40 protein-coding genes and 7 pseudogenes are annotated in these 44,882 nt (G+C 40.7%); 32 read left to right on the top strand and 15 right to left on the bottom strand.

Features of this window, described 5'->3' with window-relative positions; translation table 11 throughout:
• Positions 1–318: 318 nt before the first annotated feature.
• On the top strand, positions 319–723 hold the full coding sequence (locus RT422_RS11150) for a hypothetical protein (RefSeq protein WP_312116755.1): 405 nt from the start codon (positions 319–321) through the stop codon (positions 721–723).
• Positions 724–1,295: 572 nt separating this feature from the next.
• Here the strand turns inward: RT422_RS11150 and RT422_RS11145 are convergent.
• Positions 1,296–1,676, bottom strand: a complete 381-nt coding sequence (locus RT422_RS11145; RefSeq protein WP_312116753.1) for a hypothetical protein — start codon at positions 1,674–1,676, stop codon at positions 1,296–1,298.
• A gap of 34 nt (positions 1,677–1,710) precedes the next feature.
• On the bottom strand, positions 1,711–1,995 hold the full coding sequence (locus RT422_RS11140; protein ID WP_312524224.1) for a hypothetical protein: 285 nt from the start codon (positions 1,993–1,995) through the stop codon (positions 1,711–1,713).
• Positions 1,996–2,168: 173 nt separating this feature from the next.
• Between RT422_RS11140 and RT422_RS11135 the strand changes: the two genes are divergently transcribed.
• The 10 genes from RT422_RS11135 (at position 2,169) to RT422_RS11090 (ending at position 12,732) form a co-directional block, all read left to right on the top strand.
• Positions 2,169–2,396 carry a helix-turn-helix domain-containing protein gene (locus RT422_RS11135; protein WP_062335103.1) on the top strand — a complete coding sequence of 76 codons (228 nt, stop codon included), beginning with the start codon at positions 2,169–2,171 and terminating at the stop codon, positions 2,394–2,396.
• A 21-nt stretch (positions 2,397–2,417) separates the two neighbouring features.
• Positions 2,418–3,962 (top strand): type I restriction-modification system subunit M, encoded by a 1,545-nt coding sequence (locus RT422_RS11130; RefSeq protein ID WP_313422302.1) that lies wholly within the window; start codon positions 2,418–2,420, stop codon positions 3,960–3,962.
• Positions 3,959–4,438 carry a DUF3990 domain-containing protein gene (locus tag RT422_RS11125; RefSeq protein WP_313422300.1) on the top strand — a complete coding sequence of 160 codons (480 nt, stop codon included), beginning with the start codon at positions 3,959–3,961 and terminating at the stop codon, positions 4,436–4,438. The genes RT422_RS11130 and RT422_RS11125 overlap by 4 nt, the downstream gene beginning before the upstream one ends.
• Entirely contained in the window at positions 4,435–4,686 is a 252-nt protein-coding gene (locus RT422_RS11120; RefSeq protein WP_101965076.1) for a hypothetical protein, read from the top strand. Before RT422_RS11125 ends, RT422_RS11120 begins: the two co-directional genes overlap by 4 nt.
• The gene (locus RT422_RS11115; protein WP_101965077.1) at positions 4,683–4,886 is read left to right on the top strand and encodes a DUF3791 domain-containing protein; all 204 of its coding nucleotides are present in this window, start codon (positions 4,683–4,685) and stop codon (positions 4,884–4,886) included. The genes RT422_RS11120 and RT422_RS11115 overlap by 4 nt, the downstream gene beginning before the upstream one ends.
• Complete coding sequence (locus tag RT422_RS11110; protein ID WP_313422298.1) at positions 4,883–6,190, top strand: restriction endonuclease subunit S; 1,308 nt, start codon at positions 4,883–4,885, stop codon at positions 6,188–6,190. The genes RT422_RS11115 and RT422_RS11110 overlap by 4 nt, the downstream gene beginning before the upstream one ends.
• Before the next feature lie 265 nt (positions 6,191–6,455).
• Positions 6,456–9,599, top strand: coding sequence for a type I restriction endonuclease subunit R (locus RT422_RS11105; RefSeq protein ID WP_313422296.1), 3,144 nt, complete (start codon positions 6,456–6,458; stop codon positions 9,597–9,599).
• A 577-nt stretch (positions 9,600–10,176) separates the two neighbouring features.
• Positions 10,177–11,559, top strand: coding sequence for a replication initiation protein (locus RT422_RS11100; RefSeq protein ID WP_313078729.1), 1,383 nt, complete (start codon positions 10,177–10,179; stop codon positions 11,557–11,559).
• A gap of 79 nt (positions 11,560–11,638) precedes the next feature.
• On the top strand, positions 11,639–12,400 hold the full coding sequence (locus RT422_RS11095) for a ParA family protein (RefSeq protein WP_312524381.1): 762 nt from the start codon (positions 11,639–11,641) through the stop codon (positions 12,398–12,400).
• Entirely contained in the window at positions 12,397–12,732 is a 336-nt protein-coding gene (locus RT422_RS11090; protein WP_312116729.1) for a hypothetical protein, read from the top strand. Before RT422_RS11095 ends, RT422_RS11090 begins: the two co-directional genes overlap by 4 nt.
• Before the next feature lie 328 nt (positions 12,733–13,060).
• Here RT422_RS11090 and RT422_RS11085 read toward each other — a convergent pair whose 3' ends face one another.
• Complete coding sequence (locus RT422_RS11085; RefSeq protein ID WP_312116727.1) at positions 13,061–13,357, bottom strand: HigA family addiction module antitoxin; 297 nt, start codon at positions 13,355–13,357, stop codon at positions 13,061–13,063.
• 14 nt (positions 13,358–13,371) lie between these two features.
• Positions 13,372–13,653: a type II toxin-antitoxin system RelE/ParE family toxin gene (locus RT422_RS11080; RefSeq protein WP_312116725.1), complete on the bottom strand. Its 282-nt coding sequence runs from the start codon at positions 13,651–13,653 to the stop codon at positions 13,372–13,374.
• A gap of 212 nt (positions 13,654–13,865) precedes the next feature.
• Here RT422_RS11080 and RT422_RS11075 point away from each other — a divergent pair, with 212 nt between their 5' ends.
• The 4 genes from RT422_RS11075 (at position 13,866) to RT422_RS11060 (ending at position 15,625) form a co-directional block, all read left to right on the top strand.
• The gene (locus RT422_RS11075) at positions 13,866–14,504 is read left to right on the top strand and encodes a recombinase family protein (RefSeq protein WP_313422294.1); all 639 of its coding nucleotides are present in this window, start codon (positions 13,866–13,868) and stop codon (positions 14,502–14,504) included.
• Between the two features lie 104 nt (positions 14,505–14,608).
• Positions 14,609–14,926 carry a type II toxin-antitoxin system RelE/ParE family toxin gene (locus RT422_RS11070; protein ID WP_060995272.1) on the top strand — a complete coding sequence of 106 codons (318 nt, stop codon included), beginning with the start codon at positions 14,609–14,611 and terminating at the stop codon, positions 14,924–14,926.
• Positions 14,917–15,246, top strand: coding sequence for a helix-turn-helix domain-containing protein (locus tag RT422_RS11065; protein WP_313422292.1), 330 nt, complete (start codon positions 14,917–14,919; stop codon positions 15,244–15,246). Before RT422_RS11070 ends, RT422_RS11065 begins: the two co-directional genes overlap by 10 nt.
• 133 nt (positions 15,247–15,379) lie before the next feature.
• Positions 15,380–15,625, top strand: a complete 246-nt coding sequence (locus RT422_RS11060; RefSeq protein ID WP_072092988.1) for an integrase core domain-containing protein — start codon at positions 15,380–15,382, stop codon at positions 15,623–15,625.
• Positions 15,626–15,728: 103 nt separating this feature from the next.
• Here RT422_RS11060 and RT422_RS11055 read toward each other — a convergent pair whose 3' ends face one another.
• Entirely contained in the window at positions 15,729–16,091 is a 363-nt protein-coding gene (locus tag RT422_RS11055; protein WP_313422290.1) for a hypothetical protein, read from the bottom strand.
• A gap of 378 nt (positions 16,092–16,469) precedes the next feature.
• On the opposite strand from RT422_RS11055, the gene arcD reads away from it, so the two are divergent.
• Together arcD and arcA are read left to right on the top strand one after the other, a co-directional pair.
• Positions 16,470–17,894 (top strand): arginine-ornithine antiporter, encoded by a 1,425-nt coding sequence (arcD, locus tag RT422_RS11050; protein ID WP_313422289.1) that lies wholly within the window; start codon positions 16,470–16,472, stop codon positions 17,892–17,894.
• Between the two features lie 57 nt (positions 17,895–17,951).
• Positions 17,952–19,202, top strand: coding sequence for an arginine deiminase (gene arcA, locus RT422_RS11045; RefSeq protein WP_313422287.1), 1,251 nt, complete (start codon positions 17,952–17,954; stop codon positions 19,200–19,202).
• A 6-nt stretch (positions 19,203–19,208) separates the two neighbouring features.
• Here the strand turns inward: arcA and RT422_RS12185 are convergent, their stop codons facing one another.
• Both RT422_RS12185 and RT422_RS11040 read right to left on the bottom strand, forming a co-directional pair.
• Positions 19,209–19,562 (bottom strand): transposase, encoded by a 354-nt coding sequence (locus RT422_RS12185; protein ID WP_409520127.1) that lies wholly within the window; start codon positions 19,560–19,562, stop codon positions 19,209–19,211.
• Positions 19,540–20,259 (bottom strand): transposase, encoded by a 720-nt coding sequence (locus RT422_RS11040; protein ID WP_313422285.1) that lies wholly within the window; start codon positions 20,257–20,259, stop codon positions 19,540–19,542. Before RT422_RS11040 ends, RT422_RS12185 begins: the two co-directional genes overlap by 23 nt.
• Before the next feature lie 188 nt (positions 20,260–20,447).
• On the opposite strand from RT422_RS11040, the gene RT422_RS11035 reads away from it, so the two are divergent.
• The 5 genes from RT422_RS11035 (at position 20,448) to tnpC (ending at position 25,689) form a co-directional block, all read left to right on the top strand.
• Positions 20,448–21,458, top strand: a complete 1,011-nt coding sequence (locus RT422_RS11035) for an ornithine carbamoyltransferase (protein WP_313422283.1) — start codon at positions 20,448–20,450, stop codon at positions 21,456–21,458.
• A gap of 364 nt (positions 21,459–21,822) precedes the next feature.
• Positions 21,823–22,752 carry a carbamate kinase gene (gene arcC, locus RT422_RS11030; protein ID WP_313422281.1) on the top strand — a complete coding sequence of 310 codons (930 nt, stop codon included), beginning with the start codon at positions 21,823–21,825 and terminating at the stop codon, positions 22,750–22,752.
• 268 nt (positions 22,753–23,020) lie between these two features.
• Positions 23,021–23,455, top strand: coding sequence for a transposase (locus RT422_RS11025; RefSeq protein WP_313422279.1), 435 nt, complete (start codon positions 23,021–23,023; stop codon positions 23,453–23,455).
• Positions 23,452–23,823, top strand: a complete 372-nt coding sequence (tnpB, locus tag RT422_RS11020; RefSeq protein ID WP_313422277.1) for an IS66 family insertion sequence element accessory protein TnpB — start codon at positions 23,452–23,454, stop codon at positions 23,821–23,823. Before RT422_RS11025 ends, tnpB begins: the two co-directional genes overlap by 4 nt.
• 75 nt (positions 23,824–23,898) lie before the next feature.
• Positions 23,899–25,689: an IS66 family transposase gene (gene tnpC, locus RT422_RS11015; RefSeq protein ID WP_313422276.1), complete on the top strand. Its 1,791-nt coding sequence runs from the start codon at positions 23,899–23,901 to the stop codon at positions 25,687–25,689.
• Between the two features lie 22 nt (positions 25,690–25,711).
• On the opposite strand, the pseudogene RT422_RS11010 reads toward tnpC, so the two are convergent.
• From RT422_RS11010 to RT422_RS10990, 5 genes and pseudogenes are all read right to left on the bottom strand, one after another.
• A pseudogene (locus RT422_RS11010) lies at positions 25,712–26,461 on the bottom strand (IS982 family transposase); the annotation flags it as partial.
• Between the two features lie 262 nt (positions 26,462–26,723).
• Positions 26,724–26,873, bottom strand: a pseudogene (locus tag RT422_RS11005) (FAD-dependent oxidoreductase); the annotation flags it as partial.
• Positions 26,874–26,902: 29 nt separating this feature from the next.
• Positions 26,903–28,102 (bottom strand): DUF819 family protein, encoded by a 1,200-nt coding sequence (locus RT422_RS11000; protein WP_313422275.1) that lies wholly within the window; start codon positions 28,100–28,102, stop codon positions 26,903–26,905.
• A gap of 29 nt (positions 28,103–28,131) precedes the next feature.
• Positions 28,132–28,842 carry a M15 family metallopeptidase gene (locus RT422_RS10995; RefSeq protein ID WP_313422273.1) on the bottom strand — a complete coding sequence of 237 codons (711 nt, stop codon included), beginning with the start codon at positions 28,840–28,842 and terminating at the stop codon, positions 28,132–28,134.
• A 36-nt stretch (positions 28,843–28,878) separates the two neighbouring features.
• Positions 28,879–29,052, bottom strand: a pseudogene (locus RT422_RS10990) (IS3 family transposase); the annotation flags it as partial.
• Positions 29,053–29,655: 603 nt separating this feature from the next.
• On the opposite strand from RT422_RS10990, the gene RT422_RS10985 reads away from it, so the two are divergent.
• The 5 genes and pseudogenes from RT422_RS10985 to RT422_RS10965 form a co-directional block, all read left to right on the top strand.
• Positions 29,656–30,954, top strand: a complete 1,299-nt coding sequence (locus RT422_RS10985; RefSeq protein WP_312117015.1) for an HlyD family efflux transporter periplasmic adaptor subunit — start codon at positions 29,656–29,658, stop codon at positions 30,952–30,954.
• Positions 30,955–30,974: 20 nt separating this feature from the next.
• Positions 30,975–33,818: a ribosome-associated ATPase/putative transporter RbbA gene (gene rbbA, locus RT422_RS10980; RefSeq protein ID WP_313422271.1), complete on the top strand. Its 2,844-nt coding sequence runs from the start codon at positions 30,975–30,977 to the stop codon at positions 33,816–33,818.
• Positions 33,819–33,821: 3 nt separating this feature from the next.
• Positions 33,822–34,985, top strand: a complete 1,164-nt coding sequence (locus RT422_RS10975) for an ABC transporter permease (protein WP_313422269.1) — start codon at positions 33,822–33,824, stop codon at positions 34,983–34,985.
• 97 nt (positions 34,986–35,082) lie between these two features.
• A complete protein-coding gene (locus tag RT422_RS10970) occupies positions 35,083–36,564 on the top strand; it encodes a TolC family protein (RefSeq protein WP_313422268.1) in 1,482 nt (493 codons plus the stop codon).
• 287 nt (positions 36,565–36,851) lie between these two features.
• A pseudogene (locus RT422_RS10965) lies at positions 36,852–36,986 on the top strand (transposase); the annotation flags it as partial.
• Between the two features lie 42 nt (positions 36,987–37,028).
• On the opposite strand, the pseudogene RT422_RS10960 reads toward RT422_RS10965, so the two are convergent.
• A pseudogene (locus RT422_RS10960) lies at positions 37,029–37,301 on the bottom strand (integrase core domain-containing protein); the annotation flags it as partial.
• A 703-nt stretch (positions 37,302–38,004) separates the two neighbouring features.
• Here RT422_RS10960 and RT422_RS10955 point away from each other — a divergent pair.
• Positions 38,005–38,796, top strand: coding sequence for an acetoin reductase (locus RT422_RS10955; RefSeq protein WP_409520126.1), 792 nt, complete (start codon positions 38,005–38,007; stop codon positions 38,794–38,796).
• Between the two features lie 498 nt (positions 38,797–39,294).
• Positions 39,295–40,731, top strand: coding sequence for a DASS family sodium-coupled anion symporter (locus RT422_RS10950; RefSeq protein ID WP_040403551.1), 1,437 nt, complete (start codon positions 39,295–39,297; stop codon positions 40,729–40,731).
• A 41-nt stretch (positions 40,732–40,772) separates the two neighbouring features.
• On the opposite strand, the pseudogene RT422_RS10945 reads toward RT422_RS10950, so the two are convergent.
• Positions 40,773–40,958 (bottom strand): annotated as a pseudogene (locus RT422_RS10945) (transposase); the annotation flags it as partial.
• 51 nt (positions 40,959–41,009) lie between these two features.
• On the opposite strand from RT422_RS10945, the pseudogene RT422_RS10940 reads away from it, so the two are divergent.
• The 3 genes and pseudogenes from RT422_RS10940 to RT422_RS10930 all read left to right on the top strand — a co-directional run.
• Positions 41,010–41,150, top strand: a pseudogene (locus tag RT422_RS10940) (IS3 family transposase); the annotation flags it as partial.
• 147 nt (positions 41,151–41,297) lie between these two features.
• On the top strand, positions 41,298–41,798 hold the full coding sequence (locus tag RT422_RS10935; protein WP_313422266.1) for a winged helix-turn-helix domain-containing protein: 501 nt from the start codon (positions 41,298–41,300) through the stop codon (positions 41,796–41,798).
• Positions 41,786–42,340 (top strand): IS630 family transposase, encoded by a 555-nt coding sequence (locus tag RT422_RS10930; protein WP_313422307.1) that lies wholly within the window; start codon positions 41,786–41,788, stop codon positions 42,338–42,340. The genes RT422_RS10935 and RT422_RS10930 overlap by 13 nt, the downstream gene beginning before the upstream one ends.
• A 225-nt stretch (positions 42,341–42,565) precedes the next feature.
• On the opposite strand, the gene RT422_RS10925 is transcribed toward RT422_RS10930, so the two are convergent.
• On the bottom strand, positions 42,566–44,875 hold the full coding sequence (locus tag RT422_RS10925) for a copper-translocating P-type ATPase (RefSeq protein WP_313422305.1): 2,310 nt from the start codon (positions 44,873–44,875) through the stop codon (positions 42,566–42,568).
• Positions 44,876–44,882 lie beyond the last annotated feature (7 nt).

Raw genomic sequence — 44,882 nt, 5'->3', positions numbered from 1 at the left:
TTATAAGGCTTGATTTTGGTTTAAGGGGGTTTGGGGTCTCCCCAATAAGCACCCAGTTTGAACGCAACTTTGTGAGGCGATAACTGGGGGCTTGGGGTTTCAAAAGGGGGCAAGCCCCCTTTGCCAGAACGCAGAGTCAACTAATTTACGTTAGTAAATTTGGTGTCTTTGCATGTGCTGGCTATGTCAGCATTAGCGCCTTGTTTGTCACTTTGTTAGATTCTATCACTGCCAATAGCTTCAGTAAAGGTTAAACTTGCTGCTACAGACAAAGCATGTTAAGATTTTTGAGTAATTGGCTAAGTAAGTGAGGTAATAATGAGCAAGTATTTAAAGAAAACCCCTGAGCAATTAGCCCAAGAGATGTTGGCTATTTCTCAAGCATTAGAGTTAATGAATAAAGAGGAAGCTGAAGCATTAGGTACGATTTCTAAGCGCTATGTGGATAGTATTAGCGAACCTAAAAAAGCAGAAGCTTATTTGAAGTTTTTAGATCAATATGCTACTAAAGAGGAAAAAAAGCGTTTAAAAAATCGTATCAATATTTTAAAAAAATTGGCGAAGCAAGATGATACTGATAGTAAGCAGTTGGCTGTTGATGATAAAAATGCTACCAAGATTCAATCTACTTTACATCAAACACCACCGTTAGATCATCAAATAGTTGAAGAAAATGGTATCAATTATGGTAATAATTCAACCACCAATTTGGTTGATAATTAGTTTAATTATTTAGTGTTCAATTATAAGATTGATAGTATTTTTTAGTTAGAGAGCGATAAATTTTTTTATTAATCTATATTTTTTATTGATAATTTTCTTTTGTTTTTTTACTTTTTGATTTTGAATTTTTTCAGCATTAAAGTTTTTTTAGCGATTTTTTTGATATTTTTTGTTAGGTTTTCTCGAATTAGTTAAAATTTTTGAGTGAATTTTTATTGAAAAAAATTTATAGGTTGATTTTTTTCGGTGGTATTTTTTTGGCATTTTGTTAGTTTTTTTTGATTTTAGAAGGTTACTGTTTTCTTTTTTATTGATGTTTTTATAGATTAATTTTTTTATGTTTAGCTGATTAATTTTATCGATTTATCGTTTTGATTGATGATTAATTATTCAAGGATAACCCGTCGATGCAAAGGTACTGCTAGTTGTTGGATACCTGAACCTAAATAAGGTTATGTTATTTAGTTTAGAACAATCTATCTTCAATGGTATTAGGATGGCTTAGTTTATTATGCCACCCTACTAATTTTTTTAAGGCTTTTTGCTCAATAAAAATAAATTCAGTTGCCTATTTAATATGGCAAATCATCAATGATTGCTTTGCTAGTTAGCATATGAATAGTGGCGAAATGTTGGCATTGTTTAGGCGCATGGATAAATGATTGGCAGTCATCGCAGATATAGTCAAGTTGTTGCAGATGTTGGCTATTGCGATAGTCAGGTTCGGTGATTCGCTGAGCGATATTGCAAGCCATACAGTAAGTATGCGGGTGATAGGCTTTAACCTTTTGGGTAATGGCAGCAAGTTGATCCAAGGTGATGTGATACTGGCTGCACAGTTGCTGTAAGTGTGCCAAGGGTGTGGTGTGCTTGTTAGGGTTTTCATAATAAGCTTGGCAGATTTGAAATTCAAACGGGTTTAGGCTGTTTTGTTGGATGTAGTGTAGATTCATGCGTACTTCCTTTCTTTAGTATCGTTAAGATGGGTTATAGTAGTTCTGGCATTAAAGCTAAGAATTCGTGCTCAAGTTTTCGGTAAGTTTCTTGATAATCACCCGTGTCAATGGTGTCATAAATGGTCTGAATCCATTGTTGAATGGCTTGGGTATTGCTGCAGCGTTTGGTTTGGCCAAGATGTATGTACAGTCCATCGCCCAGTTGAATATGTTGTTCTTTGATAAGTTTGCTGACTAGCAGACTAATTTGTTGTTGGCGGCTTTTTCTTTGGTCAAGTTGGTCATAGAGGTGTTGGATGACGGGGTTTGGGTGCATTTTTGTGCTCCTTTCGGGATATTTTTTGGTAAATTATTCATTCCTATGCGATAATAGCAAATCAAAAGGAAATATAATTTTCTTTATATTTAATTTTGTTTTCTCTACAGGAAATAAATTAAAACATAAAGAAAACTAAGTCAAGCATTTTTTGTCATTTATTTGGTTTTTCTATGATTAAGTTGAATTTACCTGTGCTTTTTGCCCAACGTGGGCTCCGTGTTGCAGATGCGGAACGTGATTCGGGTGTAAATCGGACAACGCTTTATCGGCTTTTTAATAATGAATCCTCTCGGATTGATTTTGAGACGTTAGATAAGTTGTGCATTTATTTGGATTGCGAGCCCAAAGATGTGTTTATTTTCGAGAAGCCTGTCGCTGAAAGTCAGCCATCAAGTTAATGTTTATTTTTAGGATATATTATGACCGCTATTTTGCAACGTGCAGAGCTGCAACGTCGTATTTGGCAAATTGCTAATGATGTGCGCGGTTCCATCGATGGTTGGGATTTTAAGCAGTATGTGTTAGGGGCATTATTCTATCGCTTTATCAGTGAGAATTTTGCGAGTTATATCGAAGGGGGTGACGATAGCATCAATTACGCCACCTTCCCCGATGACAGTCCTATTTTAGCCAGTATCAAAGATGATGCGATTAAGACCAAAGGCTATTTTATTTATCCCAGTCAGCTATTTAGCAATGTGGCGAAAAATGCTAACACCAATGACAGTTTAAATACGGATTTAGCCAATATTTTCTCAGATATTGAAGCGTCTGCCCTAGGCTACCCTTCCGAACCTGATATTAAAGGGTTATTTGGTGATTTTGATACCACCAGTAGCCGTTTAGGCAATACAGTCGCAGACAAAAATAAACGCCTTGCGGCCGTGCTAAAAGGTGTGGAAGATTTAGATTTTGGTAATTTTGAAGACAATCATATTGATTTGTTTGGTGATGCGTACGAATTTTTGATTTCTAACTATGCTGCCAATGCAGGCAAATCAGGCGGTGAATTTTTTACCCCACAACACGTTTCTAAATTGATTGCTCAACTGGCATTACATGGTCAGACAAGTGTTAATAAGATTTATGACCCTGCGGCGGGTTCAGGATCGCTGTTATTGCAAGCCAAAAAGCAATTTGATGAGCATATCATCGAAGAGGGATTTTTTGGGCAAGAAATCAATCACACGACCTATAATCTGGCTCGTATGAATATGTTTTTGCATAATATCAATTACGATAAGTTCAATATGATGCTGGGCGATACCTTGCTTGAGCCCCATTTTGGCGATGATAAGCCGTTTGATGCCATTGTGTCGAATCCCCCCTACTCTGTCAAATGGGTGGGTAGCGATGACCCAACGCTAATTAATGACGAGCGTTTTGCCCCTGCGGGCGTACTGGCTCCTAAGTCAAAGGCAGATTTTGCCTTTATTCTGCACGCCTTGGCATATTTATCGAGTAAAGGACGGGCGGCGATTGTCTCTTTCCCAGGTATCTTCTACCGTGGCGGTGCGGAACAAAAAATCCGACAATACTTGGTCGATAACAACTTTGTCGAAACGGTGATTTCACTTGCCCCCAACTTGTTTTTTGGTACGTCGATTGCGGTAAATATTCTAGTTTTATCAAAACATAAAGCCGATAATAAAACTCAGTTCATTGATGCCAGTAAGCTGTTTAAAAAAGAAACCAATACTAACACGCTAACCGATGACCATATTGCCCAGATTATCGATGTTTTCGCCAGCAAAACAGATATTCCCTATTTTGCCAAGTCGGTTGAAAACCGTCAGATTGCCGAAAATGACTATAATTTGGCAGTGAGTAGCTATGTGGAAGCGGAAGACACCCGTGAAGTGATTGATATTCAAACATTAAATGCCGAACTTGCCCAGACGGTTGCCAATATTGATAGGTTACGCAAAGAGATTGATGCAATTGTGGCGGAGATTGAGGCATGATAACACTCTATCACGGTAGCAATGTCGCTGTCGATATGCCAAAGATTTTACCCAATTTACGAGCCTTAGATTTTGGTTGTGGATTTTATTTGACCAGTAGCTATGCTCAAGCGGAACGCTGGGCAAAACTGGTTTTTAAAAGACGTCAACAGGGACAAGCCATTATCAATATTTATTCCTTTGATGAAGATCGTGCGATTGCTTTAAATTTGATGCACTTTGACAACGCCAATGCCGATTGGCTCGAATTTGTCGTTAATAATCGCAAAGCGTTAAAACTGTTTGATTTTGATATCGTGATTAGTCCTGTTGCTAATGATGCCACTTTACCTGTCATTGATGATTATATGGATGGCAGATATACCCAAGAAGAAGCGGTTCGGCGTTTATTACCGCAGAATTTGACTGACCAATATGCGTTTTGTAGTGAGATTAGCTTAGGCTATTTGACTTATCAGGGGAGCAAAATCGTATGAACGCTGTATCAGCCCGAACATTAGATTTTTTTGACCGTCATGTGGTGCAAAATATCGTTGAAAAATACGGTTTTGATGAATTGCAAGCGATTAAGGCGTTTATCAGCTCTGAAACCTATGCCATGTTACAAGACCCAGAGCTTGAGTTATACAAGGTAAGCCCCTTGATTATTTTTGATATGTGGGAAAGCGAGCAAGTGACAGGCAATCCACGCAATTCACTGTATTTACGGGCGGATGAAGTATGAGCAAGGAATACGCATTTTTTATTTATTTGTTAGAGCGTTATGCGGAGTATCGACAGGTTTCGGCTCAAAAGGTGTTGGCAATGTGGGAATCGTTAGGGATTACGCAGTTTATCGTGGATATGTATGAGTTATACCATATTGAGCGATTGGAAAATGCCTTTGCGGATATTGATAGAATAATGGCGGAGGCAGGGGCGTGAGTGCGATTTTGGATAAGTTGTTAAAAGGGCAAAATGTTGAGTGGCATACTATTGAGCAAATTTTTCATTTGCGAAATGGTTATACGCCATCTAAATCAAACGAAGCCTATTGGACAAATGGCACAATACCTTGGTTTAGAATGGAAGATATTCGTGAAAATGGTAATATTTTGGATTCAGCCCTACAGCAAATATCTGAAAGTGCTGTAAAAGGTAATAAACTATTTCCAAAAAATTCTTTTATAATTGCAACTTCTGCAACGATTGGGGAACACGCTCTAATTACTGTGCCATATTTAGCTAATCAGCGTTTTACCAATTTATCTTTAAAAGACGATTTCATTAATCGATTCAATATATACTTTCTATATTATTATTTATTTAAACTTGATGAATGGTGCAGAAATAATACTACCATGTCTAGTTTTGCTTCTGTAGATATGAATGGTTTTAGAAAATTTGAAATTCCAATTCCACCGCTTAATGTGCAAGACGAGATTGTACGAATTTTGGACGCATTTACAGCCGTTACAGCCGAGCTTACAGCCGAGCTTACAGCCGAGCTTAACATGCGAGAAAAGCAATATCAATATTACCGTAATAAATTGCTGTCGTTTTCAGAGGCAGGTATAGAAACAGACAGCAACAGACAGCAACAGACAGCAACAGACAGCAACAGACAGCAACAGACAGCATTATGTGAAGGTCTAGCGAATAATGTCAAGCAAAATCATCAAATAATTTGGAAAAGTTTGGGTGAAGTTACCGAGTATTCAAAATCTCGTATATCATTTGATAAACTTAATGAAAAAAATTACATTGGGGTGGATAATCTTTTGCAAAATAGAATGGGTAAAACCAATTCAAGTTACTTACCTACCAGTGGAAATTTAACAGCATATTTTGAAAATGATATTTTGATTGGCAATATCCGCCCTTATTTGAAAAAGATTTGGCAGGCAAATCAAATAGGTGGAACAAATGGCGACGTTTTAGTTATTCATCTGAAAGATAAAAATATTTTGCCTAGATATCTGTATCAAATTTTAGCAGATGATAAGTTCTTTGATTTTAATATGCAAAATGCTAAAGGTGCAAAAATGCCACGAGGCAATAAAGAGGCAATTTTAAAATACTCTTTCCCTGTCCCACCGCTTGATGAGCAAAAAAGAATTGTAAATATTTTAGATAAATTTGAAGCCCTAACCCACTCTATCACCGAAGGCTTACCTAAAGAAATCACCCTACGTAAGCAGCAATACGAATACTACCGAGAGCAACTAATTGATTTTCCTAAAAATTAAAATAGCATACATATAAATACATACACACAAATAGTTATATTCTCATAGTATACATATAAACATATACAGTTAAATTTATATATTTATTAGTAGTTAGATAAATTTATACATTTATAATCATAAATTTATGCACAAACGTAGCTTAACATATATCTAACTTGAGAAGATTTTAGCATATTCATATATTTATACATTTAACTGTATATTATAAATATATACACATTAATACATACACATATAATTAGCCATCTATAAAGATACCACTATGAGTACGAATTACAAACCCATCGCTGAGACCAATCACTTTATCGTTCTCGATAAATACACCAAAATCGAGCAGACAGGAAGTTACCAGACCGAAGCCGACCTAGAAAAAGAACTCATTGACGACCTTATCAACCAAGGTTATGAATACCGCAAAGACATCACCACCCACGACAAACTATTAGCCAACGCCTGTGAACAACTGCAAAAACTCAACAATCTCACCTTTAGCGATAGCGAATGGCAACGCTTTTTGACCGATTACCTAGACCGCCCAAGCGATACCATTATCGACAAAACCCGCAAAATCCACAATGACCATATCCACGATTTTACCTTTGATGACGGTCGCCTGCAAAACATCTACCTACTCGACAAAGACCATATCACCCGCAATTCACTACAAGTCATTGGACAATTTAGCCAAACAGGCAAACACCGCAACCGCTATGACGTAACCATCTTGGTCAATGGCTTACCATTGGTACAAATCGAACTCAAAAAACGGGGCGTAGCGATTCGTGAAGCCTTTAACCAAGTGCATCGCTACAGCAAAGAAAGCTTTAACAAAGACGAATCACTGTATAAATATCTACAAATTTTTGTCATCTCAAACGGCACGGATACCCGCTATTTTGCCAACACCACCAAACGGGACAAAAACAGCTTTGACTTTACCATGAACTGGGCAAGGTCGGACAATACCTTAATCAAAGATTTAAAGGACTTTACCGCCACATTCTTTGAGAAAAAAACCTTGCTCAATGTGCTTTTGCATTACAGCGTGTTTGATGTCAGTAATACGTTACTGATAATGCGACCCTACCAAATCGCCGCCACCGAGCGGATTTTATGGAAAATTAACAGCTCGTTTCAAGCCAAAAACTGGAGTAAGGTCGAGAGTGGCGGTTATATCTGGCATACCACAGGCTCAGGCAAGACCTTGACCAGCTTTAAAGCGGCACGGCTTGCTACTGCATTGCCATTTATTGACAAGGTGTTTTTCGTGGTTGATAGAAAAGACTTGGACTATCAAACCATGAAAGAATACCGACGCTTTAGCCCCGATAGCGTAAACGGCTCGACCAGCACCGCCAAACTCAAAGAAAACTTGGCAAGCGATGATAATAAAATCGTGGTCACGACCATCCAAAAACTTAACAACCTGATGAAAAGCGAAGATAAATTGCCGATTTATGATAAGCAGGTGGTTTTTATCTTTGATGAATGTCATCGCTCGCAGTTTGGCGAAGCCCAAAAAAACCTGAAGCGTAAATTTAAGAAGTTTTATCAGTTTGGCTTTACAGGAACACCGATTTTTCCAGAAAATGCGTTAGGCTCAGAAACCACGGCAAGTGTCTTTGGACGTGAACTACATTCATATGTGATTACCGATGCGATTCGGGATGAGAAAGTGTTAAAATTCAAAGTCGATTACAACGATGTACGTCCACAGTTTAAAGCCATCGAAAAAGAAAAAGATCTTGAAAAACTCACCGCTGCCGAAAATAAACAGGCGTTGCAACACCCAGAACGCATCAAACAAATTGCCCAATATATTCTAAACAACTTCAAGCAAAAGACCCATCGCCTAAATGCGTCAAATAAGGGCTTTAACGCCATGTTTGCCGTCAGTAGTGTCGATAGTGCCAAATTGTATTACGAAGCCCTAAAACAGCTCTATAATGGCGTAAAAGGGGGCTTAGAACGTCCTTTAAAGGTTGCCACTATCTTTTCTTACACAGCGAACGAAGAACAAACGGCAGTGGGGGATATTATTGATGAAACGTTTGAACCCAGTGCGTTGGATGCTACTGCCAAAGAATTTCTCGATTTAGCCATCAGCGACTATAACGCCCAGTTTAAAACCAACTATAGCACCGAAAGCAAATCCTTTGAAAATTACTACAAAGACCTATCCAAACGAGTCAAGGGCAAGGATAGCGACAATAGACCATTACCAGAAGCAGAAAAAATTGATTTGTTAATCGTGGTTGGGATGTTTCTGACAGGCTTTGATGCTCCGACCCTAAACACGCTGTTTGTCGATAAAAACTTACGCTATCATGGGCTAATACAAGCCTATTCTCGTACCAATCGCATTTATGATGCCACCAAAACCTTTGGTAATATCGTGACCTTCCGTGACCTAGAGCAGGCGACCATCGACGCTATTACCCTGTTTGGCGATAAAAATACCAAAAACGTTGTCCTTGAAAAGAGCTATGACGAATATATGCAGGGCTATACCGATGCAAGTACAGGAGAAGCCTGCCGTGGTTACCTTGACGTAGTCGCCGAGCTTCAACAGCGTTTCCCAGACCCTGATAATATCGTTACCGAAAAAGATAAAAGAGACTTTGCCAAGCTATTCGGTGAATACCTACGAGCCGATAATATCCTGCAAAACTATGACGAATTTGCGGGACTGCAAGCCCTGCAAACGCTAGATATCAACGATGCCGAAGCCGTCGAAACGTTCAAACAAACTTACTATCTTACCGATGATGATATTCAGACCATGCAATCTATCGAAATACCATCAGCAAGGCTTATTCAAGATTATCGCTCCAGTTATAACGACATTCGAGATTGGATTCGTCGGCAAAAAGACGCTGATAACCAGAATAAAGCCACTATTGATTGGGATGACGTAGTCTTTGAGGTCGATTTGCTCAAATCTCAGGAAATCAATCTAGACTACATTCTTGAGTTAATCTTTGAACATAACAAAAAAGTTAAAAGTAAAGCCGAATTGGTGGAAGAAATACGCCGTGTTATTCGAGCCAATATTGGTAACCGTGCTAAAGAAAGCCTAGTCGTAGACTTCATTAACCAGACCAATTTAGACACTATCAAAGACAAAGCTAACATCATCGACGAATTTTTTAAATTTGCCCAAGCCGCACAGCAAAAAGAAGCCCAATTTCTTATTGATGATGAAAATCTTAATGCAGACTCAGCAAAACGCTATATCTTAACATCACTCAAACGTGAATATGCCAGTGAGAATGGTACTGAACTTAATGATATCTTACCCAAAATGAGTCCATTAAACCCTGAATACCTTACTAAGAAGCAAACTGTTTTCCAAAAAATAGCCAACTTTGTGGAAAAATTTAAAGGTGTTGGTGGTAGTCTTTAATTGATTAATTCACTCTGGCTACAATACATAGCTCTAAATGCTCATAGGAACGCTTTAGAGCTATTTTTATAGATACATGCTACCCTATATACCTTTTTTCGATTTATAAGCCTATATGCTTTAGAATCAATCAGTAAATGCTATTCAATAGATTACTTTATTGGTAACTAAAAGTTTAGTGATTACGCCATGAAATTAACGACATTACAAATCTTATTTAATAAACATTTATTCTTAAATTTTTTTTTCAAAAAAAGTCTTTATTGTAATAATTGTAATATTATATATATTGTAGGAGCTCTCAACGCCTTATGTAGCAAGGCTTTTCGAGCCAATACATGTACAACTCTTCTAGTTTATATGTACAAGTCTTCTTGTATAGATGTACAACTCTTCTTGTATAGATGTACAACTCTTCTTATGATTTATCGCATAAGTGTACAACTCTTCTAGTTCTATGTACTCAATCCATATATAGCTTAAATAATTGATTTTAAATATATTTAATATATGTACAACTCTTCTTAATTTATGTACTAAATACATTTATGTATTGATTCCATAATTAGAAAAACGTATGATTTCTTCTAAATTGGAAGAAACCTTTGTAGAGAATATAAGCATGGAAAAATTTTTTGATAAAAAGCTAGAAACTGCTGATTTTTCAATTGTTAAACATAATACCTTAGTTGAATCAAGTTACGACTTGTCCCCTGTACCCAATAATATTATGACGATTGCAATGACTAAAGCTCGTCAAACCAATATGTCGTCTGATTTATGGAATGGTGAAGTAGTTATTTCTGCCCAGGAATACGCCAATATTCACAAAGTATCATTGGATGATGCGTATAAAGTTCTGAAAAGAGCTGTGCTAGAACTTGAAGAAACCAAGATTATTTGTGATGCCTATTATGATTTTTCTAATGGTGAAGTTGTGCCTGAGATTCCGCCTAATCTAACGGAGATTAGCTTTTTTTCTGATTCGATTTTGGCATCAAAACCTAAGCATGGTAAGTTCAGTAAGATGAAATTACACATTCGTTTGGTGCAAAAAATAGGTTATAGTGATACAGGCTCCTTCATCTATTTGAAGTTTAGTGATGATATTCTCCATCTAATCAAAAATGCGACCAATCCTGACGCTCTAGACTATACGCAATATGATTACGCCAATACGATAGAACTTAACACTACCCCTGCCAAACGGCTTTACGAACTTGTATGCAAATGGCGAAAAGTGGGAAACTGTCGAAAGCAAGTGGATGAATGGAAGATTTTATTCGGCGTATTTGCCAAATATCCCAATGTGGCAGAATTTAAGCGAAGAGTATTGCAACCCGCTATTAATCAAGTGAACGAGCAGGGTGAATTTAAATTGATATTAGAACAAGAAAAACTGGGGCGAGCTATTACCCATTTCAATATCGTCATTGAAGAACAAATGGTGACTGAAAACCCTGTTCAATCCACAGAATTTTTTGCCAAAGCCAGTAATGTTAATTTATTTGAAAGCCTATCTGAAACTGAACGCCAAACTGTTAAAGCAACGGCAGATAGATATATTGCCAAAAATCAAATAGATGATGAAACGCACAAACGCAATATTTATAAAAAAGCCATTAATGAGCGTTGGGGGTTATTAGAAGTTGATGCTCAACAGCAGGAATATCAAAAACAGGCAGAAGAAGTTAAGAAGAAACTCGAAGCGGACCGATTATCAAAATTGGAAAAACAACAAGAAGTATTGAGAAAAGAACAAGAAAGCAAGCAATTTGTGCAGTTATTTGAAAGTCTCGATCTAGGTTTTCAAATAGAAGTTTTAGATAGGGTGAGAAACTTAATTGCTACGGAAGTACCTGTATTTTTGAAGATGTTTGACAAAGAGAATGACAAAAGATCGGCTCATACAGATATCAGATTTCGTAGTTATTTTAAAAGGATAATGGCAATTGAATAAAATTCAAAAAAAATATTGAATATATAAATTTATACATATACAATTATGTGTATATATAAATAAGTATAGGTTTATCAGTATGCAAAAAATTATTACAGTAATTAATCAAAAAGGTGGTGTTGGAAAAACTACCACCGCACATGCTTTAGGTGCCTGGTTGCAGAGTAAACAAAGTAAAAAAGTATTATTCATCGATTTAGACCAACAAGGTAATTTAACTTACGCAACGAATGCCAGCCATAGCGAAAATAATGCACTAGGCTTATTAATTAATGCAAAATTAGATAAACAAGCGATTCAAATCACACCATCGCGTTATCAAATTATTGCCTCTAGCCCTATGTTGGCTAATGTTGAATCTATGCTGACAATGACAGGTAGGGAATATCGTCTAAGAGAAGCATTAACTGAATTAAAAGAATATGATTACATAGTGATCGATACTCCACCAAGTTTAAATATTTTAACTATTAATGCTCTCACAGCTAGTAATTTTGCCTTAATTCCTGCGCAGGCAGATATTTTTAGTGTCCAGGGAATAACTCAACTTGGACAAACGATTGATGCAATCAAACGTTATACCAATAAGGATTTACAGGTTTTAGGGATTGTTTTAACTCGCTATAGTAATCGTAATATCTTAAGTCGTGATTTACAGCAAGTTATAGAAGATACAGCTAAAAGTATATATACAAAAACATACACACAAAATATTCGTGAAGCAATTGCTATTAAGGAAGCCCAAGCACTAAGAAAAGACATTTTTTCTTATGACGCAAAAGGCAATGCGACTCAAGATTATGATAATTTATTTCAGGAAATTTGGCAGGAGATTCAATGATGTCTACTAAAAAAAGTTTTAGCCATGCAAATCCAGCTATGTCATTTATCAGTAGCCCAATACTTGAGAACGAGCAGGTCGAAGACCAGGAATTAGAAACTAGGAATGTTTCTCAAGAAGATATACTCTTAAGCAAACAGCAAAAAAATGAGTTTGATGTGCCAATGAAACGCAATCCTGAGTTTATTGAAGTCAAAAGCAAACGTATGCAACTATTAATGCAACCATCTTTGCATTCAGCAATTAAAACACTAGCTGATAAGGAAGAACTGAGCGTTAATGAAAAAATCCACAGTATTTTAAAAGATTACGTTGAAAAATCTGATATATAAAGTGCATGATAAAGACACTCATACTGTAATATTTGATAGATCAGAGGGGTAAATTTAAGAAAATTAGCCTAAGCTAAAAATTTTACATTACCTACACTATGATAATCTTAGTGATTTTTATTAAAAAATCATCCATCCCAGCTACCTTACCCCCCAATTAAACTAGCCTAATGTCCATTGCAAAATTTAAATGGACATGAAGATGGCAATCAATAAATCCAAATATATGAGCTACAGTGACGAATTCGTTCAAAATCCTAAAAATCCGAGACATGTCTCGGATTTTTAATATAATACATCGTATCGACTTTAAGATAGCGTTTTCTATTTAGCTGAAAGCTAATGGCATAATCTCATCTAAAAAATGCGTATCTTGGGTCTCAGCTAGTCGTAGCTCGTAAGTGGTTTGTAAGTTTAGCCAAAACTTAGCATTACCCCCAAAATATTTAGCAAGGCGTAGTGCCGTATCAGCTGTAATACCACGTTCCTCGCGCACGATTTCATTAATACGGGCAGGGGTGACGCCGATTGCCTTCGCTAAAGCATTGGCGCTCATTTCTAGCGGTGCAAGATAATCTTCTCGCAAAATTTCACCTGGATGAATGGGTCTCATACCATTTTTCATATAATCTCTCCTAACTATCGATGGTAATCTACAATTTCTACTTCTGTCGGACCTTCTTGTGTCCATATAAAGCAGATCCGCCATTGATCATTGATTCGAATACTATGCTGACCTTCTCTGTCGCCAAATAGGGCTTCAAGGTGATTACCTGGCGGAGAACGCAAGTCTTCTAAAGTAATCGCATTATCTAATTGCAATAATTTTCTTTCAGCAACTTTTTTAATTGAAGAGAAATGGCGTGTATTGCCTGTTGTAAAAAGTGTTTGAGTTTTATCACATGCAAAATTAACAATCATAAAAAAAATCCAAATTTTTATATATTATATATCGATAAACGATAAACTCTAGAGAAGTTTTGTTATTTTTACAGATGTCGAGTGTTTAACAAAGAAATCTTGAATCCCGACAACCTATTGTTTTTCGTGATTTTGTAAATCAGCGCCAATTCGGCGCTTTTTTATTCTATTTATTTCACGATAAAGCCAAATAAATCTAATTATGATAAGATATGCTAATTATCATTTATCGTGAGAATTTTACCATGAGTTTAATCGGTTATGCCCGAGTGTCAACTTCTGAAGGGAAACAACTCCTTGACCGTCAAGTCGATGCGTTAAAAGAAATCGGCTGTGAGCGGATTTTTGAAGACAAAGCATCGGGCAGTAATTCCCAACGTAAAGGCTTGGATGATTGTCTAAACTATTTGAGAAAAGGCGATGTGTTGGTTGTTTTGGATTTGGATAGGTTAGGGCGGTTAGCCAGTGATTTGATAAAGTTGATTGATGAACTGGCTGAAAATGGCATTGGCTTTAAAGCGATTAACTCGCCGATGGATACCACAACACCTGCAGGTCGGGCGTTTTTACAAATTCAAGCGGCGTTTGCCGAGATGGAGCGCAATATTATTCGTCAACGAGTAAAAGAAGGAATTGCTGCTGCAAGGGCTCGAGGACGTAAGGGCGGACGCCCTAGAATTATGACCGCAGAGAAACTGCGCTATGCCCAGCATTTAATGGCTGACCAGACCAAAAGCATTCCAGCGATTTGTAAGGAGCTGGGCGATATCCCGAGCAGTACGCTGTACCATTATGTAACAGCGAAAGGGGAGTTAAAGAAGGCAGGTGTAGATTTGCTAAGTTATGAATAGCCTTCGCATTACCTGTTTTTTTAAGCCTATAGCATTTAAATTTTGAGGTTAATCTTAAATGAATAATCTGTTATACTACGACAATGTAGTATGTGAGATTATTTATGTTTACCATTGTTGAAACGCCTTTGTATATAAAAATGGTTGATAGCCTATTAACCAAAGAAGAACAGGGCGAACTCCATACCATGATTAGCCAAAATCCTGATATTGGTGATGTTGTTCCTAAAAGTGGCGGTGTTCGTAAAGTGCGTTTTGCTAGGCAAGGTGGTGGTAAAAGCGGTGGTGTTAGAGTGATTTATTATAATCGCTTAGAAAACGGTAAAATCTTTATGCTATTGGTTTATGCCAAGGCGAAAACCGAAAATATTCCTGCGCATATACTAAAAGACTTGGTAAAGGAGTTAGACACATGGCAATAAAAAGAATGAAAGACTTAGATAGCATTAACTTGGCTAACCATGAGTTTACCGGGGATGAGCTCGGGGCATTATTGCTTGAAAGTGTTCGACAAGTTAAAGCTGGGCAAGGTGTGGTACGTGAGCAACCTATTGTTAACGAAGCCATTGAAGCCAGACAGAATGTGGGACTATCACAACGAGAATTTGCTGAAATTCTAGGTGTGTCAGTTCGAACCTTACAAGCTTGGGAGCAAGGGAAACGCTATCCATCAAAAGCAGCTAGCGTTCTGCTGAAAATTGCAAAAGTTGAACCCCAAGTGCTACTGCGCGTTGCTCATTAAAAACTTTTGCTGTGAAGAATAGTTGGCATTTGTTTGATTGACGACTTGCTATACAAGGCTGGGGGCTAAAAGCCCTTATTTTTTGCCCAAAATGAAATGTCTAAAAAACCACCGTTTTTTGAACACTTCCTAATTGCCGATTGTACGATTTACACAAAATATTTTACAGTCTCGGAATTGCTGGGATAATGCTTGTGTCGAAAGTTTCTTTGGTACGCTTAAGTCTGAATGTTTTCATCGACAAGAGTTTGCTTCAGTTAAAGACCTAGAAATTACAATCAAGGAGTATATTGATTATTACAACAATGACCGAATCAAGGTCAAACTAGACGGTTTATCTCCTATCCAATATAGGAATAAATATTTCAAAAATCGTTAAAAAAGGTGTCCAACTTTCGGGGTGCGGTTCATTTTTAGTGGGCACTATCTCGCATTTTTTAGTATGGTGCTAGATGGGATGGTCGGGGGCTTACATATAATCTCTAAAGACCTCTACAGTATTTCAATTGAGTAAAATTTTTCTCATTGTGTTCAAATATTTGAGCTTCTTTCCAACCTGCTTCATCACCAAAATAAATCCTTCCTGTCTGTTTATCTTGATAGAACTTTAGCACATTGTCCTTACTATCTTTGATACTAAAGCTATCAAATAAATGTTGCCAACACTCTCGAATAGCCGCTTCGTTATGGTCTGGGGCAAGGGTCGGGGTGATAATATATGCTAGCGCTTGATACTGCTCAGGCGTGATATGACTGAGTACATATTTTTTATCTAACAAATGTTTAGCGATACGTTTAATGTCCGCTAAGCTCACCTCGCCCTCATCCATTTCAAAAAACATCATTACAGTTTCTCCTATATTCAATGATTAATTTAGTGATTAAAAAATAACCTTCTCACTATTGTAGCACTTTTTTAACCCAGCTTATTTGCCCAATGCTGAAGAATTTTGTCATCACATATCCGACTAAAACTCTTATGTATGACGGATTAATCACTTAAAATCTTTTTTTATAACTAATTTTTATACCCATTTTAACCATAGGTTATACAAGCATACAATAAGTTATATAGGTTAATTTAACCGTAACTTTTCAACTTATTATAATGCCGCAAAAATAGTATGGATTTAATAGAATTGACATATTTATCACGTAATGTGTTGAAAAATTTTTACATATCCTATTAAGTATTTTTTAACCTAGTTTTTTAGGAGGATAACATGTCCGACAATAATAAACTTAAACTAGGGGCATTAATTGCTCTGGTCGTCGGCTCGATGATAGGCGGTGGGATTTTCTCAATACCGCAGAATATGGCAAGTGGAGCAGGGGCAGGGGCGATTTTGATAGGTTGGGCGATTACGGCAGTGGGTATGCTGATGCTTGCCTTTGTGTTCCAAAACCTCGCCAATCATAAGCCCGACCTTGATAATGGGGTATATGCCTACGCCAAAGCGGGCTTTGGGAATTATTTGGGTTTTTCCTCGGCATGGGGGTATTGGATTAGTGCGTGGATTGGCAATGTGAGTTATTTGGTATTGCTGTTTGGTACGCTCGGTTATTTTTTCCCTGTGTTCGGTGAAGGTAACACGCTACCTGCCATCCTTTGTGCCTCGATTTTATTATGGCTGACCCATTTTTTGGTACTGCGAGGGATTAAAGAGGCGGCATTTATTAATTTAATTACCACGATTGCCAAAGTCGTGCCGTTATTGACCTTTATTGTGTTGGTCGGTCTGGCGTTTAAAGCTGATATTTTTACCAATGATTTTTGGGGAACCGCAAACCCTAATCTGGGTAGTGTGACGAACCAAGTCAAAAGCATGATGTTGGTGACGGTGTGGGTATTTATCGGGATTGAGGGGGCAAGTGTGTACTCAGCTCGAGCCGAAAAACGCAGCGATGTGGGTAAAGCCACGGTACTAGGTTTCTTGGGTGTGTTGGCACTGTTGGTATTGGTGAATGTGCTATCGCTTGGGGTGATGAAACAGCCCGAACTTGCCGCCCTAAAAAATCCGTCAATGGCGTATGTCCTTGAACAGGTGGTGGGCAAATGGGGGGCGGCTTTTGTTTCGATGGGTTTGATTATTTCGTTGGTCGGTGCGTTGCTTTCTTGGACATTATTGTGCGGTGAGATTCTGCATTCGGCAGCCAAAGACCATACCATGCCAAACTTGTTTTATAAAGAAAATAAAAACGGTGTACCTGCCAATGCGTTATGGGTATCCAATGGGGCGATTCAGTTATTTTTATTGATTACCTTATTTTCCAGTAGCTCGTATCAGCAGTTATTGTACCTTGCCACCTCGATGATTTTAATGCCGTATTTCTTTGCCACGGCGTATGCGGTCAAGTTGGCAATCTCGGGCGAAGGCTATGAGGGGCAAGCAGGGCAAAAAAACCGTGATTTAGTGATTGCCATTATCGCCACGATTTATAGCGTCTGGCTATTGTATGCGGCGGGGGCGAAGTATCTATTGTTGTCTGCCTTGCTGTATGCCCCTGGGGCAATTGTGTATTACTTGGCTCGCCGTGAGAATAACAAGCAAGTGTTTACCAATGTTGAAAAAATCATCTTTGCGTTAGCCGTGATTGGGGCGATTGTCGCTGCTATTGGGTTAGCCACAGGAAAATTAACGCTGTAACTTAACATTAAAACTTTAACCTATTTTTTAACCAACCACTCTTTAAGGGGTATCACAATGAAACAACAACATAAATTAGGCGTGTATTCAGAAGTCGGCAAATTGCACCGTGTGATGGTCTGCTCACCAGGCGTGGCTCACACCCGTTTAACACCTGATAACTGTGACAGCTTATTATTCGACGACGTACTATGGGTTAGCCAAGCCAAACGTGACCATTTTGATTTTCAGACCAAAATGCGTGACCGTGGGGTCGAAGTGCTAGAAATGCACGACTTACTCACCGAAACCTTGCAACAGCCTGAAGCCTTGGCATGGATTCTTGACCGTAAAATCACGCCAAATAGCGTTGAACTCACCATTATGGCTGAGTTACGCAGTTGGTTTGAAGGATTAGATGCCCGTAAACAAGCCGAATTTTTGATTGGCGGTGTCAGTGTGGCGGATTTGCCTGCCGAACTCCAAGGTAGTAGCCGTGATTTGATGGCGGTATCGCATGGTCGTGCGGGCTTTGCGTTGCCACCATTACCCAATACCATGTTTACCCGTGACACCACGTGCTGGATTTATGGCGGTGTCAGTCTTAATCCGATGTACTGGCCTGCTCGCCGTCAAGAAACCCTATTGACCACCGCTATTTATAAATTTCATCCGCTGTTTGCCAATGAAGATTATAAAATCTGGTTTGGCGACCCTGACCAAAACTTTGGCGATGCGACCCTTGAAGGCGGGGATGTGTTCCCTATCGGTAAAGGCGTGGTCTTAGTCGGGATGGGTGAACGTTCGTCTATCCAAGGGATTGAGCAACTAGCCTTAAATTTATTTAAAAATAAAGCCGCCGAACGGGTGATTGTGGCAGTATTGCCAAAAACTCGCTCCGCCATGCACCTCGATACGGTCTTTACTTTCTGTGACCGTGATTTGGTCAATATTTTCCCTGAAGTGGTGGATAATATTACCGCCTTTAGCCTCCGCCCAAGCGATAACGCAACAGGCTTAGACGTGCGTAAAGAAGACAAAAAATTTGTCGATGTGGTCGCTGAAGCCTTGGGGCTAAAACAACTGCGTATCGTGCAAACGGGCGGGGATAATTATGCCGTCGAGCGTGAGCAATGGGATGACGGTAACAATGTATTTGCCCTTGAGCCAGGCGTGGTCGTGGGCTATGACCGCAATACTTACACCAATACCTTACTGCGTAAAGCGGGTGTCGAAGTCATCACCATCAGCTCATCAGAACTGGGGCGTGGTCGTGGCGGCGGTCACTGTATGACTTGCCCGATTATCCGTGAAGCGCTGGATTATTAACTGAAGTTACGCACCGCTAATAGCCTTAAGCTGGGCAAAAGCCGACTGATTAGCAGAAATTAGTAACTTTGTACGCAAAGCGAAATGATTTAACTTGGTTTTGATTTTCAAACACTCAAGCTTAAACACCGCATACGTGGCTAAAAACATATGATTAAACCGAGCCCTTTGGCTATGAGCAGGCGACTTACCCAAATTGGCATTTTGCTTTAACGACTTATGATACACTTCAACCTGCCATCGTTTTTGATAGCCGTTGATGAATTTATCTTTGTCGCATTGCAAATCTGAGCATACCAAATATAACACCCCTATACTATCGTCCTTGTTTGTAAACTTAGCGTAATAACAAGACTTCATCATGATAGTCATTTAAAAAGCCGTGAACAGGGGTATTATCGGGTAGATTAGATTCATCAATACGTACAAAGTTACCTTTTTCTCTATCATCCGGGGTTAAAGCCACTAAGCGATTTGACTTTAACGCAAAGATGAAATGCTTGTTAGCTTTACGAATATGTTTGAATGTCGCTTTGGCTGAAAACCAAGAATCGGCTAATACATAGTCGAATTTGACTTGGTTTTTGATTGCACTATCAAACATATCAAGCAGTCGCTGATTTTTGGTTTTATCGCTTTTACGTTTAACCTTGCCTTTGTCATCGGTAAAGACATTGGGTTTGGTGATGATGTCAAAGCTTAAGGGTATGTCGATATCTTTGCGATGATACAGACAGTTAAGCAGGTTAATGCCTTTAACATTTTTGTTTTGGGTATGGTCGTAGTGCCAGCAGTTGATGTCGTCGACGCTTGTGTGCGGTTTGGGCTGTATGGTGTCGTCAAAGATGAGATAGCCGATGGCATTGGGTGTGGCATTTTCATGCTGTCTTAGCATGGGTTTAATCAGTTGCCATTGTTCTTTGGCGGCGAGTGTTTCACTGTTTAGAAAGCGGGTGATGCTGTCATGGTAGATGCTCCCTTGTAGTAGATTGGCAAGTCCTGTGGCGGTGGTTTGCCCAAAACTTGCGATGAGGTAGTCGCTGTAGAGTTCTATCATGTCTTTGTTCATTTGTTTACTCTCGCTGACTGCTTTTTTTGTTATGATAGCGCTTTTTTAAAGGGCTGCGTAACTTCAGTTATTAATTTGATTTACGAACAAACTTTAGGGCGTATGCAATACGCCGCTACTGATGGCTGACCCACCCTACTAACCAATATTTTGACCAATTACAAAAGGAAACTACCATGTCTTTTAACTTACATAACCATAGCCTATTAAGCCTTGTCCATCATTCAACCCGTGATTTACGCTTTTTGCTGGATTTATCGCGTGACCTAAAACGTGCTAAATACAGCGGCACCGAGCAACAACGCTTAAAAGGTAAAAATATCGCCCTTATCTTTGAAAAAACCTCAACCCGTACCCGTTGTGCCTTTGAAGTGGCAGCGTATGACCAAGGGGCAAACGTTACTTATATTGACCCAACCTCGTCGCAAATCGGGCATAAAGAGTCGATGAAAGACACCGCACGGGTATTAGGACGGATGTATGATGCCATCGAATACCGTGGCTTTCGCCAAGAGTTGGTGCTCGACCTTGATAAATACGCAGGTGTACCGATTTTTAACGGCTTAACCGACGAATTTCACCCAACCCAAATGCTGGCTGACGTACTGACCATGCTCGAGCATAGCGATAAACCGCTGCACGACATTAGCTACGCCTACCTAGGCGATGCCCGCAACAATATGGGCAACTCACTGCTATTGGTCGGGGCAAAATTGGGTATGGACGTGCGTATCGCCGCTCCGAAAGAACTACAACCGAGCGACGAACTGGTCAAAATGTGCCAAGAGTTTGCCGAGCAAAGCGGGGCGAGAATCACCATCACCGACGACCCCAAAAAAGCCGTGGATGGCGTGGACTTTATCCATACCGACGTGTGGGTCTCTATGGGTGAGCCTATCGAATCATGGGGTGAGCGTATCGGCATCTTAATGCCTTATCAAGTCAATATGGACATGATGAAAGCCGCCAATAACCCACGGGTCAAATTCATGCACTGCTTACCAGCCTTTCACAACAGCGAAACCAAAGTGGGCAAACAAATCGCCGACCAATACCCAGAGCTTGCCAATGGTATCGAAGTCACCGAAGAGGTGTTTGAATCACCTTACAACATCGCCTTTGAACAAGCCGAAAACCGTATGCACACCATCAAAGCGGTGATGGTATCAGCATTGGGTGGGTTGTAATTTTTAAGAACCTGTATTCATAACGTCTTTGCGTTGAAAAATGCGATAAATCGCCCGCTTTTTAAGGCAAAAACTTGGATGATAGTCATTCTATCAGACAAGTTTTTAACGCAGAAAAGCCAGATTTAGCCATTTTTCATGCAAAAGCAACCTTTTATTGCTAATTTTTCAAATCAATTTTAATTGCGTGATGTTGTGAATATAGGTTCTAAGTTTTTGGTTAAAAATCTCGTAGGGTGGGTTAGCCGGTCTTCTTGGGCGTAACCCACCGTTGCAGAAAATGATATAACCTAGCGGTGGGTTACGCTTCGCTAACCCACCCTACCAAACTATTTTTATAAAGTTTAAATAAAAAGGAAAACCTATGCGTATCGTAGTTGCATTAGGTGGTAACGCTTTGCTAAAACGTGGTGAAGCGTTAAGTGCCACCAACCAACGGGAAAATGTCCGAATTGCTGCTACCCAAATTGCCAAAATCCAACCGAATAACGAGCTAGTCATCGCTCATGGCAATGGCCCGCAAGTGGGTTTGCTGGCTCTACAAGGGGCAGCCTATGACAAAGTCGAAACTTATCCACTCGATGTCCTTGGTGCAGAAACTGAAGGCATGATTGGTTATATGATTGAGCAAGAAATGGGCAACCTACTACCACAAGAAACCCCGCTTGCCACGATTTTGACCCAAGTGGAAGTGGATAAAGATGACCCCGCTTTTCAACATCCGACTAAACCCATTGGCCCTGTGTACGACAAAACCGAAGCCGAGCAATTAGCCAAAGACAAAGGCTGGTCTATCGCGCCTGATGGCGATAAATTCCGCCGTGTGGTCGCTAGCCCTCGCCCTAAACGTATCTTTGAGATTCGCCCTGTTAAATGGCTACTTGACCAAGGTACAGTCGTGGTGTGTGCAGGCGGTGGCGGTATTCCTGTGTACTATGACCGAGACGGGCATCTGACAGGCGTAGAAGCGGTGATTGATAAAGACCTTTGTTCCGCCTTACTGGCGCAAGAGTTACAAGCGGATTTATTGGTCATTGCCACCGACGTGGATGCCGCTTATATCGACTATAAACAGCCAAGCCAAAAGGCAATTAGTAAAGCCCATCCCGATGACTTCGCTAGCATGACCTTCCCTGACGGCTCAATGGGGCCAAAAATCCAAGCCGCCTGCGAATTTGCCAAAAACACAGGCAAAACTGCGGTTATCGGCTCACTAGAAAACATCGAAGCCATTGTAAACGGGACATCAGGCACTCGCATTAGCACTGAGTATCAAGGCGTAACTTACCTTTAAATCTTGATAATTAATCTAGACTTGGTGTAATAATTCCATAAACTTTAATCAAATACCCCTTTTTTAAAGGGGTATTTCCTCGCCCCCTCTTTCATAAGGAACATCTTGGGAGTGCGAGGCGGTTTGCCCAAAATTTATAATTAACCCGAACTCGGGATAAGCAAAGCCCGACAAACTAAAAGAATTAAGGTAAGCATCCGACCATCCCATCTAGTAGCAACCTAAAAAATGCGAGATAGTGCCCACTAAAAATGAAGTGGGCACTAAAATGGCACCGACAAACACAACCAAACCAAAACGACGGACATACAGCAAAGAACTCAAGGCCTATCTCGTAGAACAAGCCTTAACAGGCGAACGCTCGATAGCAAATCTCGCTCAAGGTCACGGCATCAACCCAAACTTACTGCAGAAATGGATAAAATCTGTCAGAGACGAGAAAATCGCAGCAACCTTATCTCAACCATTAGCTAGCTCAAATATCGAAACCAATCTCATTGATCATGGGTCTGAGCCTGCTTTCTTACCCGTTATCCTGCAACATAAAACCAAGCACGAAATAACACCGCAAGCAACTGCCTTCGCCCCAACCCTCACAGGCATACAGCTTCAAATTCCTAAGCATAACGAGCTACCCATAAAATTAAGCATTGCTCAAATTGACACCCATAGCCTTATTGAACTACTGCGGGGGCTACAATGACAAATCTTATCAACCCACAGCAAATCTGGCTATCCACCACACCCATGGACATGCGAAGTGGCAGCAACAAACTACTCGCCTTTATTCTAGAAAAACACCATGGTATCAAACCACACTGTGCCTACCTATTTTACAACAAAACAGGCACACGGCTAAAAGTGCTCATTCATGACGGACTAGGCGTTTGGCTGTGTAGCCGAACTCTAGATGACAGCAAATTTCATGGACTCAGTGAACGTCTCATCCGACATCACAGCCAATCCAACCAAAACGCAGGGTTTGCCATCAATCAACAACAATTTAACGCCCTTATCAGCGGATTAGCTTGGCACAACTTAGGCAAAGAGATACTCACCCCCATCATCTGAATCATAACATTAAAAAATTCCCACTATCACAACCAACTCGCTGACAAGCTATAGTGGTTATGGCAGCATAGCGCCATGACCGATCACAGCCCAACCGACCTAACCGACCCTAGCTACGCTGAACTATTGGCTAAAATAGCCCTGCTTGAACAACAACAAAAACAGCAGCAAGATGCGTATCAACAGCGTCTACGAGAGCAGCAGCAACAATACGAAAAACAGCTTAAAGCCTATCAGGTTCAAATCGAACATCTCATCGAAAAACAAAAACTGCTCATTCACCAACTATTTGGACAAAAGAACGAAGCATTAACGCCCAAACAAGACCATTTGGGCAAAGAATCTGCTCTAGAAGACCTATCTGCCCTTGAACAAATTAAAGACAATGCTCAAGCCGAGCTTGATAACGACAGCCATACTGCATCGACAAACGAATCGGTCAATACAGATAGCCAAATGCTTATCACCCAAAGTGAAAGTAAGCAAACCGACACAAACTCAGATGACAACAAACCAGCGAAACCCAAACGCGAGCGGCGTATTGTCATCCCTGATAACCTAGAAGTCCTAACCATCATTCATGAGCCTGAATCAATCACTTGTGGTTGTGGCTGTCAAATGAAACAAATTGGCGAAGACGTACAAGACAAACTCGGACTTATCCCTGCTTGCTTTTACCGTGAACGCCACATCTATCCCAAATACGCTTGTCAGCATTGCCAACGTCAATCTTTTAGCAAACAGCCAATTGACGACACCCAAAACCAAAATCACCGCCTAATTCAAGCCAAAGTCCCTGCGGGGGTCATCGTTAAAAGCATTGCCACCGCTGAGCTACTAGCTCACATCATCATTAGCAAATTTGCTGATCATCAGCCACTATCCCGTCAAAGCCTAATCTATGGGCGAAGTGGCGTGCATTTATCCGACTCAACAATGGCAGACTGGGTAGGACGCTGTGGTGTCGCCCTTGAGCCACTGGTGAAACGCTTGCATGAATTACTATTAACCCAACCGATTCTGCATGCCGATGAAACCCCTGTCAATATTTTAAAGTTTAATAACAATAAGGGTAAGTTAAAGCAAGGCTATGTTTGGGCGTATCTGACCCCACAACATTGTCAAAGCTATGGTGGTTTTAAAGCCGTGGTGTATGACTTTGCCGAAAGTAGGCGAAATGAACACCCCAAAGCCTTTTTAGATAAGTGGCAGGGTCAGCTCATTTGCGATGATTACAATGGCTATAAGTGCTTGTTTAATCAAAAGCAAGCGGTTATCGAAGTCGGCTGTATGGCTCATGCAAGACGTAAATTCCATGAGCTTCATATCAAGGGTCAGAGTTTGGTGGCTCATGAAGCGTTGGCATTATTTCAAAAGCTGTATGCGGTTGAATGCCAGATTGATGCGTTATTTGAGAAAAATGAGACGCCAAGCCCTAGAGTCGCTACAACGGTAGTCGCCATCAGGCAACAACACGCAAAACCGATTGCCAAAGCGTTATATCATTGGTTACAGGAAAAAAGGTTAGGCACAACCAAGAACGCAAGTATTACCAAAGCAATCGAGTATTGCTTAAAACGGTGGCAAGCTCTGACACGTTATCTTGAGGATGGCAGTTTGCCGATTGATAATAATTGGGCGGAGAATCAGATGCGTCCTTGGGCGCTCGGGCGTAAGAATTGGTTATTCGCAGGATCGCTTAAAAGTGGGCAGCGTGCTGCGGTGATTATGTCGCTTATCCAGTCGGCTCGTTTGAATGGGTTGGATGTTTATGCCTACTTGTCTGATGTGCTTAAACGTCTGCCTACCCATAAAGATAAGGATATTGATGAGTTGCTACCTCATATTTGGCAACCTCCGCAATAGGGTATGGTCGGATGCTTACGAATTAAGCAATATCAGGCAGTTTATACTCAACAAGCACGTTTTTTAACGAAGGCTTATTAGGTTGCCAACAATACGCAATTAAACCACTGAGCAAATTGCTTAAAAAGCCAGTAACTGAACGATGACAAGTATGCTCAATTTGGCAAATATTTTTTAACTCATCAAACACCGTCTCAATCAAAGCACGGCGTTTAAGCAAGCGTTTATCAATGGCTTGTAATTCTTTGGGTTTCATGTTTTTCTTGGGACGGGTGATAAAGGTAATATCTTTATCGTTAGCCAGTTTATCGGCAAGCGGTTGGCTGACATAGCCTTTATCACCATACAGTTTGCCATGAACCACATTACACAGGTATTCAACGGGTTTTCTGTCATCAACATTGCCTGAAGTTAGACAGACATTGACGAGTTCACCTTTGTCATTGATGATGGCATGAAGTTTAAAGCCAAAGAACCATCCCATACTGGTTTTACCCCGTGAGGCATAAGGGGTAAAGACTTGATGGCGTTCAATGCGTCGGTTATCACAAACGGCGAGTTTGGTTGAGTCGATAAAGCTAATGCCTGTACACCTATTCGCCATAAGAACTTTCAAGTAGTCATGCATAGGGCTAATCACTCTAGGGATAAGTTCAAGTAATCGTTGGTAGCTGGGTAAGTGAGGAAATTCCTTTTTTAACCAACGACAGACATAATCAAAGTAAAAGGCTTTAAATTCCCGATAGCGTATTTGATGAAATAGTACCAATAGGGGAGACTGTAAAAATTTTTGTGTAAACCTAAAATTAGCAGTACGAAACCGTCTAAAAAACGCTCGTTTTTTAGACAAGTAAAGGATACTTAAAAATACTCGACAAAAGTCCTTACCGCCCTATTTTTTCCGTTTTCTGACCCCTACTAGGCTTTCCTGATCAAATCGCTTTTAGGGCTTCGTTAAAGTCAAAGTTTTGCATGGTGTCATTCCTGTTTTATTTGACTGTTTATGGGAATGACACAGTTTTTTGAACACTACCGCCAAAGGAGAGTTGTCCTGCGTTGCCATAGCTTGTTTCATCTGCTACGCCGCTTTCTCTATCGATGATTGTTACTTCATGCCCTGCTTTGTTGAGATAATAAGCGGTCGTTGTCCCTATTATACCTGCCCCTAATATCATCACTTTCATGCCATACTTCCTCTTTTGTCAATAAAGAATTATTGAAGCAATCCATAGACAAGCATACCAACGTAATTGCCAATGACATACCCTAACGTACCAATTAATAAGATAGGCCCAATTAAATCTCGCCATCCTTTACTAATAGCTAAGGCCGCTGCAGTAGTGGGTCCGCCAATATTGGCATTACAAGCAAGTACGATCTCTTCAATGCCAAATTTAAATAATTTGCCAAAGATCATGGTAATGATTAAGTTCACAATGGCGACAGTTAGTGTAAATACAAAAAGAAGTGGAGCGTTTTGAATAATTAATGGGATTGAAGCAGGTATACCAATCACCACAAAGAATAAATAAATAGCATACATACCCAACTCTTGGCTACCTTCAAGTTTTTGAATATTTTTACCAAAGATTGCAATAGTTATTAACGTAATGGATGTCAGCAGCAGATATTTATCGGTAACTAGGCTAAGCAGCATATTTGTGGCGACATTGCTTCCCTCTCCTAGTAAACCCTTGAGCCATGCTGAAAGCGTGAAAGATATTGCGACAATTAAAATAGAGGCAGCCAAAGACAAAGCGATATTTTGTAGTGAAATCGGTTTTGGTTTCCAATAATTAGCCGTTGTATTGTGACCATTAATACCATCTCTATCTAATTTATCTTGATGAGGGCTACCCCAAATACGACGAATGACGGTTGAAGCTGATATACTAATTAGAATAAAGAAATAACAAGCCATCATTAAATTATCAGCAACGATGGTGGCAGCTGTCATTCCCTTACTTGGCTCTAAACGTGCCGTCATCGCCGCAAAATTAACACCGCCACCTGTATAGGAAGCAGCAATCATGCCAGAAATTTTATCTAACTCAGGAATATAATTGTGTAGAGCATAATAGCCTATCAAGGCTCCTATCATAGTGCCGATAGAACTTAAAAGAAATAATACTAATAGTCGACTACTTTCTTTAAAAAGCGCTTGAAAGTTCAATTGAAACAACAATAAAGGTATCGCTAATGGCACGACATATCCCCATACAGCATCATATACAAGAGACTCGGTCGGGATTATTCCAAAATTTGAGGCTGCTAATGCAATGAGAAGAGCAATAACAGCACCAGGTATTTTTGATATCCAGCGGCAATTTTGCTCCATATAAATAGCTGCTGCTGCTGAAACCATTAAAAATGTCCAAAGTAATAATGTGTTATCGGCAGGAATTAATGACATAAAAGCTTCCTTTTTAGTTGTGAACGTACTTAGCTGGCAACTTCAAAATCAGCAGCCCCATAGTAGGCAAAGGGTTGCTCACTAAAATAAGCCCAGTTAGAATTACCATAATCAAAGTGCCACCATTCGGTAGGGATATTCGTAAACCCTTGTGCCAACATGACACTTACTAATATTCGTCTATGTAATTTAGCTTGGTTAAATCTCTTATCAGTTTCGGTTTCTAGTGCAGATGTATAAGATAAATGTGATGCTTCATCGAAAACGCTACCCATGTCAATGAGGGTATCAGTTGTCGTATCAAATAACCCCACATCAACAGAACCGCCTGTTAAATGTGGTGGGCACATACCTTCTCTTTTTGGATTCGCCACAAATTCGTCCAAACGCATTTCAAGCCAATCATTATCTGCATTTGGATGTTTTATTAGGATTTTTTTTCTTACTTCATCTCTTAAAGCGTATTGTACTTTCTTTGGTCGCCATCCATCGAAAACTACCAAGCCAAGATTTAAAGGAAGATTAGCAGCGGCACTACAAAGTCGGTTTGCAACTTCTTTTCTTAAAACTAATTTTGGTATTGCGCCTTCAAGTCCATCATTAAAATAAACTGGTAAGAGTTTTAATTTGTCTGAGGATTTAAGCTCAATTAATTTATCTTGATTTTCTTTTACAGTAATTGCTTCAATATCACTCCAAATGAGTGGCTTACTTGCAATAATTTCAGAATAGCTATTCATAATTTTAAGGTACTCCCCAATGTCTAGACCAAATAATCATAAAATTAAGATAGAGTTGGATTGATAAAGCATAGGATTAACCGAACTAGTGTTTAAAACCTGTGCAGGCGTATTAAATCTAAGCGACTGATGCAAACGCTCATGATTGTAAAACTCTAAATATTCTTTCAACCCTGTTCTTGCTTGACTGAACATATCAAAGTAACGTAACTATACATATTCATATTACACTGGCCGCTACAGCCGTTCAACGAAGATATGATGTATATTGAAAAAAACGCAGAGAAATATTTGGTAAACTAATGACCTAAACAGGAGCTTACCGTGACTAAGAAAAGAATACAGTTAAACCTTCAAAGCTGAAACCATCGTCAAATTCAAAGAAAATAACAGTAACATCAATCTACCAAGTTCTTTTCTCCATTGTTGACAGCAGGGGTCATTTTATACCACAGCCGAAAATTCTAGTTAACGTTAGTTCACAAATTTTTTTCTGTATTGTTACTCTTATATGAATTTTAGTGCTAAAATTTATTTTAGAAACAGTTTTTAATTTCTATTTGTTGCATTACAAGCAATGATATAAATTAGAATTTACGTACTATCTTAAACAAAAAACCATAATAGCCCTATCTTCTTGTGAGTTTTTTATCAATAACTCTATTAAGGGAATATATTGTGCGTGAATAAATAAAGATTTGGAAAGCTTTATTTTTTCTATAGTAAATGTTGATAAATGTTCTATTAGATACTTAAAAAGGATTTTTACAAAGTACTATTAAATAGTTGTCAGCTATTTTTTAAGACTAAAACATGAAAAAATCTTATTATATTCTGATCGCCTTGATATTGGCTGTGGCAGTCGCTTTTGCTGTGTATATGAACTACAAACGTACCGCTGATACGACCCCAGAAGGCTTTGCCTCTTCCAATGGACGTCTACAACTACAAAATATCGATGTGGCTAGCCTACGCGCAGGACGTGTCAGCCAAGTGCTTGTGCATGAAGGTGACTTGGTCGAAAAAGGCACGCCACTGGTGACCTTATCTTCTGAAGAACTTGATACTCAACTGCAAGGTGCCGAAGCTGCCAAATTGCAAGCCGAAGCTGCCAAATTGCAAGCCGAAGGCCGTAAATCGCAAGCGCAAGCTGCCAAAGCTCGTGCTGAAGGCGCGGTCACTCGTGCCATGGGTACTGAAAAACGTGCTGAAGGCGGCTATGCTCGTACCCAAGGCGGTGTCAACCAAGCCGATGCGGTGATTGCTGCTAAAAAAGCCCAATTACAAATCGCGCTAGACAATCTAAACAACACCAAAGCATTGCGGAAAGATGACTTAGTTTCTATCGCTGAATTACAACAGCGTGAGCAGGCCTACCAAGCTGCCAAAGCCGAAGTTCTTGCTGCTCAAGCCGCCAAAGCACAAGCAGCAGCAGGTGGCACAGAAGCACAAGCAGGTATTGCTGAAGCCCAATCGGGTATTGCCGAGGCCAAAGCAGCCGTTGCCGAAGCCCAAGCAGGAATTAACCAAGCCCAAGCAGGGATCGAGCAAGCCCAAGCAGGAATCAACCAAGCCCAATCTCAAATAAATCGTGTCAAATCGATTCAATCAGATATGTATGTGCGTGCCCCACAAGCAGGGCGGGTTGAATATCGCATTGTCGAAGTGGGCAATGTGATTGCCCCTGGTAGCAAAGTTGTAACCTTAGTTGATCCAAACGATGTCTATCTTGAAATCTTTTTGCCAACTGACAGCAGTAATCAAGTTCAAATTGGTAGCCCTGCCCGTATCGTGTTAGACGGTATCAAAGCCGTACTCCCTGCCAAAGTTAGCTTTGTGGCTAACCAATCACAATTCACGCCAAAATCCGTCGAAACCAAAAACGAACGTGAAAAAATGATGTACCGTGTCAAATTAAGTCTTGATCCACAAGTGGCAAGCCGTTACCAAACCTTGCTCAAAGGCGGTATGACAGCCCAAGGTTATGTGCAACTTGATCCAAGTAAAGCATGGAGCAAGGACCTAGAAGTCAACATGCCATCGATTGTACCAATCGCCCCAAGCCGACCTGTACATCCACAAATCGCATCCACCGTAACGGTAGGGCAATAACCGACAAAGGATGCGTCAGCATGACTTTCGATAACACTCAATCCAAAGACAATAGTGATGACTTTGCTGTGGTAGTGAGCAATGTCTCGCATCGCTATGGTAAGGTCATCCAAGCCATCAAAAACGTCAGTATAGCTATTCCCAAATCTGCTACAATCGGTCTGGTCGGGCCTGATGGCGTCGGCAAATCGACCTTGCTAAGCCTAATTGCTGGGATGAAAAAAATCCAAACTGGCACAGTTCAAGTGCTGAACAAGGATATGCACAATAAAAAAGCTCGAGAGTTTTTACTCAATAAAGTCGCCTTTATGCCACAAGGCTTGGGACATAACCTTTACCCTACCCTATCGGTTTTTGAAAATATCGACTTTCATGCTCGGCTATTTAGCATTGACAAAGCTTCTCGCCAAGCTCGTATTGAGCGATTATTGGTAGCGACCGACTTGCTTAAGTTCAAAGACCGTCCGGCTGGCAAACTCTCTGGGGGTATGAAACAAAAACTCAGCCTGTGCTGTGCCTTGGTGCACGACCCAGATTTGCTAATTTTGGATGAACCGACGACAGGGGTTGACCCTCTCTCGCGTCAGCAGTTCTGGCGATTGGTCGATTCGCTCCGAGCCGAGAACCCAAGCATGACCGTGCTTGTCTCGACAGCGTATATCGATGAAGCCGCCCAGTTTGAGTACATCATCGCGATGAACGATGGCGAAGTGCTAATTAATGATAAAACCACCAATGTGGTGAAAAAATATGCCCAAAACTATTACGATGCTGAAGGTCGGCTCAACCTTGAAGAAGCCTATAATGTGCTATTGCCAGAAAATAAACGCGGCGACAGTAACTTTACAGTACCCCCGTTTGTACCCGACCCTAGCCTACCACCAGCCATTAAAGCCGAAGGCTTAACCAAACGCTTTGGTGACTTTGTGGCAGTGAACCATGTGAGTTTTAGTATCGCTCAAGGTGAGATTTTTGGCTTTTTAGGGTCAAATGGTTGCGGTAAATCCACTACCATGAAAATGTTGACAGGCTTACTTGATGTGACTGAAGGTACAGCCAAATTGCTTGGCGAACCTGTTACCGCAGGTAGCATCGAAAACCGCCTAAAAGTCGGCTATATGTCACAAGCTTTCTCTCTTTACGAAGAACTGACTGTACGTGGTAACTTAAAACTCCATGCCAAACTATACCGTATTCCAGAAAGTGAACAGAAAAACTATATCGACCAAAGCCTTGCTACCTTTGATTTGACCAAAGAAGCCGACAAACTGCCGGCAGATTTACCACTGGGTATTCGCCAACGCCTGCAATTAGCAGCTGCATGCTTGCACCAACCTAAAGTGTTGATTTTAGATGAGCCGACGTCAGGGGTTGACCCCGCTGCAAGGGATATGTTTTGGAAAAAATTGGTCGAATTATCTCGTGAACAACGGATTACCATTTTTGTCTCCACCCATTTTATGAGTGAAGCGGTGCGTTGTGATCGTATTTCGCTGATGCAGCAAGGCAACTTGCTAGCGGTGGGCAAACCACGAGAGTTACAAGCCAACAAACACGCCAAAACGTTGGAAGAAGCCTTTATCGAGTATTTACTCGAAGCATCCAATGACAACAAAGTCGAGCAAAAACCCACTAGAGCTAATAATCAAGCAAATGGCGAACAGATCAAATCCATCACACTACAAACACAATCGGCTAAAGAGACCGGCAAAAAAGCCACCCACCGTAAAGGCTTATGGGCTTGGTTGTCACTCATGCTTGCTTTTGCCAATCGGGAAAGCAAAGAATTACGCCGAGATAAAATTCGACTATCATTTGCTTTGTTTGGCCCTGTGATCATCATGATGACGGTAGTGTATGCTGTGTCGTTTGACATTAATCATTTAAACATGGCAGTTATCGACCACGACCAAAGTACTGAAAGCCGTGAACTTATCCAATATTTTGATGGTTCGCCTTATTTTTCGGGCGTAAAAAAGCTTGACTCTATCGAAGAAGTCCAAACGCAGCTTAAAAGCGGTCAATCTAAACTGGTGTTAGAAATCCCTGACCATTTTGCTTCAGATATGAAGCACTTAGACAGACCTGAGATTAATTTTTATATTGACGGTAGTGCGCCCTTTATTGCAGAGAATATCAAAGGCTTTGTCACAGGTATTTTACTCAACTATGCCCAAGACAAAATCCGTCAAACAGGCTTACCCCTTGATACCCGCCCTGTGATGGTGATAGAACCGCGTTTTTTATATAACCAAGGCTTTGCCAGTATTTATGCCATCATCCCTGGCACGATTATGCTTGGCTTGATTTTGATTCCTGCGATGATGACTGCTTTAGGGGTAGTACGAGAAAAAGAACTCGGCTCAATTAGCAATCTTTATACATCTCCTGCCTCAACCACCCAGTTTTTAATAGGAAAGCAAATACCCTATATTTTGACCGCATTGGGCAGTTATTTTAGCTTAGTTTGGATTGCAATCGTCATTATTGGTGTACCGATCAAAGGCTCGTTTATGGGACTAACCATTGGGGCATTTTTGTTGGTGTGTACTGCAACAGGCTTTGGATTATGGATTTCTTCAATGATGAAAACCCAAGTTTCTGCTGTGTTTGCTACGGCGGTGGCTGCCATGATTCCTGCATTGAACTTCTCAGGATTTTTATACCCACTGTCATCGATCACAGGCAGTAGCCATTGGGTAGGTCAAGCTTTTCCTGCGGCATACTTCCAACAAATCAGCTTAGGTGCATTTACCAAAGGGTTAGGCATTGACAGTTTTGTGCATAACTATGTGATTATTTTAGGCTTTGGGGTTGCGTATGTAGCCTTGGCAAGTCTGTGTTTGCAAAAACAGGAGAAATAAGCCATGTATCATCAAGTTAGCAGGCCACCATCCCCATGGGGACAATGGGTTAAAAACGTTATCACCTTAACCAACAAGGAGTTTCAAACCCTATTTAGCGATAAAATGGTAATTATCATCATTGCGTTTTTGTTCACCGTGTCGATTTATACCATTTCGACAGGGATCACTACCGAAGTGCATAACGCCACTGTGGCAGTGGTTGACCACGACCAATCGCAAATGAGCAACTATATGGTATCGACCCTACAACCACCCAACTTTCAAAAACCCGTGTATGTACCAGATACTGAAAAACTCAGTGATGGCTTTGATAAAGGCGACTATATTTTCTCGCTTGAATTTCCAGAAAATTTTGAGAAAGACGTGCGGGATAATAAACATCCAACGGTGCAACTTTCTGCTGATGCCACTGCCGTGTCGCAAGCAGGGGTGGGTATGGTGTATATCCAAGAGATTTTTAATAAAGAAAGCTATAACTATCTTAAAAAAACCAGCCCGTTAGAGCAACTACCGGTCAAGGTGCAAACCAGCGTATGGTTTAATCCGAATACTACCAGCCATTGGTTTTTCTCGGTAACCAACATTGTGGGCTTCATTTTTTTACTTGCCATGATACTAGTGGGCGCGGCGATTATCCGTGAAAAAGAACGAGGAACGATTGAGCATTTACTGGTCATGCCTGTTTCCGCCAACCAAATAGCCTTGTCAAAAATCATCAGTAACGGCGTGGTGATAGCGATGGCTGCGTTTTTATCCTTGATGTTTGTGGTGCAAGGGTGGCTTGGTGTCCAGATTAATGGCTCAATTGCCTTGTATATGCTGGGTACATTTTTATTTTTATTCTCGGCGTCGGCAATGGGTATTATGTTTGCTACCCTTGCGCCGACTTTGCCACAATTTGGACTATTGTCGTTGCCGGTGTATGTGGTTTTACGACTAATATCAGGCGGCGATGCCCCCTTTGAGAGTATGCCTACCTGGGTGCAAAGTATTTCGCAATTCTCCCCTGTGACCCAATATGCCTTATTTAGCCATGCGGTACTATTTCGTGACGCCAATTTGCCTATCGTGGGACATTATTTGCTCGAGATGACCGTGTCAGGTCTGATTTTTATGTTTTTTGCCCTAAAACGCTTCCGCAGTATGCTTGATAAACAAGGGTAAAGATAATTTTGGCAAAATTACGGTATATTGGGTGTATGTGTTATACCCTTATCAATCGAGATGTTAACCAAATCCAAAGTTAAAAATAGTGATAAAAATGACCGGTAAAACTATGAAGCAATCTACTTTATCTCATTTAATTTTAGCAGGTATATTAACCACTGCTTTTACCGCCAGTTTAACTGGCTGTCAAAATACGCCTGTCAAATCGCAATCCCAAGTTGTTATGCCACAAAAATTTAATTATGTATTGCCGGTTGGTGAGCAAAGCAATATCAGCACATGGTGGCAAAATTTCCATGACCCTGTACTTACTAGCCTAATCGAGCACGCCCTACAAACGGCACCGGATATACGAGAAGCTAAGGCTCGGATTGATGAAGCAAGTGCAGTTGCTAATCTTGCCAATGCCAATAAAGGTATTATGGTAGGTGCCGGTGGCAGCATCACAGGCGTGAATAGTGATGTCGATAACCCTCTACCCTCTAAGGTCCGCAAACCTCTAGGTATGCTTGGTAGTGATTGGGGCGATTCTAGCCTTGATGTTGATGGACACGCTTATCATTTGGGCATATTAGCTAGTTGGGAACCTGATTTTTTTGGCAAAAAACAAAGCGATGCCGATGCCGCAGGCTACGCCTATCTTGCGACCCAAGAAAAAATCCACGGTGCTCATATGCTAGTCGCTGCCAAAATCGCCCAAGCGTATTTTCAAGCACGCAGTAAAGAACAAGAAGCGTTAATTCTCAAGCAAACCCAATCTTCGCTAAGCGAGTTACGCCGTTACGCCAAAGCGCGTTTTGATTTAGGACAAGCGACTCGCTATGACATTGATGATATCGATATTAAATTGCAAGGTATCAAAGCCAAACAAGACAATCTATCTGCAGAACGTCAAGCCAACATCCGCCAAATCGCAGTATTAAGTGGTAAGACATCACAAGACTTTGACTTGCCACCTAGCCCTGTCAATGTCTTAAAACACTTGCCCCCTGCCCCACAAGGCTATTATCCTAGCGATTTACTGACCCGTCGCCCCGATATTCGCGCCAAACAGGCGCAAGTTAATGCACTAGCCGCTTTGCATGGTAGCGCGGTTGCCGACCAATACCCTAGATTTAGGATTAATTTTGGGGCATTGAATGGCGGTTTGTCCATTAGTAATAATGACTTAGATAGTACTGGGATAACCGCAGGGCTGATTAATGCCAATGTCTCGGTGCCATTGTTTACCAATGGCCGTATTAAACATAACATCAAAGCAGCCGATGCCCGAGTACAGGCGGTAATGGCGGACTATGATAAAACCTTGCTCACTGCATTGGCAGAAGTGGATAACAGCTCACAGCTTAATACCGCTTTGATTCGTCAACATCGTAACCTACAAAATGCCGTCAAAGATGCCGAACTACAGGCAGACCATGCCAAAAAGTTATTTAATTATGGACGACTAACCTTTGATGATATGCCAAAGGCTCGAATCACCGCCCAAGAATATGAGCAAAATTTGATACAGAATGAATTGGGTCAAGCCCTTAATTTGATTGCCTTATATAACAGCTTGGGTGGTGGGTGGTAATTGATTCACTTGATTATAGGCTGATTGTTTAACTTCGCTGCATGATCAGCCTGCCAATTTGAAAGTATATTTTGTTTAGAATGTCCAATACACAACTTATAAATGCATTTTTAGGCTTAGGCGGATTTTTCAAACAATACGTTGCTTTTCTAAAAACGTGGAAATCATTATCATGCTTTTAATTTACTGTTTCACTTTGTCAATTAGGACTGGGAATAAAGAGTGAATAGCCACCGATTTTGTAGACACCTTAAAGTTAGATAAAATGGCTAATTTATGAGGTGAATATGAGCGGTAAACGATACCCTGAAGAATTCAAAATCGAAGCAGTAAAACAAGTCACAGAGAAAGGCTATAGCGTAGCAGAAGTAGCTACACGTTTAGGTATGACCACCCATAGCCTTTATGCTTGGATAAAAAGGGTGTAAATACCCCAAACTTAAAACAAGATCAAAGTAGAATAATTAAGCCACCTTTTTAAACTCAGCAGGTGTCATATCATTTAATGAATCATGCGGTCGTTCATGGTTATAAACATTGATCCATTCATCGGTTAATTGTCTAACCTCATTTAAATTATTGAACAAATAACAATCTAACACCTCATTTCGATAGCTACGATTGAATCGTTCAATATACGCATTTTGGTATGGGCAGCCAGGCTTAATGTAATCAACCAAAATACCATGAGCCGCCGCCCAATCAGTGAAGACACTAGAGGTAAACTCACTGCCATTGAACCGTCCTGGTTTTCTCGGAGACAGGTTTGCTTGAGTCAGGCAGCATAGCCTGACGGAATTAATGAACAATAGTAGATATTTTCCGCGTCAACAGGCGATACATATCCATTAGTCGAGTGAACTGTTCTGGAGTTGTCGGAAATATCAACATTTGGTAAAAAACAAATATCGCAGCAAAATAATATCAAGCAAAGACTATTATTACGAATTCGCCAAACTTTGATTATGTTAAATACTTTTCTATATTATTCAGACTTGATAGAGCAACTTAATACAGTAAAAAGGTTCGCTTTTAAAAAAATAAAAAATCCGTGGAAAATATATGTTTACCATAGGTTGCTTTGAGGGTGAGTAAAACTCATCACTATCGATTAAAAACTCAACAAATGTACTTACCACTGTATATGGTCCGAATTCTGTGCTGACTCCTAATTAAACTTTAATTTAGCTGACACAGAGTTTTGAACGCCCTCTAATAAAACGATTGAATTTTCGGAAAAAATCTGAATTAAAAATCTTGCCGATAAAGTTAGTCTTAGCAATATTATCATATCTAACAGGCTTTTACGCTTTGTAAAAAAAACATTACTTACCCCAAAAAATTTTGCTGAAAGTACTGATACAACGTTTGTTATACTCAAAAGATAGCGTTTTTTGATACGATGTATTTTTTAATTTTTTTCACCAATAAGGAATCATAATGACTAGATCTACAAAATCCAACGCAAAAGTTGCAGTCATAACAGGTTCGGCAGGGGGTCTGGGTAATGCCATTGCGACTCGTCTTGCCAAAGATGGTTTTCGAGTGGTGCTACACGACATCAGCGAAGATAATCTAAAAAAAGCCAAAGCCGAATTTGACAAAGCAGGGTATGAAAGCATCACGGTGGTGGGCGATGTGTCAAAACGTGCCGACCAATTTCGCCTTATCGAAGAAGCGGTGAAAGCCTTTGGGCAGGTTGACGTGTTTGTCAATAACGCAGGGGTGGAGTCGGTTGAGCCGTTTTTAGAAATTGAAGAAAAAGAGCTTGACCGTGTAATGAATGTGAATATCAAAGGCGTGGTGTTTGGCACGCAAGCAGCCGCCGAGCAGATGAAAAAACAAAACAACGTGAGTAAGATTATCAATGCTTGTAGTATTGCAGGACATGAGTCATATGAAATGCTAAGCTTATATAGCGCCACTAAACACGCAGTACGTTCATTTACCCACTCAACTGCTAAAGAATTAGCCCAATATAATATTCGTGTAAATGCCTATTGTCCTGGGGTGGCTGATACCCCTATGTGGGAGCGAATTGATGCGGCATTTGTCAAACATAAAGGTTATGCGCCAAAACAAGCGTGGAAAGAATTTACACAGGGTATTTTAGTCGGAAGACCAGAGGAACCTGAAGATGTAGCAAATTTAGTATCATTTTTAGCCTCTGATGATGCCAACTATATTACGGGTCAAACTATTTTGACCGATGGCGGTATGGTATTTAGATAATCATTGGGCAATAAAAAAGTGATCTATGCTGTTTGATCCGAACTCTGTATGAACCGTCTCGGGATTGTCGGAAACCTAAAACTCTGAGAAAATACTCTTATGGAAAGCAAAAAATACCCAACAGAAGTTAAGAAAAAGCCGTCGACTACTAACGGGTATTTGTCGCCTATTGACGCAGCAAATATCTACTATTGTTCATTAATTCCGTCAGGCTATGCTGCGTGACTCAAGATAATCTGTGGCCGACAATTCCAGTACAGTTCATTGGACTTCTTTTTTTATCCTTTCTTATGTCGAATTCAGGTTAAGATTTTTTTGTTTATTGAACGATGGAGGTACCCCATGTCATTGCCTGATAAGCCCAATTCTTCACCATCCACACCACCAACTGAACCACCCAAGATAACTGAAGCGCCTAAGACAACGCCATTACCCAATACAACGACGCCTGTACCGGATGAACATCGCAGTACAGGATTAGGCTTTGCGCCAATTCCGATGGCGATTGCCGTGGTATTGACACTGATTATTTGGTTTGTGATTCCCGTACCCGAAGGCGTTAAGCCAGAAGCTTGGCATTTGCTAGCGATATTTATCGGTACAATTGCGGCAATTATTGGTAAAGCGATGCCAATTGGTGCGTTAGCCATGCTGTCTATGGCAGTCGTTGCTTTGACAGGCGTGACCAGTGATAAGCCGGCAGTCGCAGTCAAAGATGCCTTATCGAGTTTATCGAGTACGCTAATTTGGCTGATTGGTATTGCGGTCATGATTTCGTATGGGTTGACCAAGACAGGGTTGGGTAAGCGTATTGGTTATTATTTTATCTCGATATTTGGTAAAAAGACTTTGGGCATCGGCTATTCGTTCGTGTTGGCAGAACTGGTCTTAGCACCGATTACCCCATCAAATACCGCGCGCGGCGGTGGTATTATTCACCCGATTATGAAGGCGATTTCGCACTCTTTAGGGTCGGATGTCGAGAACAATACCCAAAACCGTGTGGGTCGTTATTTGTCCTTAGTGAATTATAATGCTAACCCCATTACCTCGGGCATGTTTATCACAGCAACAGCACCCAATCCATTGGTCGTTGAACTCGTGGGTAAATTAACCGGTCAACAAATTCATTTAAGCTGGACAACGTGGGCGGTAGCGATGTTTGTCCCCGGTGTGGTGTGTCTGCTAGTGATGCCATTGGTGATTTATAAGCTGTATCCACCGGAAATAAAAACCACACCGAACGCAACTGAATTTGCCAAAGAAAATCTAAAAGCGTTAGGCCCGATTCATAAAGACGAAAAAATTATGTTAGGCGTTTTTGCGCTGATGTTGATATTGTGGGCGAATATACCAGCGATGATTTTGGGTGAGGCATTTAGTGTCGATGCGACCACAGCGGCATTGATTGGTTTAAGCTTGCTATTACTCTCAGGCGTGCTAACGTGGGATGATGTGCTGAAGCAAAAATCAGCATGGGATACGATTGTATGGTTTGGTGCGTTGGTAATGATGGCAACGTTTTTGGATAAATTGGGCTTAATCAAATGGTTTGCCACCAATATCCAAACCGGTATTGGTCATTTGGGCATTGGTTGGGTCGGTGCGTGTGCGATTTTAACCTTGGTCTATCTGTACACCCATTACTTCTTTGCCAGTACCACGGCACACATCACCGCAATGTTTGCCGCATTTTATGGGGTGGGTCTGGCGTTGGGTGCGCCACCGCTACTGTATGCACTGATTTTGGCATCAGCCGGTAATATTATGATGAGTTTGACCCATTATGCGACAGGTACAGCGCCCGTGATTTTCAGTTCTGGCTTTGCCACATTGGGTGAATGGTGGAAAGCCGGCTTTGTCATGAGTATCGTGAACTCACTGTTATGGCTAGTGGTCGGTCTCGTGTGGTGGAAGTTATTAGGCTACTACTAATTAACCCCAGTTCGACATAAGCCATACTCTAAGGCTTTGAATTAACAAGCAATCTTAGCGACGAAAGGTTCAATCAGCACATTTTTAAGTGTCGGCTTCTTGGGTTGATGGCAATAAGCAATCAGCCCTGACACCAAATTACTCATAAACCCAACATGGCTACGATGCCTTGAATGCTCGATATGGCAAATATTCTTTAACTCATCAAACACCGTCTCAATCAAGAAATGAACCGCCCCGGGATTGTCGGAGACCTAAAACTCTGAGACAATACCCTTATGAAAAGCAAACAATACCCAACAGAAGTTAAGAAAAGAGCCGTCGAATTACTGATTGAATCACAAAAAGATTATCCCTCATTATGGGCGGCCATCCAAGCCATCGCCCCCAAATTTGGCTGTACCCCTGAAACCCTACGCTCGTGAGGGTCGGCTGGGATTCGCGTAAAATTCCGCAAAAACAAGTATAACCTATTGAATATTATCCTATAAAATGCGGATTTTATAATTCATTGGTGGGACTTTCTGATCTAATACCAAACCCATAAACTATAGTATCATAGATACATGAATAAACTAAGATCCAAACACAGCCTAGACGAACATGACTTTGGCGAACTAGCCAAGACCGAAAGCAAAGCCAGAGCCAGAACACGCCTCTACATCCTTCACCAATACCGTATCGGTAACACCAGTGAAGCAATCGCTAACAACCTCAGCATCAACATCGAAACCGTTCGGCGTACCCGCAGACGCTATCAAGCTTTTGGATTAGACAGCCTGTATGACAAACCAAGAAGCGGCAGAAACAGCAAACTAGCCCCAGAGCATATTGAGGCATTCAAGCAACTAATAGTTGACACCCAAGCAAAACGCGGTGGTGGTAGGCTCACAGGACAAGATATCCAAAAGCTTGCTTACGAGCATTACCAAGTTAATTACAGTGTTAATGGCATTTATGAACTGCTAGCTCGAATGGGTATGACATGGATCAGTGCCAGAAGCCAGCATCCGCAGGCGGATATTAATGCCCAAGAAGCCTTTAAAAAAACTTCATCGAGCAGGTAACCGCCATACTGCCCGAAGGTACCGAGCTAAGCGATGTTGACATCTGGTTTCAAGATGAAACCCGCATTGGTCAGCAAGGTTCAATCACCCGAGTATGGCATTACCGTGGTAAAAGACCAAGAGTAGTGCGTCAACAGCAATTTATTTCTACCTACCTTTACGGGGCAGTGTGTCCTACGACAGGACAATGTGTAGGGCTCGTTATGCCTTATGCCAATGGCGAGTGTATGAAGCGACATTTAAAAGAAATCAGCCAAGCTGTACCCAAAGGTCGCCATGCGGTTGTGGTCATGGATGGGGCAGTATGGCATAAAGATCGCTATAATTTACCAAACCTGACTATCTTGAAACTGCCACCTTATTCGCCTGAGTTAAACCCGATTGAACAGGTTTGGCAATATATTAAGCAACATTGGTTATCCAATCGCTGTTTCGATAGTTATGAAACTATCGTCGATGCCGCCTGCCAAGCTTGGTGTAACTTTGCTAAACAGGTGGAGACGATCAAGTCCCTGACTGCTCGAAAGTGGGCAATACTTTAATTATTGGGTTTGGTATAAGCTATTTTTCATTTTGAATAGTAGACAATTTGATATATAAAAATATAGGTTTTGAGGAAAGTCCAAAAAACCTTCGTTTTTTGGACGTTTTAATCATTATGACCCAAATTCTGTACTGACAACTAAAACACTATATAAATTCTTCTGTAAATATCAGCTTTAGAACCTCAAAGTTAATCTTTACGAATTATCATTGGTTTTATTAGGTTAAAATTTCGAGCGTAGTCGTAAGGCATTAGCCACAACCGAAGCTGAGCTTAGGCTCATAGCAAAAGCAGCCAACATGGGTGATAGCAACCAACCTGTAAAGGGGTACAACACACCTGATGCAATAGGAATACCTACCGCATTATAGATTAAGGCAAATAATAGGTTTTGTTTCATATTGCTCACGGTAGCCATTGAGATGTTGCGAGCGGTCGCAATACCTCGCAAATCACCTTTCACTAACGTCACTTGACCACTTTGTAATGCTACATCAGTACCTGTCCCCATGGCAATCCCGATATCTGCTTGGGCTAATGCAGGAGCGTCATTAATTCCGTCACCAGCCATAGCGACCATACGCTTATTTGCTTGTTCTTTTTTCACTAATTCTAGTTTATCAGCAGGGCTTACCTCGCCATAAATCTCATCGATACCCAGTTGCTGACCTACCGCTTTTGCTGTGCTGATACCATCTCCTGTCGCCATAATAATTTTCAAATTATTTGCATGTAACTGCTGTATGGCATCCAAAGTTGTTGGTTTAATTGGGTCGGTAACAGCTAAGACCCCAGCCAGTTGATTATCGATAGCAAGCCACATGACGCTAGAACCTTTTTGGCGTAACTGCTCACTTTCTTGGGTAAGTTGATTTACATTTACTTGGTGCTGAGCCATAAATGCCGTGTTACCAAGAACTAAGTGTTTACCTTCCACATCGCCACTGACACCAATACCGCTTGCCGACTCAAAATTACTGACAGGACTAAGTGATAAGTTTTGAGAACGAGCAGCTTTTACAATTGCATCTGCTAAGGGATGCTCACTGCCTTGGTCTAAGCTTGCAGCAAGTCGCAAAATTTCAGTAGATGTTAAATTTAACGCTGTATTAGCAATGGCGGTATCAAAAACAGGCTTCCCCTGTGTTAGCGTACCTGTTTTATCAATCAATAACGTATCAATTTCACGCATTTTCTCAATGACACTTGCATCTTTAAATAAAATACCTTTCGTAGCTGCCTCACCTGTTGCGACCATGATAGACATTGGCGTTGCGAGACCTAATGCACATGGACAAGCAATAATCATCACCGCCACCGCATTAATAAGACCATAAATCCAGCCTTGTTCACCACCAAACAATCCCCAGCCAAACAATGTCAGTAAGGCTATACCAACGACGGCAATAACGAATTTACCTGCAATGACATCTGCCATGCTTTGCATAGGGGCTTTGGAGTGCTGAGCATTTGCGACCAATTCCACAATTTGAGAGAGCATGGTATCAGCTCCAATGCGTTGAGAAACCATCACCAATGAGCCATTGGTATTTAAGGTTGCCCCAATTAAGGCATCTCCCACTTTTTTATTAACAGGGACGGGTTCACCTGTCAGCATTGATTCATCTACACTGCTGTTACCTTCAATGACTAGCCCATCAACGGGGATTTTTTCACCTGGTCGAACTCGCAGTTTATCGCCAACCTGCACTTGGTTGATATCAATATCTTCTTCTTGACCATTATCTAAAATTCGTCGAGCTTGTTTGGGTGCAAGATTCATTAGCGATTTAATAGCTGATGACGTTTGCGAACGTGCTTTAAGCTCTAAAATTTGACCTAGTAAAGTTAGCGATACAATAATATCTGCCGCCTCGAAATACACAGATACTCTTCCCATACTGGTAAAAGAAGCAGGAAAAATTTGCGGCATTATTGTGGCAATTACACTGTAAATAAAAGCCGCCCCTGTGCCAATGCCAATGAGCGTCCACATATTCGGACTTTTATTAATAATCGATTGCCAAGCTCTTTTAAAGAATACACCACCTGCCCAAAGCACTACTGGCAATGACAAGATTAACTCAATCCAGCTTTGGGTTTGTCCTTCAAACCACATGAAACGATGACCAAACATAGCTAAGACAAAAACCACTAAGCTAAACGGCAGTGTCCACCAAAATTTGCGTTTAAAATCAGTTAGCTCTTTTTCTTCTTGTTGATCTACCACAGGGATAATGGGTTCTAAAGTCATGCCACAGATAGGGCAGTTACCTGGCGTAGATTGCCGAATTTCAGGATGCATGGGGCAGGTGTAACTAGTACCTGCGTTGCTGTTGGATTTGTCACTGACCCCTACTGGCGTGAAAGGCTGTGTAGGAGACTGGTGGGTATGTGCTGCATGGGGCGACGATTCGTTTGAATGCGAATGTTGATGATGTACATGTGAATCAGCATCTGCAGGTTTAATGGTAGATGCTAATTGTAAAGTCATGCCACAGATAGGGCAGTTACCTGGCGTAGATTGCCGAATTTCAGGA

Origin of the sequence: Moraxella sp. CTOTU49803, assembly GCF_032097965.1 — a bacterium.
GTDB classification, from domain to species: Bacteria; Pseudomonadota; Gammaproteobacteria; order Pseudomonadales; family Moraxellaceae; genus Faucicola; species Faucicola tetraodonis.
Note: the sequence above shows the minus strand (reverse complement) of the source record. Positions and strands in the feature narration are given on the sequence as shown.

Bases quoted from the DNA above. Each gene is read 5' to 3' on its own strand.
- RT422_RS11150 (WP_312116755.1), top strand. From the start codon at position 319: ATGAGCAAGTATTTAAAGAAAACCCCTGAGCAATTAGCCCAAGAGATG.
- RT422_RS11145 (WP_312116753.1), bottom strand. From the start codon at position 1,676: ATGAATCTACACTACATCCAACAAAACAGCCTAAACCCGTTTGAATTT.
- RT422_RS11140 (WP_312524224.1), bottom strand. From the start codon at position 1,995: ATGCACCCAAACCCCGTCATCCAACACCTCTATGACCAACTTGACCAA.
- RT422_RS11135 (WP_062335103.1), top strand. From the start codon at position 2,169: ATGATTAAGTTGAATTTACCTGTGCTTTTTGCCCAACGTGGGCTCCGT.
- RT422_RS11130 (WP_313422302.1), top strand. From the start codon at position 2,418: ATGACCGCTATTTTGCAACGTGCAGAGCTGCAACGTCGTATTTGGCAA.
- RT422_RS11125 (WP_313422300.1), top strand. From the start codon at position 3,959: ATGATAACACTCTATCACGGTAGCAATGTCGCTGTCGATATGCCAAAG.
- RT422_RS11120 (WP_101965076.1), top strand. From the start codon at position 4,435: ATGAACGCTGTATCAGCCCGAACATTAGATTTTTTTGACCGTCATGTG.
- RT422_RS11115 (WP_101965077.1), top strand. From the start codon at position 4,683: ATGAGCAAGGAATACGCATTTTTTATTTATTTGTTAGAGCGTTATGCG.
- RT422_RS11105 (WP_313422296.1), top strand. From the start codon at position 6,456: ATGAGTACGAATTACAAACCCATCGCTGAGACCAATCACTTTATCGTT.
- RT422_RS11100 (WP_313078729.1), top strand. From the start codon at position 10,177: ATGATTTCTTCTAAATTGGAAGAAACCTTTGTAGAGAATATAAGCATG.
- RT422_RS11095 (WP_312524381.1), top strand. From the start codon at position 11,639: ATGCAAAAAATTATTACAGTAATTAATCAAAAAGGTGGTGTTGGAAAA.
- RT422_RS11090 (WP_312116729.1), top strand. From the start codon at position 12,397: ATGATGTCTACTAAAAAAAGTTTTAGCCATGCAAATCCAGCTATGTCA.
- RT422_RS11085 (WP_312116727.1), bottom strand. From the start codon at position 13,357: ATGAAAAATGGTATGAGACCCATTCATCCAGGTGAAATTTTGCGAGAA.
- RT422_RS11080 (WP_312116725.1), bottom strand. From the start codon at position 13,653: ATGATTGTTAATTTTGCATGTGATAAAACTCAAACACTTTTTACAACA.
- RT422_RS11075 (WP_313422294.1), top strand. From the start codon at position 13,866: ATGCTAATTATCATTTATCGTGAGAATTTTACCATGAGTTTAATCGGT.
- RT422_RS11070 (WP_060995272.1), top strand. From the start codon at position 14,609: ATGTTTACCATTGTTGAAACGCCTTTGTATATAAAAATGGTTGATAGC.
- RT422_RS11065 (WP_313422292.1), top strand. From the start codon at position 14,917: ATGGCAATAAAAAGAATGAAAGACTTAGATAGCATTAACTTGGCTAAC.
- RT422_RS11055 (WP_313422290.1), bottom strand. From the start codon at position 16,091: ATGATGTTTTTTGAAATGGATGAGGGCGAGGTGAGCTTAGCGGACATT.
- arcD (WP_313422289.1), top strand. From the start codon at position 16,470: ATGTCCGACAATAATAAACTTAAACTAGGGGCATTAATTGCTCTGGTC.
- arcA (WP_313422287.1), top strand. From the start codon at position 17,952: ATGAAACAACAACATAAATTAGGCGTGTATTCAGAAGTCGGCAAATTG.
- RT422_RS12185 (WP_409520127.1), bottom strand. From the start codon at position 19,562: ATGAAGTCTTGTTATTACGCTAAGTTTACAAACAAGGACGATAGTATA.
- RT422_RS11040 (WP_313422285.1), bottom strand. From the start codon at position 20,259: ATGATAGAACTCTACAGCGACTACCTCATCGCAAGTTTTGGGCAAACC.
- RT422_RS11035 (WP_313422283.1), top strand. From the start codon at position 20,448: ATGTCTTTTAACTTACATAACCATAGCCTATTAAGCCTTGTCCATCAT.
- arcC (WP_313422281.1), top strand. From the start codon at position 21,823: ATGCGTATCGTAGTTGCATTAGGTGGTAACGCTTTGCTAAAACGTGGT.
- RT422_RS11025 (WP_313422279.1), top strand. From the start codon at position 23,021: ATGGCACCGACAAACACAACCAAACCAAAACGACGGACATACAGCAAA.
- tnpB (WP_313422277.1), top strand. From the start codon at position 23,452: ATGACAAATCTTATCAACCCACAGCAAATCTGGCTATCCACCACACCC.
- tnpC (WP_313422276.1), top strand. From the start codon at position 23,899: ATGACCGATCACAGCCCAACCGACCTAACCGACCCTAGCTACGCTGAA.
- RT422_RS11000 (WP_313422275.1), bottom strand. From the start codon at position 28,102: ATGTCATTAATTCCTGCCGATAACACATTATTACTTTGGACATTTTTA.
- RT422_RS10995 (WP_313422273.1), bottom strand. From the start codon at position 28,842: ATGAATAGCTATTCTGAAATTATTGCAAGTAAGCCACTCATTTGGAGT.
- RT422_RS10985 (WP_312117015.1), top strand. From the start codon at position 29,656: ATGAAAAAATCTTATTATATTCTGATCGCCTTGATATTGGCTGTGGCA.
- rbbA (WP_313422271.1), top strand. From the start codon at position 30,975: ATGACTTTCGATAACACTCAATCCAAAGACAATAGTGATGACTTTGCT.
- RT422_RS10975 (WP_313422269.1), top strand. From the start codon at position 33,822: ATGTATCATCAAGTTAGCAGGCCACCATCCCCATGGGGACAATGGGTT.
- RT422_RS10970 (WP_313422268.1), top strand. From the start codon at position 35,083: ATGACCGGTAAAACTATGAAGCAATCTACTTTATCTCATTTAATTTTA.
- RT422_RS10955 (WP_409520126.1), top strand. From the start codon at position 38,005: ATGACTAGATCTACAAAATCCAACGCAAAAGTTGCAGTCATAACAGGT.
- RT422_RS10950 (WP_040403551.1), top strand. From the start codon at position 39,295: ATGGCGATTGCCGTGGTATTGACACTGATTATTTGGTTTGTGATTCCC.
- RT422_RS10935 (WP_313422266.1), top strand. From the start codon at position 41,298: ATGAATAAACTAAGATCCAAACACAGCCTAGACGAACATGACTTTGGC.